The 57,671-nt window shown below is 36.5% G+C and carries 55 protein-coding genes, 1 tRNA gene, 1 riboswitch and 3 other annotated features (1 of these 60 running past the window's edge); of the genes, 4 read left to right on the top strand and 52 right to left on the bottom strand.

The features are described 5' to 3' along the window. The 14 genes from ilvB to AC4GZ8_RS21895 all read right to left on the bottom strand — a co-directional run. Window positions 1-1,168, bottom strand: the 5' portion of a protein-coding gene (gene ilvB / locus AC4GZ8_RS21960; RefSeq protein WP_491084040.1) for an acetolactate synthase large subunit. 554 nt of this gene lie to the left of the window's left edge; only the first 1,168 of its 1,722 coding nucleotides appear in the window; it begins with the start codon at window positions 1,166-1,168; the stop codon falls past the left edge of the window. Window positions 1,169-1,283: 115 nt separating this feature from the next. After that, window positions 1,284-1,534: a binding site (T-box leader), on the bottom strand. A 12-nt stretch (window positions 1,535-1,546) separates the two neighbouring features. Further along, window positions 1,547-2,452: a branched-chain-amino-acid transaminase gene (gene ilvE, locus AC4GZ8_RS21955; protein ID WP_491084039.1), complete on the bottom strand. Its 906-nt coding sequence runs from the start codon at window positions 2,450-2,452 to the stop codon at window positions 1,547-1,549. Window positions 2,453-2,976: 524 nt separating this feature from the next. Further along, window positions 2,977-3,053, bottom strand: a tRNA-Arg gene (locus tag AC4GZ8_RS21950). A gap of 127 nt (window positions 3,054-3,180) precedes the next feature. Continuing rightward, entirely contained in the window at window positions 3,181-3,693 is a 513-nt protein-coding gene (locus AC4GZ8_RS21945) for a metallophosphoesterase family protein (protein ID WP_491084038.1), read from the bottom strand. 23 nt (window positions 3,694-3,716) lie between these two features. Next, window positions 3,717-4,301 (bottom strand): XTP/dITP diphosphatase, encoded by a 585-nt coding sequence (locus tag AC4GZ8_RS21940; protein WP_491084037.1) that lies wholly within the window; start codon window positions 4,299-4,301, stop codon window positions 3,717-3,719. Next, window positions 4,298-5,065: a ribonuclease PH gene (rph, locus tag AC4GZ8_RS21935; RefSeq protein ID WP_491084036.1), complete on the bottom strand. Its 768-nt coding sequence runs from the start codon at window positions 5,063-5,065 to the stop codon at window positions 4,298-4,300. The genes AC4GZ8_RS21940 and rph overlap by 4 nt, the downstream gene beginning before the upstream one ends. A 104-nt stretch (window positions 5,066-5,169) precedes the next feature. Continuing rightward, window positions 5,170-6,246, bottom strand: coding sequence for a GerMN domain-containing protein (locus AC4GZ8_RS21930; protein ID WP_491084057.1), 1,077 nt, complete (start codon window positions 6,244-6,246; stop codon window positions 5,170-5,172). 162 nt (window positions 6,247-6,408) lie between these two features. Next, on the bottom strand, window positions 6,409-7,218 hold the full coding sequence (racE, locus tag AC4GZ8_RS21925) for a glutamate racemase (protein WP_491084035.1): 810 nt from the start codon (window positions 7,216-7,218) through the stop codon (window positions 6,409-6,411). Between the two features lie 15 nt (window positions 7,219-7,233). Then, window positions 7,234-7,674, bottom strand: coding sequence for a MarR family winged helix-turn-helix transcriptional regulator (locus AC4GZ8_RS21920; RefSeq protein ID WP_491084056.1), 441 nt, complete (start codon window positions 7,672-7,674; stop codon window positions 7,234-7,236). 476 nt (window positions 7,675-8,150) lie between these two features. Beyond that, complete coding sequence (gene gerE / locus AC4GZ8_RS21915) at window positions 8,151-8,375, bottom strand: spore germination transcription factor GerE (protein ID WP_003184172.1); 225 nt, start codon at window positions 8,373-8,375, stop codon at window positions 8,151-8,153. Window positions 8,376-8,570: 195 nt separating this feature from the next. Beyond that, the gene (locus tag AC4GZ8_RS21910; protein WP_491084034.1) at window positions 8,571-8,966 is read right to left on the bottom strand and encodes an acyl-CoA thioesterase; all 396 of its coding nucleotides are present in this window, start codon (window positions 8,964-8,966) and stop codon (window positions 8,571-8,573) included. A 272-nt stretch (window positions 8,967-9,238) separates the two neighbouring features. Continuing rightward, on the bottom strand, window positions 9,239-10,000 hold the full coding sequence (gene sdhB / locus AC4GZ8_RS21905; RefSeq protein WP_491084033.1) for a succinate dehydrogenase iron-sulfur subunit: 762 nt from the start codon (window positions 9,998-10,000) through the stop codon (window positions 9,239-9,241). Beyond that, complete coding sequence (sdhA, locus tag AC4GZ8_RS21900) at window positions 10,000-11,763, bottom strand: succinate dehydrogenase flavoprotein subunit (protein WP_491084032.1); 1,764 nt, start codon at window positions 11,761-11,763, stop codon at window positions 10,000-10,002. The genes sdhB and sdhA overlap by 1 nt, the downstream gene beginning before the upstream one ends. Before the next feature lie 32 nt (window positions 11,764-11,795). Next, window positions 11,796-12,404, bottom strand: a complete 609-nt coding sequence (locus AC4GZ8_RS21895) for a succinate dehydrogenase cytochrome b558 subunit (protein ID WP_102230748.1) — start codon at window positions 12,402-12,404, stop codon at window positions 11,796-11,798. Between the two features lie 445 nt (window positions 12,405-12,849). Here AC4GZ8_RS21895 and AC4GZ8_RS21890 point away from each other — a divergent pair, with 445 nt between their 5' ends. Continuing rightward, on the top strand, window positions 12,850-13,332 hold the full coding sequence (locus tag AC4GZ8_RS21890) for a YslB family protein (RefSeq protein WP_491084031.1): 483 nt from the start codon (window positions 12,850-12,852) through the stop codon (window positions 13,330-13,332). A gap of 29 nt (window positions 13,333-13,361) precedes the next feature. On the opposite strand, the gene AC4GZ8_RS21885 is transcribed toward AC4GZ8_RS21890, so the two are convergent. The 13 genes from AC4GZ8_RS21885 to zapA all read right to left on the bottom strand — a co-directional run bounded on the left by AC4GZ8_RS21885 (window position 13,362) and on the right by zapA (window position 28,667). Beyond that, entirely contained in the window at window positions 13,362-14,591 is a 1,230-nt protein-coding gene (locus AC4GZ8_RS21885; RefSeq protein WP_491084030.1) for an aspartate kinase, read from the bottom strand. A gap of 263 nt (window positions 14,592-14,854) precedes the next feature. Next, window positions 14,855-15,037: riboswitch (Lysine riboswitch) on the bottom strand. Between the two features lie 92 nt (window positions 15,038-15,129). Beyond that, on the bottom strand, window positions 15,130-16,902 hold the full coding sequence (uvrC, locus tag AC4GZ8_RS21880; protein WP_491084029.1) for an excinuclease ABC subunit UvrC: 1,773 nt from the start codon (window positions 16,900-16,902) through the stop codon (window positions 15,130-15,132). A 193-nt stretch (window positions 16,903-17,095) separates the two neighbouring features. Then, the gene (trxA, locus tag AC4GZ8_RS21875; protein WP_491084028.1) at window positions 17,096-17,410 is read right to left on the bottom strand and encodes a thioredoxin; all 315 of its coding nucleotides are present in this window, start codon (window positions 17,408-17,410) and stop codon (window positions 17,096-17,098) included. 233 nt (window positions 17,411-17,643) lie between these two features. Beyond that, window positions 17,644-18,621 (bottom strand): electron transfer flavoprotein subunit alpha/FixB family protein, encoded by a 978-nt coding sequence (locus AC4GZ8_RS21870; RefSeq protein WP_491084027.1) that lies wholly within the window; start codon window positions 18,619-18,621, stop codon window positions 17,644-17,646. Window positions 18,622-18,674: 53 nt separating this feature from the next. After that, on the bottom strand, window positions 18,675-19,448 hold the full coding sequence (locus AC4GZ8_RS21865; RefSeq protein WP_491084026.1) for an electron transfer flavoprotein subunit beta/FixA family protein: 774 nt from the start codon (window positions 19,446-19,448) through the stop codon (window positions 18,675-18,677). A 46-nt stretch (window positions 19,449-19,494) separates the two neighbouring features. After that, complete coding sequence (locus AC4GZ8_RS21860) at window positions 19,495-20,268, bottom strand: enoyl-CoA hydratase (RefSeq protein ID WP_491084025.1); 774 nt, start codon at window positions 20,266-20,268, stop codon at window positions 19,495-19,497. A gap of 96 nt (window positions 20,269-20,364) precedes the next feature. Beyond that, entirely contained in the window at window positions 20,365-20,958 is a 594-nt protein-coding gene (gene fadR / locus AC4GZ8_RS21855) for a fatty acid metabolism transcriptional regulator FadR (RefSeq protein WP_491084024.1), read from the bottom strand. 159 nt (window positions 20,959-21,117) lie between these two features. Next, window positions 21,118-22,806: an AMP-binding protein gene (locus tag AC4GZ8_RS21850; protein ID WP_491084023.1), complete on the bottom strand. Its 1,689-nt coding sequence runs from the start codon at window positions 22,804-22,806 to the stop codon at window positions 21,118-21,120. A 284-nt stretch (window positions 22,807-23,090) separates the two neighbouring features. Next, window positions 23,091-23,495: a DUF350 domain-containing protein gene (locus AC4GZ8_RS21845; protein WP_491084022.1), complete on the bottom strand. Its 405-nt coding sequence runs from the start codon at window positions 23,493-23,495 to the stop codon at window positions 23,091-23,093. Between the two features lie 14 nt (window positions 23,496-23,509). Beyond that, the gene (locus AC4GZ8_RS21840; protein ID WP_491084021.1) at window positions 23,510-25,870 is read right to left on the bottom strand and encodes an endonuclease MutS2; all 2,361 of its coding nucleotides are present in this window, start codon (window positions 25,868-25,870) and stop codon (window positions 23,510-23,512) included. Window positions 25,871-25,905: 35 nt separating this feature from the next. After that, complete coding sequence (polX, locus tag AC4GZ8_RS21835) at window positions 25,906-27,630, bottom strand: DNA polymerase/3'-5' exonuclease PolX (RefSeq protein ID WP_491084020.1); 1,725 nt, start codon at window positions 27,628-27,630, stop codon at window positions 25,906-25,908. 214 nt (window positions 27,631-27,844) lie between these two features. Beyond that, entirely contained in the window at window positions 27,845-28,384 is a 540-nt protein-coding gene (locus tag AC4GZ8_RS21830) for a CvpA family protein (protein WP_491084055.1), read from the bottom strand. A 10-nt stretch (window positions 28,385-28,394) separates the two neighbouring features. After that, complete coding sequence (gene zapA, locus AC4GZ8_RS21825) at window positions 28,395-28,667, bottom strand: cell division protein ZapA (RefSeq protein WP_491084019.1); 273 nt, start codon at window positions 28,665-28,667, stop codon at window positions 28,395-28,397. A gap of 141 nt (window positions 28,668-28,808) precedes the next feature. Here zapA and rnhC point away from each other — a divergent pair, with 141 nt between their 5' ends. Further along, window positions 28,809-29,741 carry a ribonuclease HIII gene (gene rnhC, locus AC4GZ8_RS21820; RefSeq protein ID WP_491084018.1) on the top strand — a complete coding sequence of 311 codons (933 nt, stop codon included), beginning with the start codon at window positions 28,809-28,811 and terminating at the stop codon, window positions 29,739-29,741. A 186-nt stretch (window positions 29,742-29,927) separates the two neighbouring features. On the opposite strand, the gene pheT is transcribed toward rnhC, so the two are convergent. From pheT to AC4GZ8_RS21805, 3 genes are all read right to left on the bottom strand, one after another. Further along, window positions 29,928-32,342, bottom strand: coding sequence for a phenylalanine--tRNA ligase subunit beta (pheT, locus tag AC4GZ8_RS21815; protein ID WP_491084017.1), 2,415 nt, complete (start codon window positions 32,340-32,342; stop codon window positions 29,928-29,930). 16 nt (window positions 32,343-32,358) lie between these two features. Beyond that, complete coding sequence (pheS, locus tag AC4GZ8_RS21810; protein WP_491084016.1) at window positions 32,359-33,393, bottom strand: phenylalanine--tRNA ligase subunit alpha; 1,035 nt, start codon at window positions 33,391-33,393, stop codon at window positions 32,359-32,361. Between the two features lie 246 nt (window positions 33,394-33,639). After that, window positions 33,640-33,877: a binding site (T-box leader), on the bottom strand. Window positions 33,878-33,932: 55 nt separating this feature from the next. Next, window positions 33,933-34,685, bottom strand: coding sequence for a TrmH family RNA methyltransferase (locus tag AC4GZ8_RS21805; RefSeq protein ID WP_491084015.1), 753 nt, complete (start codon window positions 34,683-34,685; stop codon window positions 33,933-33,935). A gap of 160 nt (window positions 34,686-34,845) precedes the next feature. On the opposite strand from AC4GZ8_RS21805, the gene sspI reads away from it, so the two are divergent. After that, entirely contained in the window at window positions 34,846-35,064 is a 219-nt protein-coding gene (gene sspI / locus AC4GZ8_RS21800) for a small acid-soluble spore protein SspI (RefSeq protein ID WP_491084014.1), read from the top strand. Between the two features lie 32 nt (window positions 35,065-35,096). Here the strand turns inward: sspI and AC4GZ8_RS21795 are convergent, their stop codons facing one another. Both AC4GZ8_RS21795 and AC4GZ8_RS21790 read right to left on the bottom strand, forming a co-directional pair. Continuing rightward, on the bottom strand, window positions 35,097-36,182 hold the full coding sequence (locus AC4GZ8_RS21795) for a M42 family metallopeptidase (protein ID WP_491084013.1): 1,086 nt from the start codon (window positions 36,180-36,182) through the stop codon (window positions 35,097-35,099). A 74-nt stretch (window positions 36,183-36,256) separates the two neighbouring features. After that, entirely contained in the window at window positions 36,257-36,745 is a 489-nt protein-coding gene (locus AC4GZ8_RS21790; RefSeq protein ID WP_491084012.1) for a dUTP diphosphatase, read from the bottom strand. 218 nt (window positions 36,746-36,963) lie between these two features. On the opposite strand from AC4GZ8_RS21790, the gene AC4GZ8_RS21785 reads away from it, so the two are divergent. Further along, on the top strand, window positions 36,964-37,356 hold the full coding sequence (locus AC4GZ8_RS21785) for a sigma-w pathway protein ysdB (protein ID WP_491084054.1): 393 nt from the start codon (window positions 36,964-36,966) through the stop codon (window positions 37,354-37,356). Window positions 37,357-37,404: 48 nt separating this feature from the next. Here AC4GZ8_RS21785 and AC4GZ8_RS21780 read toward each other — a convergent pair whose 3' ends face one another. From AC4GZ8_RS21780 to hflK, 20 genes are all read right to left on the bottom strand, one after another. Then, window positions 37,405-38,295, bottom strand: a complete 891-nt coding sequence (locus AC4GZ8_RS21780) for a nucleoside hydrolase (protein WP_491084011.1) — start codon at window positions 38,293-38,295, stop codon at window positions 37,405-37,407. A 24-nt stretch (window positions 38,296-38,319) separates the two neighbouring features. Then, window positions 38,320-38,901 carry a TVP38/TMEM64 family protein gene (locus AC4GZ8_RS21775; protein ID WP_491084010.1) on the bottom strand — a complete coding sequence of 194 codons (582 nt, stop codon included), beginning with the start codon at window positions 38,899-38,901 and terminating at the stop codon, window positions 38,320-38,322. Between the two features lie 69 nt (window positions 38,902-38,970). Continuing rightward, window positions 38,971-39,240, bottom strand: coding sequence for a DUF1294 domain-containing protein (locus tag AC4GZ8_RS21770; protein ID WP_491084009.1), 270 nt, complete (start codon window positions 39,238-39,240; stop codon window positions 38,971-38,973). Window positions 39,241-39,370: 130 nt separating this feature from the next. Continuing rightward, entirely contained in the window at window positions 39,371-39,730 is a 360-nt protein-coding gene (gene rplT / locus AC4GZ8_RS21765; protein ID WP_491084008.1) for a 50S ribosomal protein L20, read from the bottom strand. Window positions 39,731-39,761: 31 nt separating this feature from the next. Next, window positions 39,762-39,962 carry a 50S ribosomal protein L35 gene (gene rpmI, locus AC4GZ8_RS21760; RefSeq protein ID WP_098795055.1) on the bottom strand — a complete coding sequence of 67 codons (201 nt, stop codon included), beginning with the start codon at window positions 39,960-39,962 and terminating at the stop codon, window positions 39,762-39,764. A gap of 21 nt (window positions 39,963-39,983) precedes the next feature. Then, window positions 39,984-40,505, bottom strand: a complete 522-nt coding sequence (infC, locus tag AC4GZ8_RS21755) for a translation initiation factor IF-3 (protein ID WP_491084053.1) — start codon at window positions 40,503-40,505, stop codon at window positions 39,984-39,986. A gap of 79 nt (window positions 40,506-40,584) precedes the next feature. Further along, window positions 40,585-40,711 (bottom strand) — a sequence feature (ribosomal protein L20 leader region). A 520-nt stretch (window positions 40,712-41,231) separates the two neighbouring features. Further along, entirely contained in the window at window positions 41,232-43,172 is a 1,941-nt protein-coding gene (gene thrS, locus AC4GZ8_RS21750; RefSeq protein WP_491084007.1) for a threonine--tRNA ligase, read from the bottom strand. A gap of 557 nt (window positions 43,173-43,729) precedes the next feature. Beyond that, the gene (gene ytxC / locus AC4GZ8_RS21745) at window positions 43,730-44,554 is read right to left on the bottom strand and encodes a putative sporulation protein YtxC (protein ID WP_491084006.1); all 825 of its coding nucleotides are present in this window, start codon (window positions 44,552-44,554) and stop codon (window positions 43,730-43,732) included. A 247-nt stretch (window positions 44,555-44,801) separates the two neighbouring features. Next, window positions 44,802-45,740: a primosomal protein DnaI gene (dnaI, locus tag AC4GZ8_RS21740; protein ID WP_491084005.1), complete on the bottom strand. Its 939-nt coding sequence runs from the start codon at window positions 45,738-45,740 to the stop codon at window positions 44,802-44,804. A 3-nt stretch (window positions 45,741-45,743) separates the two neighbouring features. After that, the gene (locus tag AC4GZ8_RS21735; protein WP_491084004.1) at window positions 45,744-47,213 is read right to left on the bottom strand and encodes a replication initiation and membrane attachment family protein; all 1,470 of its coding nucleotides are present in this window, start codon (window positions 47,211-47,213) and stop codon (window positions 45,744-45,746) included. 85 nt (window positions 47,214-47,298) lie between these two features. Then, the gene (nrdR, locus tag AC4GZ8_RS21730) at window positions 47,299-47,757 is read right to left on the bottom strand and encodes a transcriptional regulator NrdR (RefSeq protein WP_491084003.1); all 459 of its coding nucleotides are present in this window, start codon (window positions 47,755-47,757) and stop codon (window positions 47,299-47,301) included. Window positions 47,758-47,804: 47 nt separating this feature from the next. Next, window positions 47,805-48,203: a cytosolic protein gene (locus AC4GZ8_RS21725; protein ID WP_491084002.1), complete on the bottom strand. Its 399-nt coding sequence runs from the start codon at window positions 48,201-48,203 to the stop codon at window positions 47,805-47,807. Between the two features lie 135 nt (window positions 48,204-48,338). Then, on the bottom strand, window positions 48,339-48,719 hold the full coding sequence (gene speD, locus AC4GZ8_RS21720) for an adenosylmethionine decarboxylase (RefSeq protein ID WP_491084001.1): 381 nt from the start codon (window positions 48,717-48,719) through the stop codon (window positions 48,339-48,341). A gap of 285 nt (window positions 48,720-49,004) precedes the next feature. Further along, window positions 49,005-50,024, bottom strand: a complete 1,020-nt coding sequence (locus AC4GZ8_RS21715) for a glyceraldehyde-3-phosphate dehydrogenase (protein WP_491084000.1) — start codon at window positions 50,022-50,024, stop codon at window positions 49,005-49,007. Window positions 50,025-50,210: 186 nt separating this feature from the next. Next, window positions 50,211-50,804, bottom strand: coding sequence for a dephospho-CoA kinase (coaE, locus tag AC4GZ8_RS21710; protein ID WP_491083999.1), 594 nt, complete (start codon window positions 50,802-50,804; stop codon window positions 50,211-50,213). A gap of 20 nt (window positions 50,805-50,824) precedes the next feature. Next, window positions 50,825-51,463, bottom strand: coding sequence for a sporulation membrane protein YtaF (gene ytaF / locus AC4GZ8_RS21705; protein ID WP_491083998.1), 639 nt, complete (start codon window positions 51,461-51,463; stop codon window positions 50,825-50,827). 409 nt (window positions 51,464-51,872) lie between these two features. Further along, window positions 51,873-52,697: a DNA-formamidopyrimidine glycosylase gene (gene mutM / locus AC4GZ8_RS21700; RefSeq protein WP_491083997.1), complete on the bottom strand. Its 825-nt coding sequence runs from the start codon at window positions 52,695-52,697 to the stop codon at window positions 51,873-51,875. Window positions 52,698-52,722: 25 nt separating this feature from the next. Then, window positions 52,723-55,347 (bottom strand): DNA polymerase I, encoded by a 2,625-nt coding sequence (gene polA / locus AC4GZ8_RS21695; protein WP_491083996.1) that lies wholly within the window; start codon window positions 55,345-55,347, stop codon window positions 52,723-52,725. Between the two features lie 225 nt (window positions 55,348-55,572). Continuing rightward, window positions 55,573-56,502, bottom strand: coding sequence for a protease modulator HflC (gene hflC / locus AC4GZ8_RS21690; RefSeq protein ID WP_491083995.1), 930 nt, complete (start codon window positions 56,500-56,502; stop codon window positions 55,573-55,575). Next, entirely contained in the window at window positions 56,492-57,469 is a 978-nt protein-coding gene (gene hflK / locus AC4GZ8_RS21685; protein WP_491083994.1) for an FtsH protease activity modulator HflK, read from the bottom strand. Before hflK ends, hflC begins: the two co-directional genes overlap by 11 nt. Between the last annotated feature and the right edge of the window lie 202 nt (window positions 57,470-57,671).

The raw sequence follows: 57,671 nt of genomic DNA, 5'->3' as shown, positions 1-57,671 counted from the left end.
TCCATTTGTGGATAAGCTCCAAAATGTGTTGCGGCTTTAATTCTGCATCACTTTCTTGATAAGCAAGTGGATATTCTTTCTTATTAGAAGCCAATTGCTCATTCCACGCTTTGTTATCACCTTGTTTACCATCTTGCTTCAATAATTGTTGAAGCACTAGTTTAGCGTCTCCCACAATTGGAATTTGCGTCGGGACATTTTTCCCAATCTCTGCAGGATCAATATCAATATGAGCAATTGTTGCCTTTTTAGCAAAATGCTGTAAATTTCCTGTTACACGATCATCAAATCTAGCACCAACACTGATTAATAAATCGCAATCATAGAGGGCCATGTTTGCTGTATAAGTTCCATGCATTCCTGCCATTCCTAAGAACAATGGATGATCTGATGGAAATCCACCTAAACCAAGAAGCGTATTTGCAACAGGAATTTGTTGTTGTTCTACATATTGTCTTAATTCCTCTGAGCCGTTTGCATGTAAAACACCTGCCCCAGCTAAAATAACAGGTTTTTTTGCTCGACTTACAGCCTCAACCAATTTTCGAATTTGAAGGTAATTCGGCTCATTTGTTGGTTGATATCCCGGAAGGTTAACCTCTATTTCATAGGAGAAATCTCCTTCAATCGTAGCGATATCTTTAGGAATATCAATTAGCACTGGACCTGGTCTTCCAGTAGTAGCAATATGAAAAGCCTCTTTAATAATTCTTGGAAGATCACTAACTTCACGTACTTGGTAATTATGCTTTGTAATTGGTGTTGTAATGCCTAAAATATCCGCTTCTTGGAATGCATCAGACCCAATCACAGAAGATGCTACTTGGCCTGTAAATACAACCAATGGCAGTGAATCAATCATCGCATCTGCTAAACCTGTTACTAAATTTGTTGCACCTGGTCCAGATGTAGCAATCACAACTCCTGGTTTTCCCGAAACTCGCGCATAACCTTCAGCAGCATGAATACCACCTTGCTCATGGCGAGTTAGAACATGAAATAAACCAGAATCATATAAGCTATCATAGATTGGTAATACAGCACCACCCGGGTATCCAAAAATCACTTCGACTTTTTCCTGCTTTAAAGATTCGATAAGCATTTGTGACCCCGACATTGTGTTTGTACATTTGGCAGTTGAGCTATTCAACTGTACATTTGTACTCATTTTCTTTCCTCCCTTTCTTTGGCATCCAGCCCTTTGTATTTTGGAAAAATTCAATTAATTCAGCATATAAAAAACCTTCCCACCCCTCATAAGACTCCACATAAAAATCGTGTGCCAAAGGGGCGAAAAGGTTAATAAACTTTTTCGCGGTACCACCCTTCTTCATGGTCATATTTGACCACCTTACGAACAGACAACTGTTCACTTTGATAACGAGTACCGAAGAATGGGACTCGGCTAATCCTACTAAATTTCGGATTAACACTCAGAGGCGAGTTCATTTAAGGGAATATCACCGGCTTCCAGCTACCCCGGTTCTCTGTAGATATTTTACCAAAAACTACTTTTCCTCTTCACCGTTTTACTATATGCAATTGCTTAGCTTACATGAAGACTTTCAGGTATATTCTCTACCTTGACGCCTTCCTCAACTACTTTCTTACGAAAAGCTTCTAGAAGCTTCTTGGTTTCCTCACCAGGAACACCAGTTCCTATCGTGCGTCCATCTACTTTAACAACTGCAATAACCTCTGCCGCAGTACCGGTTAAGAAAACCTCTTCAGCTGTATATACATCGTGACGAGTAAATGGCTCCTCACGTACTTCATAACCCATTTCAGTAGCTATATCAATAATGGCATTTCTTGTAATGCCTTCTAGAGCTCCTATATATCCAGGGGGAGTTAATAACTTCCCATTTTTCAGGATGAAAATATTGTCAGCAGAACCTTCTGCAACATAACCTTGATCATTCAGCATTAAAGCTTCACTCACATTAGCTAAATGTGCTTCGAGTTTAACTAACACATTGTTTAAATAGTTTAGCGATTTCACCTTTGGACTTAACACATCCGGTCTGTTTCTCCTCGTCGCCACCGTCACAATATCAATACCTGTATCATACAAGTGCTTTGGAAATATTGATAGAGGTTCAACGATAATGACTGTATTTGCTCGTTTACAATTATAAGGATCTAACCCTAGGTCACCAGTTCCTCTTGAGACAACTAATCGAATGTATGCATCGCTCAAACCGTTTTTTTTCACAGTTTCAACGACTAATTCAGTTAGTTCATCTTGAGAGTATGGAATGGTTAGCATAATTGACTTTGCCGATTGATATAATCGATCCATATGCTCTTTCATCCTGAAGATATTTCCACTGTAAACTCGAATACCTTCAAATACTCCATCACCGTATAAAAATCCGTGATCATAAACTGATATCTTTGCATCTTCTTTCTTTACAAAATCATCATTAAGAAAGATCCACTGGTCACCCATAAGAGCACGCCTTTCTTTAAAAAGTTCAAAAATTAAACCACTGAACATTATATCTGTAAAGAAAAACGATCATATTAATTTGAATTTTCTATACTTTTTCAAATGTTCGTGTAACTTTTATTTGAACTTATATTACGCTCAATAAATCTAAGTGTCAACAGTGTTTCAAGAATTATTTGATAATTTAGATTACTCTTTTTACTTGTATACGCTTACATCGTTGATATAATTGGAAAGGCTATTTTCAAAAAAATTTGTGAATTTTTTAAAAATCCGCACATGTGGAAATTTATGATAAAGGAGCTTTTATGTAGAAATTTTTTAAGAGGAATTTTATTTTGACTGCTTAGGAACAATCTTACAACCATTTTTTCGCTTATGAAACAAATACGTAAGATATCCTAACATATTTTTTAGAAATGTAATTTCTTAGAAGTAAATCTATTTTTTCTAATATTGTCTATTCACTGTTGGTTCAACAAAAAACCTTCCATCTTTGATGGAAGGTATATGTATTAAATCAATGGCGTCCCAGGAGAGATTCGAACTCCCGACCGACGGCTTAGAAGGCCGTTGCTCTATCCAGCTGAGCTACTGGGACAATGTATTAGTTAAGCTTTGCCTTAAATCCCCACTATTAGTGGCAGCGACATTTATTATTATATTTCTGGTTAATATAAAAGTCAACAGTTTTTATCATTTTTTTATATAGAGGGAGAAATTCTCCCTCATTTTAATAAAAACTCTTTCGAAAGTTCATCAACAATATTGCCTTCCACTTCAAAAAACGTAACATTTGCACGTTTGTTCTCTAACTCTAGTATAGCATATGTCTTCTGTCTTCGCAGCACCGGAAGTCTAATACTACCAGGGTTTATGAACAAAACTCCATCAATCATTTCAGCATTTGCAATATGTGAATGCCCGAAACATGCTATCTTTGCATTCGTTTCAATCGCTCGATATTTTAAACTCATGAGAGACATTTTCACATTATATAAATGTCCATGTGTCATATATATAGTTGTCCCATTTATATCTTCAATGATTTCATTTGGTAAGCTTGTTCCAAAATCACAATTTCCTTTTACTCCTTTAAAACCGCTTAGCTCTTTACAATCATTTGGCAACTCAGAATCACCACAATGCAACATCAGGTCTACCTCGCCCTGATGTCTATTTTTAATCTCTAGAATTTCTGAGGTCAACCCATGACTATCACTCATTATTAAAATCTTCATGCAACCTTCGCTCCATTTTAGATTCATTTCAATAATTCTTTTATTTTCCTAATTGCATCGGCCCTATGGCTGATTTTATTTTTATCTTCCTTTGATAACTCGGCCATTGTTTTTCCTTTATCATCTATGCAAAAAATAGGATCATAGCCAAATCCGCCCTGACCTTTTCTCTCATAAGCGATATAGCCTTCACAGGTACCAATAACAGTTTTGGTTTGTTTTCCTGGTATTGAAATGGCTAAAGCACAAACAAACCTAGCTTGTCGTTGCCCCATTTCTACATTCTCAAGCTTTTCTAGTACTTTTTCTATATTTGCTTGATCATCCTTCTCAGGACCCGCATATCTAGCTGAAAAGACCCCTGGCTCACCATTTAAAAAATCAATTTCCAACCCGGAATCATCAGCGATTGTCATAAGCTGAAACTCCTTGGATATAGCTTCCGCTTTTAGTATAGCATTTTCTTCGAAGGTCTGACCTGTTTCCTCAACATCGATTGAAGCAGGAAAATCTAAAAGTGATTGAACTTGATATCCTAAAGGAGCAAGCATAGCTTCAAACTCTCTTACCTTTCCTTTGTTTTTAGTTGCGATTATGATATTTTTCACTTTGACATAACCTGCTTTTTCTCATTTTCCTCGATCAACAAAGAAATATCCCCAAGCACTTCTTTTTGATGTTCAATTAGCGCTTTGATTCCTTTTTCCGCCAAATCTAACATACTGTTTAGTTCATTCCTCGTGAATGTAGCTTCCTCGCCAGTTCCTTGAACTTCAACAAGTTGACCCGTTGATGTCATGATTACATTCATATCAACTAATGCACTAGAATCTTCTATGTAATTAAGATCTAAAATTTCTCCCTGCTCAGAATCTACCCCTACAGATACAGCTGCAAGAAATCCTGTTATTGGCAATGATTTAATTTTTCCAGCTTTCATAAGTTTTTCTAGAGCGATTACCATTGCAACAAATGCTCCTGTAATAGATGCAGTTCTTGTTCCTCCATCTGCCTGAATAACATCACAATCAATCCAAATCGTTCTTTCACCTAGGTCATTTAAGTTTACTACTGCCCTTAATGCTCTACCAATCAGACGCTGGATTTCCATTGTTCGACCAGTAATTTTACCTTTTGATGATTCTCTTATCGTGCGTTGCTCTGTTGCTCTAGGTAACATGGCATACTCAGCCGTAATCCATCCCTTCCCCTCACCTCTCATAAATGGTGGTACACGATCTTCTACACTTGCATTACAAATAACCTTTGTATTGCCAACCGTGATTAAAACAGAACCTTCAGGATGAATAACAAAGTCCTTTATGATTTCAACTTTTCTTAATTGATCTGCTTTACGTTCATCATGTCTCATTACTTTTTCCCTCCAATGAAACTTTTGTAAACAATAAATAAGAGGTAGCTTTGTTATAAGCATACCTCCCTATACCCATCATATAGTATATCAAAAACCTGTGATTAAAAACTACCTGTATTCACTTTAGATGGTCTAGTAACAGGCTCTGTCAATTTTTCACCGTTTTCATTTATTAACTCAGCCTTTCCATTAACTGTCACAGCCACACTTTCAATGCCTTCTTGTTCTGTTAATGTTAAGACTAAAGTATTGAGGACATCAGAAGAAATTATTTTTTGTTCTTCATCAAAACTACCAAATATAGATTCGTTGAAATCCAATGTTACTTTCCCATCTTCATATTTCGGTGCACTTACCAATTCTACCCCTTCTTGGAAGTCACTCATTAGCCCTAATGAAGGAGACGGGCCTTCTGCAAGTTCATTAACAGCTGAAACGATTGGATCTGTTTCCTCATTGCTAATACGCTTTGTTACTGGAACATAATATTTTTGACCATCTGACTCAGCCATGTAATATACCGTTAAAGGCTTTGTATTTGTGATATCTACAACATCAGTCGAATCATGATTAATTCCGTCTTCTCTGCTCACACCATCTTGGATTGGCGTACTGTTGACTGGCATTTCCTTCTGTTCATGTCCATTCACCCAAATTTTTACTTTTTCCACATTATCAAATTGTGTTAAAGTCCATGTAATGGCTTGGAGAATTTTAGCTTCGTCCTCTTTTTTATAGTTATTAAATTCTTTAGAGAAGTCTGCAATCGCTGTGCCATCTTCCTTAATATTTACACCAAGAACTTGAGTATCTGGCGGTAAAACAGCTTTAAAGCCATTAGGGAGCATATTAGATACTGGTCCACCCTCAACTAAATACTCTAGCGATTGTTTAGCAACACTATCTGTTTTTGGTAGATTCATTGAATAAGGAACGACTAAACCACTCTTATCAATTAAATAAAGTTGGCTAGTAATGGTTTCCTCAGCTTGATCAGCTTTTACATCTTCCACACCATTTTCAGTTTCTGCTCCTGCACCCTCTTCTGTAATCTTTACATCTTGTGGCGGATCAATTTCCTTTGTTGCTTCTTCTGCATTGAACAATCCACAACCAGAAAGGAGCAATGATGATGCGAGTACAGTAACTGCAATCTGTTTGTTGTATTTAGACATTATAATCCCTCCAAAGGCAGTTTGTACTACTATGTATACGAGCTATTCTCCATTTTAGACCGACTTTTTGTACAAACTTATTTTTCAAAGAGAGATTTAACAATTACAATGAGCCTATCAAAAAACATGAAAAACACAGTGAAGCATACTCACTGTGTTTTATGTTTATTTCATTCCATCCAAAGTAATAGATTCAACAAATTGAATCGGTTGTTCAAACCATTTAGTAGCTATTTTTTCAAATAACTGCTTTGGGCCTGTTGTCAGAAAAAGGTGCTGTTTTTTTCCTGACGACTGATTTAGTGTTTTATTAAATGATAAAATTGTACTTACCTCACGAGCAGTTTCATCACCAGAACAAATAATTTTCACTGCTTGTCCCATGAATTCCTCAATTTGGTTTTGAAGAATAGGATAATGTGTACACCCTAAAATTAATGTATCAATTTTACTATCTTTAAAAGGCGCTAGAGCTTCCTCTACAATTGCTCTCGCTTCCTCCCCTTCATATTCCCCGCTTTCTACTAAAGGGACAAATTTCGGACATGCTAAACTTTCAACAGTTAGGCAATTATTAAGTGTTTTAAGTGCAGTTTCATAAGCAGAGCTTTTTATTGTGTTAAGTGTACCAATAACTCCGATATGATCATTCTTTGTAACCTTTACAGCGGTTCTCGCACCGGGGAAAATAACACCAATAACCGGGATATCGACAGTATCTTGAATTTCTTGCAAAGCTATTGCTGTCGCTGTATTGCATGCAATAACAAGCATCTTAATGTGATGATTTTCAAGTAAATATTTCGTCATTTCCCATGTAAACTTTCGAACTTCTTCAGCTGGACGCGGTCCATATGGGCAGCGAGCTGTATCACCTAAATAGATGATCTCTTCCTTTGGTAATTGTCTCATGATTTCCTTTGCGACAGTTAGTCCGCCTACTCCAGAATCAATGACACCGATCGGTCTTTTCAAAACATCGCCTCATTCTTAACTCATTTCTTGTTGTAGTTTCATTAAAGATTTTTCCAATGCATGCAATTCTTCTTGATCGAAATTTACAATCATATCATTCAAGTAATGTTGCCTTTTCTGAATCACTTCTTCAATAATTCGTTCTCCCTCATCTAACAAGTGAATTCTTACTACTCTTCGATCTTGAGGATCTTTTACTCTTATTACAAGCTTACTCTTCTCCATACGATCAATTAAATCTGTTGTTGTACTGCATGCTAAAAACATTTTAGTAGAAAGTTCTCCAATTGTTAAGTCTCCATTTTCCCATAACCATTGCAGGGCAACAAACTGTGGAGGGGTTATATGATAGTCATTTAATATTTCTCGACCCTTTTGTTTAATAATTCCTGATATATGACGAAGCGCCTTTTCAAGATCAGCTACTGTTCGTTTTCGATCATTTGTTTGATTTATGCTGTTCACCTTTCAACCTCGCTCACCTTATTCTTATAGACACTATTTAAGTGATTCTACATACCAATATTTATTTTCCTTGTTTTTTTCTTAAATTGCAAGTTTGATATTTTTAACATATAGCATAAACAAAAGCGCAAGCACCTTGATCAGCCTAGGGCAAATAAGACGATTTAATGAGATGGCGTTCTTCGCCTTCAATTATAAATTGGCTAGACCCTAGTGAAGTCAAAAACGCAACGTCCTGTGCTTCGGAGCTGGATGCCGAAGCACTTATCCACAATCGATGTATTTTATTAGTGTCCTAAGCAAATAAAAAAACTCGCCAATTGGCGAGCTCGTAAAACTGTGAAGTCGGAGCACTTACTTCATACTTAACATACACCTGCATCAAAACATATTTTTGCTGTCAATTTATAAATTTTTTACGTGAATGAATAACCGGCTTCCTTCATAATAAGGAGAGCCGGTATTGGTTAGAGCTCGAGTTCACCCATTCGAAGGAGCTCAACAACCGCTTGAGAGCGTCCCTTAACACCAAGCTTTTGCATCGCATTCGAGATATGATTTCGAACCGTTTTTTCACTTATAAAGAGCTCGCTAGCAATCTCTTTCGTTGTTTTATCTTGCACTAACAATTCGAATACTTCTCTCTCTCTTTTCGTGAGTAGTGGCTTTGATTGAAACTCTTTCTCTTTCAAGTATTGTAACCCTCCTTGCTAAGGTGAGAGCTGGTCTAACGGATGGGTATATATTTAGTCAACATATACTATGTGAAACCTTGAGGCACTGTGACACAATCTATACTGAAAAGATGTTTGACTACGTCCATTTTTATGGAGTCATTGATTCTATCTCCATTAAGCATTCTTTTTCGTCTTCTGACCATGGAACACTTACTTGGATATTTGTACGACTGTTCCTCGGCCTACAAAAAGACTCTCTCCCTGTTCATTTATCCCTAAATAATGTAATTCAACGGACGATGTTCCTACTCGATTAATTTTGACATTCAATGTGATCATTTCATCAAAATAGGCCTGATGTAAGAAGTCACATTGTAGATCTGCTACAACCGGAATTGTGTCTCCTTTTGGATGTAACCATTTTTGCATCAATCCATTGCTTTTAAAAAATTCTATCCTTCCTTCTTCAAAGTATGTAAAAGGAGCCGTATTGTTCATGTGTCCAAACATATCTGTTTCAGAAAATCTTATTTTTATTTGATGTGAAAACGAAAAGCTGTTTTTATACTCTTCATTAAAATTTTCAATAAATGAAACTTTTTTCATCACACTCATCCTTTCGACTTGTACTTACAGATGGCAATATTAACAAAGTTTGTAGCTGTGTAAAAAGTGCTAGGGTGGCTGATTGCCGCTCCAGGATGTTCATCTTAAGTAGGGTCTCACCTGTCCCGCTATTCCCATAGGAGTCTCGCACCATCCGCACAAATGAACATAATCAGTTATGTTCAAACAACTAAAAAAACAACAGTCCTTTAGAAACGTGCTTTACAAAAAAAGAGACTAACTATTTATAAGTCAGTCTCTTCCATCAATTCTTATACCTGATCACTTCCGAAGAAATTACGGAAGGATTGGATCGCAGTATCACGGTTTAGTGCTGCAATTGATGTTGTCAAAGGAATACCTTTTGGACAAGATTGAACACAGTTTTGTGAATTACCACAGTTTGCTAAACCGCCATCTCCCATAATGGCTTCAAGTCGTTCTGATCGATTCATTTCACCAGTTGGATGTGCATTAAATAGACGCACTTGAGATAACGGAGCTGGTCCAATAAAATTTGATTTACTATTTACATTAGGACATGCTTCTAAGCATACACCACATGTCATACATTTTGATAGCTCATAAGCCCATTGACGTTTTTTCTCCGGCATGCGCGGCCCCGGTCCTAAATCGTACGTACCGTCTACAGGTATCCACGCTTTAACTTTCTTTAATGAATCAAACATACGTTTACGGTCAACTTGCAAATCACGAACAACTGGGAATGTACGCATTGGCTCAAGACGAATTGGTTGTTCAAGCTGATCAACTAAAGCAGTACATGATTGACGCGGTTTTCCATTAATCACCATCGAACATGCTCCGCAAACTTCCTCTAAACAGTTCATATCCCAATTGATTGGTGTCGTTTGCTTTCCATCAGCATTTACAGGATTACGTCTGATTTCCATTAACGCAGAAATAACGTTCATGTTAGGTCGGTAAGGTATTTCAAATTTCTCCTGATAAGGGGTTGCTTCAGGTGATTCTTGTCGAGTAATAATAAATTGAACAACTTTATTCTCGCTCATTATTTATCCCCCTTTTTACTTTTTGAATAGTCACGTTTTCTCGGTTTGATTAATGAGACATCTACATCATCATAGTGGAATTCAGGTGCAGTTCGATCACCTGTATATTTCGCCATCGTTGTTTTTAACCAATCCTCATCATTTCGATCTGGGAATTCAGGCTTGTAGTGTGCACCGCGGCTTTCATTACGGTTATACGCTCCAAGTGTAACAACACGAGATAGTTGCAGCATATTTTTCAATTGACGTGTGAATGCTGCCCCTTGGTTACTCCACTTAGCTGTATCATTAATATTAATTTTATCAAATCTCTCGATAAGTTCTTGAATCTTTTCATCTGTTTTTAACAGCTTATCATTGTGTCTAACGACAGTAACGTTATCTGTCATCCATTCACCTAATTCTTTATGGAGAATATAAGCATTTTCGTTACCATCTAAGCTCATAATATTGTTCCACTTTTCTTCTTCCTGTTTCACATAGCCTTCAAACAGAGTTGAAGATAGATCTTCTGCACTCTTTTCTAAGCCATTAATATACTTAACAGCGTTAGGTCCGGCAACCATTCCTCCGTATATAGCGGATAGCAACGAGTTTGCACCTAGACGGTTGGCCCCGTGCATAGAGTAATCACATTCACCTGCTGCAAAAAGACCAGGAATATTTGTCATTTGATCATAATCAACCCATAGGCCACCCATAGAGTAGTGAACTGCAGGGAAAATTTTCATCGGAACTTTACGAGGGTCATCACCCATGAATTTTTCATAGATTTCAATAATACCGCCAAGTTTAATATCAAGTTCCTTAGGATCTTTATGAGATAAATCAAGGTATACCATGTTCTCACCATTGATACCTAGTTTTTGCTCAACACAAACATCAAAAATCTCACGTGTTGCAATATCACGAGGAACAAGGTTACCGTATGCCGGGTATTTTTCTTCAAGGAAATACCATGGTTTACCATCTTTATATGTCCATACTCGTCCACCTTCACCACGAGCTGATTCACTCATTAAACGAAGCTTATCATCTCCTGGAATTGCAGTTGGATGGATTTGAATAAATTCACCATTCGCATAATAAACACCTTGTTGATAGACAATAGATGCTGCAGATCCCGTATTGATAACTGAGTTAGTAGATTTACCAAAGATAATTCCAGGACCGCCCGTAGCCATAATCACCGCATCTGATCGGAAAGATTCTATTTGCATTGATGTAAGATTTTGTGCTGTAATTCCTCGACAAACCTGATCATCATCAATTACCGCACCTAAAAATTCCCAACCTTCATACTTTGTTACTAGACCAGCAACCTCGTAACGTCTTACTTGCTCATCTAATGCATAAAGTAATTGTTGCCCTGTTGTAGCACCAGCAAATGCTGTTCGGTGATGTTGAGTACCACCAAAACGTCTGAAGTCTAACAATCCTTCCGGGGTACGGTTAAACATAACACCCATTCGGTCTAATAGGTGAATGATAGCAGGTGCTGCCTCTGTCATTGCTTTAACCGGTGGTTGATTGGCTAAGAAATCCCCACCATAAACTGTATCATCAAAATGTTCCCATGGTGAGTCTCCCTCACCTTTTGTATTAACTGCTCCATTAATTCCACCTTGTGCACACACCGAGTGTGAACGTTTAACAGGAACCAATGAAAAAAGGTCTACTTGAACGCCGGCTTCAGCAGCTTTAATTGTAGCCATTAAACCGGCTAGTCCGCCTCCGACAACGATGATTTTATTTTTACTCATTAAGCCCACTCCCTTTAATAGCTATTACTGGATTAGACGAATGCAAAAATTGCACGAACACCCACAAATGAAAGCGCTAAAAAGATCGCTAGCGTAACATATGTAGAAATGACTTGTGAGCGAGGAGTAACGGTAATTCCCCAACTTACTGCAAATGACCATAAACCGTTAGCAAAGTGGAACACAGTCGAAATGACACCTACTAAATAGAAAACAAGCATAAATGGACTACTTAAAATCGAAGCCATCATGTCATAATTCACTTCTGCTCCAAGTGCCGCAGCAATTCTCGTTTCCCAAACATGCCAAGCGATAAAAATAAATGTAATAATCCCTGTAACACGCTGTAGCATAAACAACCAATTTCGAAGATAACCATAATTACTTACATTGTTTTTTGCTGTAAAAGCAATATAAACTCCGTAAATCGCATGGTATAAAATTGGAAGGAAAATAATGACGATCTCTAAAACATACCTAAATGGCAACATTTCCATAAAATGTGCTGCTTGGTTAAAAGCTTCTGCACCTCTTGTGGCAAAATGATTGACAATAAGATGTTGAATCAAAAAGATCCCTACCGGAATGACTCCTAATAATGAGTGCAGTCTACGATTAATAAACTCTCGGTTTCCAGCCATAAAACTTACCCCCTAGTATCAATAATGCGCTCACTTTTGTTAAAAACTCTATTCTTATCTAATTAATCCTTTCCTAATAAAATTTACTTTTCATAATAATGGTCACTTTATTATGATCAGTAAAAATTACTAGTATGAAACTGACAGTCTATGAATTTATACTGTCTGATTAATTGAGATAAATGTAACAAGTACATTTTACTCCCTTAAAGAAAGAGCGTCAAGAAAACGCGTTCATAAATTATAATTTTTCGACAACTGAAATTCCTCATATTTTATTTTATCAATATACATTAAATCTTGATAACCAACTTTTGTCGTTTATTTTCAAAAAATCAGTGTTTATGACTAGAACATTTGAACGATGTTATCAAATTTTGCTTAATATTACATGTGTTTAACCTGGGTGTTGATATATAATATTAATGAGAAAGAGGGGAATACCGTGAACAAACAATCAGTTGTACTTAAAACCGATGAATTAGAACATATTCAATTACCGGCTTTTGGATTCGAATTATTAAGAGAAGTGTTAATTCCAGATTTGCTCGGTCAAGACTATCCTCAAATGCTTTATTGGGCAGGAAAAGGCTTGGCACGCAAATACCCTGTCACTTCTCTTGAAGAACTCTCAAATTTCTTCGAGATTGCCGGTTGGGGAAAACTAGTTTTACTTCATAACAAAAAAAATGAAATGGAATTCGAGCTAAGCGGAGAGCTTATTTCAATCCGTTTTAAAAAAGCAAACGAATTTACATTTCAACTAGAAGCAGGATTCATTGCTGAACAACTCCAAATGATGAACAATCATATTACTGAGACTTATGAGCAAGTGAAAAAACGTGCTAATAAAGTTGTGTTTACAGTAAAGTGGGACCATAAAGATGTACTTGAAGAAGCTCCACTCGGAAAAAGAAGTAAAAAGTAAGTTGTTAGGGGGAGATCCCCCTACAACTTTTAAACTTTGGCAGCTGTATTGGATAGTTCAAATGCAGTGTGAAGAATATCAACCGCGGGTACCATATGTTCTTGAGAAATAACCGTTGATACTTTTATTTCAGATGTACTAACCATTTTTACTTCTATGCCTTCTTTAGCTAATACTTCAAACATTTCTGCTGCTACTCCTGGATTTGAAACCATTCCAGACCCTACGATTGATACTTTCGCTAAGCCACATTCAGATTCAATGCGTTCGTATTTCAACTCATTCTTATGTTGCTCTAAAACATGTAGTGTATCCTCTAAATCACCTGTTTTAACTGAAAATGAAATAGTTGTTTTGTTATCACTTGTTGTATTTTGAATGATAATGTCAACGTTTAGACCATTTTTAGCTAACGTAGTAAAAATTGTGGACAATGTTGTTAATTCATTAGGTAACCCGATTACCGATACTCTTGTCACTTGATCTTCAAACGCAATTCCTCTTACAATTAAATTTTGCTCCATATCTGTTTCCTCCTCGATCATTGTCCCACGCTCATTTTCCATACTTGATCTTACCTCTAGCGGCACATTATAGTTCTTTGCGAATTCAACTGCTCGTGGATGTAACACTCCAGCTCCTAAATTCGCTAGTTCTAACATCTCATCATAGGATATTGCTTCTAATTTTCTAGCACCCTTTACAAAACGAGGATCAGTTGTGAATACCCCTGTCACATCCGTATAAATATCGCATTTATCCGCACCTAAAGATGCAGCAAGAGCAACAGCCGTCGTATCAGAACCACCTCTTCCTAATGTAGTAATTTGTTGATCAATGGATACACCTTGAAACCCTGCAACAACCACAATTTTGCCGTTACCTAATTCATTTTTTAGCTGATCTGTTTTTATATTAGTTATTCTGGCATTTCCATGTGTCGCTTCTGTTTCTATACCAGCCTGCCAGCCTGTAAACGAAATGGCATTATATCCCTTTTCAATTAAAGCCATGGAAAGCAACGAAATTGTCACCTGTTCTCCTGTTGTTAATAACATATCCATTTCTCTCTTACTTGGCTTTGAAGTTAATTGTTCTGCTAAATTTACTAGTTCATCTGTAGATTTTCCCATTGCTGAAACGACAACGACTACATCATTTCCAGCTTCTTTTTCTTGAATGACACGATTGGCGACATTTACTATTCTATCAACGGAGCCAACAGATGTTCCGCCAAATTTTTGCACTATAATACCCAACGCTATCTCACCTTTCAGTTGTTTTTTTTATGATCGTTTATTGCCTTTTATAAGACATTGACGTTAATAAATGAGCAAGAATTGGATACTAGAGATGTTTTTCTCATATTGCAAACAATTGAAAAACTTGGCTTGTCTCCAAGTCCTATGGAGAAAGCCTTAGTTTTTCCTATACTATCACCCATATGATTCGGATAGTATAAAAAAAAGCAATGAGACATAAAAACATCCCATTGCTAATTAAACGAAAAATTTCGTTTATACAATGAGATAGCTCTCCAAGAACATATCGATTCTTGACAATTTTACATCTCTTAAATGTAAAACCAGCAATAAAAGCAAATGGTGCAATTATCACTTCGGCGAACATTCCTTTCACCAGCTGTCATCGGAATCCATTTCCCCTCAAACTGGCTACTCTTAATGGCCGCACCTCTACCATCATTTACAAACTAACGATCAATATCAAATTAATAAAATCTTATCAAACATTCTATTAAATGGCAAGAATTCTTTTTAGTCTCTTACCATGGAAGTTCTATTCATTTAAATGTTCCAAGATTTTCTTAGCTATATTATCCGGCATACCAGCTTCTTTAAAATCCTCCACACTTGCTTCCTTCATTTTTTTTACAGACCCAAAATGCTTTAGTAATGCCTTCTTTCGCTGTTCACCAACACCCGGTATTTCATCCAATATAGATTGAAAGGCATTCTTCCCTCGGAGTTGACGATGAAAGGTAATGGCAAAACGGTGCACTTCATCCTGAATTCTCTGCAGCAAGTAAAATTCTTGGCTGTTTCTTTCAAGTTGTATAAACTCAGGAGGTGATCCGATAATGAGTTCTGATGTTCGATGCTTATCATCCTTGACTAATCCAGCAACTGGGATATCTAGACCTAGCTCATTTTCTAACACATCCTGAGCAGCAGATAAATGGCCTTTTCCCCCATCAATTATGATCAGATCTGGTAATGGAAGCTCTTCTTTTAATACACGGCTATATCGTCTTCTTACTACCTCTCGCATTGAATCATAATCATCTGGACCTTGTACACTTTTTATTTTATATTTTCGATAATGTTTTTTAGCAGGCTTTCCATCTTCAAATACAACCATAGCGGACACAGGGTCTGTCCCTTGAATATTTGAATTATCAAAAGCCTCTATTCGGTGTGGTGTATGGATGCCGAGTCTATCACCTAAATTTTCAATAGCCTTTATTGTTCGCTCTTCATCTCTTTCAATTAAAAGAAACTTCTCTTTAAGAGCCATCTTCGCGTTCTTATGTGCCAATAAAATAAGGTCTTTCTTTTTCCCACGCTTTGGTTGAAGTGTGGTTACTTCCAATAGCTGTTCCACTAAGTCATATTCAATACTATCTGGTAAAAGTATTTCCTTAGGAAGAAAATGATTCGATTTTGAATAAAATTGACCTAAAAATGTCAGGAACTCTTCTTCGGGACTATCGTAAATTGGAAACATGGAAACATCCCGTTCAATTAATTTTCCTTGTCGTATAAAAAAGACTTGGACACACATCCACCCTTTATCATAGGCGTATCCAAAAACATCTCGATCCACAAAATCATTTAAGGTCATTTTTTGTTTTTCCATTGTAGCTTCGATATGAAGGATTTGATCCCTGTATTCCTTTGCTCGCTCAAACTCCAGTTCTTCAGCTGCTTTGTTCATTTTTATCGAGAGTTCCTCTTTAATACTTTTATAGCCCCCATTGAGAAATTTAGTAATCCCCTCTACCATTTGCCTATTCGTTTCTTCAGAAACTTCGTTTACACAAGGTGCTAAACATTGGCCCATATGATAATAGAGACATACTCGATCAGGCAGAGTAGAACATTTTCTTAACGGATATAAACGGTCTAAAAGCTTAATGGTCTCACGTGCAGATTGAACATTTGGATAGGGTCCAAAATATTTCCCTTTATCTTTCTTTACTTGTCTAGTTGCTAAAAGACGCGGATGACGTTCATTTGTAATTTTAATAAACGGATAGGTTTTATCATCTTTTAACATGACATTATATTTTGGATCATATTTCTTTATTAAATTCAATTCCAATATTAAGGCCTCTAAATTTGAAGATGTAATGATATATTCAAAATCAACTATCTCATTAACAAGCCTCAATGTTTTCCCATCATGAGATCCGGTAAAATAGGAACGCACTCTGTTTTTGAGCACTTTTGCCTTCCCGACATAAATGACTGTTCCCTGACGGTCCTTCATAATGTAACAGCCTGGTTGATCCGGAAGAAGTGCAAGCTTTTCTTTTATATGATCTCTCATTAGCGAACACTCCCTATTTCATTTTTTGCTAACGTGTAGATAGGCAGTAATTCCCGATTTTAATTCGAAAGATTAAAAAAGCGAATTACTGCCTATGAATTGAATATATACTATTTTAACATGCTATTATGGGTTCGTCGTTTGTTAATTATTTCAATGAAAAAGGATTGACAATTGTCAATCCTTTAGCTGATTAAATATGCTTGTTTAAAACTTCAGCAAGAGCTTCTTTTGGTTGATAGCCAACGGCTTTATCAACAACTTCTCCATCTTTTAGTACTAGTAAAGTTGGGATGCTCATAACACCAAATTTTCCAGCTGTTTCTTGATTTTCATCTACATCAACTTTAACAATTTTCACTTTATCTCCCATATCTGAATCAAGTTCTTCAAGAACTGGAGCGATCATTTTACATGGTCCGCACCAAGGTGCCCAAAAATCAACTAGTACGACGCCTTCGTTCGTTTCACTTGAAAATGTTTGATCTGTTACATTTGTAATTGCCATTCGTAATTCCTCCTAAATAATAAGGGTAAAATATGTTTAAAGTATAGCATTCAGATGCAAAGTTAGCTAATAATATGCTTCTTTCTTACTTTCCCCTATGTCCCTGAAGAAAAACATGTTTTTTGAGTAACGAGTATCATGTTCTATTAAAAACTTCTAATCACTCGTAAAAGGCGAAAAAATTCTCATCCAAATGTATTAAAAAAGCACGCATAAATACGTGCTTCCATTCATTATGCATGAATTTTTAATTTCCTAAACTCCTCTGTTAATAATGGTACAACCTCGAATAAATCACCTACAATCCCGTAATCAGCTACCTTGAAAATATTTGCTTCGGGATCTTTATTAATCGCAACAATTACCTTTGAATTGGACATACCTGCTAAATGCTGAATAGCACCAGAAATACCGCATGCTATATATAAATCAGGTGTTACAACTTTTCCAGTTTGACCAATTTGTAAGGAATAGTCACAGTAATCTGCGTCACAAGCCCCACGTGATGCCCCTACTGCTCCACCAAGCACACTAGCTAATTCTTTTAATGGTTCAAATCCTTCCTCACTTTTCACGCCGCGTCCGCCAGCGATCACGACCTTTGCCTCAGATAAATCTACACCTTCTGATGCTTTACGTACAACTTCTTTTACAATTGTTCTTAGATTTTTTATCTCGACAGAAAGTGAAGTTGTTTCACCGCTCCTTGCTTCATCTTTTTCAAGCGGACTAATATTGTTCGGACGAATAGTGGCAAAAATAATGCCATCTGTTACAATTTTCTTTTCAAATGCTTTTCCAGAATAAATCGGACGCGTAAAGACAATATTACCTCCAGCCACCTCAATAGCAGTTGCATCAGAAATTAATCCAGAATTTAATTTCGCTGCAATTTTTGGAGATAAATCCTTTCCTAATGATGTATGACCAAATACAATTCCTTCCGGCTTCTCTTCTTGAATAACAGATAAAAGGGCCTGGGAAAACCCATCTGGAGTATAGTTTTTAAGCTTTTCATTTTCTACTGTTATTACACGGTCTGCACCATAATGGATTAGTTCTGGAGATAAAGAAGATACACTTTCTCCCAATAAAACAGCGACAACCTCTCCACCTTCTGAGATTGTTTTCCCTGCGGCAATTGCTTCAAATGATACATTACGTAAAGATTGATCACGAACCTCACCTAATACAAGTACTTTTCTTGCCATCCTTTTTTCCCCCTGTTTCTGATATTTGACCTTTTACCTCTCCCAGTTACTAATTAGACGACCTTTGCTTCATTTCTTAAAAGTGATACAAGCTCTTTTACTTGATCTTCTATTTCACCCTCTAATAATTTCCCAGCTTCTTTTTTAGGTGGTAGATAAATTTCAATTGTTTTCGTTTTAGGTTCTACGTCATCCTCATCAAGATTAAGATCATCGATTTCCAACTCAGCTAACGGCTTTTTCTTTGCCTTCATGATTCCTGGTAATGAGGGATAGCGTGGCTCATTTAGTCCCTGTTGGGCTGTTACAAGTAATGGCAAGGTTGTTTCAATCACCTCAGAATCACCCTCAACATCACGAACAACAATTGCTTTATTTCCTTCAATATCAAGCTTTGTAATCGTTGTGACATAGGCAATATCAAGCAATTCCGCTAATCGCGGTCCAACTTGACCAGACCCTCCATCAATGGCAACATTACCACCTAGAATCACATCTACTTCTTGTTCTTTAAAATACTCAGCTAAAATTCTTGACGTTGTATATTGATCTCCTTCTTCCAGATCATCTTCAGTATTAATTAACACTGCTTTGTCACACCCCATCGCTAACGCAGTACGTAATTCTTTTTCGGAATCCTCTCCGCCAATTGTGACAACCGTAACTTCCCCACCATTTTTATCACGTAATTGTATGGCTTCTTCAATTGCATATTCGTCATATGGATTGATAATAAATTCTGCACCATCTTCACTGATTTCACCATTTTTTACCGTAATTTTTTCTTCTGTATCAAAGGTCCTTTTCATGATTACAAAAATATTCATTGTCCCATCCCCCATTGTTTTGTAACATTGATTATCTTTTTAGTTATTAGCCTTTGAAATTTGGCTTCCTTTTTTCAATAAAGGCTGAAATTCCTTCCTTTGCATCCTCGCTTTTAAAAATTTCTCCAAAAAGAGTTGCTTCATGTTCCATTCCTTCTTGATAAGTTAATGTTTTTGATGCATTTAGTAACGATAGCACAGCCCTCACCGAACCTGGACTTTTCCCAGTGAATTTCACAGCTAAGCTTTTTGCTTCATCCATTAGCTTTTCTTGAGGATATGCATAGTTTGCAAGGCCAAGTTTAACGGCCTCTAATCCAGATATCGGATCACTTGTTACCATCATTTCTAAGGCACGACCAGTACCTACATATTTGGGTAATCGTTGTGTCCCGCCAAAACCTGGAATAATCCCAAGCTGTAACTCAGGAAGACCAAGCTTTGCATCTTCAGCCACAAGACGAATGTGACAGGACATGGCCATCTCAAGTCCACCGCCTAATGCAGCTCCATGGATAGCTGCAATAATAGGGATTGGAAAATTTTCAATTCGTTCAAATAATTCTTGCCCTGCTTTAGCTAGTTGAGAAAAATCTCCATTCCCCTCTGCTAGACTAACGAATTCCTTTATATCTGCACCAGCGGAAAAAAATCTGCCCTCGCCATGGAGAATAATGGCCCTAATCTCGTTGTCTTCTAAGATGTCATCCAATAGGACTGAAAGCTCTTTCAAAACATTTGTAGATAAAGAATTTGCTGGCTCATGATGAATGGTAACAACTGCAACCATGTTCTCTTTTTGTAATTTTAAATACTTCATTTCTTTCCTCCTATGTATCCTCATTTATACTTAAAATGTATTTCATTTATAGTCGGAAAATAACTTTTATAAAGAGAATGACTTTAAAGCCATTCTCTATTCACCCTTTTGAATTGACAACCCGTAAACAAATAAATCATGAACCTTTTTCGTTTGATCGGTTAACTTATATTTCTGGTCATTCATCACCCATGTTGTTACAGTTTCATCGATGGTACCAAAGATCATTTGTCTAGCTAGTCTCAAATCCAGCTCTTCTCTGAACTCTCCATTTTCTTTTCCTTCGCTAATAATTCTATCAACTACATTTAAGTATCCTTTTAGAACCTCATTAATCCGAAGGCGTAAATCCTTATTGGATTGCCTTAATTCTAATTGTGTGACAATGGCTAGATGATGATCCTCAGATAATAAAGTAAAATGCTTTTCAATTAAAGAATATAGTTTATCAGCTGCACTAGATTTACTTTTAATCTCTTCTTCAATTTTTTCAATAAAAACTCCCATTTTTTCTTGAAAAAGAGATACAAGGATGTCTTCTTTGTTTTTAAAATATAAATAAATGGTTCCATCAGCTACTCCAGCTTGCTTCGCTATTTTTGATACTTGTGCTTGATGATAACCATTCTCTGCTATTACTATAACTGCTGCATCAATGATTTGTATAAATTTTGGTTTTTTCTGTCTCAATGTTATGTTCGACTCCCTTTCCATTTATGAATGAATAATCATTCATAAACCAATCATAAATTTTCCTCCCATTTCTGTCAAGCCCTCATCCTTAATTTTTTAGTTCCCTTACGTTTTTCAACAATTGGAGAGACCATGGTGTCTCTCCAATTGAATAAATTAATTTACGTTTTTTAATTTTTCTTTCTCTTCTTCAATTAATGCACGTCTTAATATTTTTCCCACCGCCGTTTTTGGCAATTCATTTCTGAATTCATAAATATGCGGTACTTTATATGCAGCCAAATGCTTACGTGCATATTCATTAAATTCCTCTGTAGTCGCTTGTTTATTTTCTTTTAATACGATATAGGCTTTTACAGTTTCACCCCTGTAAGGATCAGGTATTCCAGCTACAACGACTTCTTTTACTTTTTCATGTTCATAAAGAACTTCTTCGATTTCCCGTGGATAAATATTAAATCCTCCAGCAATAATCATGTCTTTTTTACGATCAACAATGTAGAAATAACCTTCCTCATCCATGTATCCAATGTCACCAGTGAGTAACCAGCCATCCTTCATTGTTGCTTCTGATTCTTCTCTTTTATTCCAATACCCAAGCATAACTTGTGGACCTCGAACTGCAATCTCACCAAGTTCATTTGGTTCAGCTATCCCTCCATGGTCATATGACAGGATGACAGCATCTGTACTTGGCCAAGGAACACCTACACTTCCTTTTTTTCTTTTCTCCCATATAAAGTTAGCGTGTGTAACTGGTGAGGCCTCAGATAACCCATAACCTTCTACAAGTTTGCCACCTGTAACCTTTTCAAACTTCTCTTGCACCTCAACTGGTAATGGAGCAGAACCGCTTATACAGCATTCAATAGAAGATAAATTATATTTTTGAATGTCTGGATGATTCAATAAAGCAATATAAATCGTCGGCGCTCCAGGGAATAACGTTGGTTTTAATTTATGAATGGTTTTTAATGTATCTGTTGCGTCAAATTTAGGTAAAAGAATCATCTTATATCCTTGCATAACCGATAGATTCATGACAGTTGTCATCCCATACACATGAAAGAAGGGAATAATCCCTAAAATAGATTCTTTTCCTCGTTTTGATTTATACATCCAAGCAGAACACATTTTTGTATTCAATGCGATATTGTCATGTGACAACATGACACCCTTAGGGAATCCTGTTGTCCCGCCTGTATATTGAAGAAGGGCAATATCTTCCGAAGGAATATATTTATATTCTTCAACTGTCGGCTCAGCTAATTCCATAATTTTATGAAACAGATGCGTGTACCCCTTATGTTCTACTTTTACAACCATTTGATTTTGCTTTTTTTGCACAAATGGATATAAAAGATTTTTAGGAAATGGTAAGTAGTCTTTAATACTCGTTACAATAATATGCTTTATTTTTGTTAACGCTTTCATTTTAGAAACCCTCGGAAATAGTAAATCTAAGGTTATGATAAATGTGGACTCGCTATCTTTTAGTTGATACTCAAGCTCTCTCTCCATATATAGTGGGTTCGTTTGAACAACAATTCCTCCAGCTAATAATACTCCATAATATGAGATCACTGCTTGAGGACAATTCGGTAACATAATGGATACCCTGTCACCTTTTTGTAAGCCTAGTGATTGTAGATAATTAGCCATTTTTAAAGACTGTTGATAAAGGTCTGAATACGTTATTTCCTTACCTAAGAAATGGATGGCAATTTGTGTTGGAAATTCTAAAGCAGATTGTTCTAGATAATAGTACAACGGCTTTTCATCGCTTTTAATGTCATGAGGGATTTCTGCTGGGTAAAGCTGTAACCAAGGTTTTTGACTTTCCATTTTTTCTCCTCCTTTTGAGGGAAACATAAAATGACAGTATGGTTAGAAAGGATAATGAAGAGGACATACAACAAATGAAAAAAACAAACCAATTTTCACTCTTTATAAAAAAGTATATCAGCTTTTTGCGTTTTCAGAAATATAAAATAATAAAAAAGGGCCAGATATAGTGAATCAGGCCCTTTCCTATATTAAAAGAAAGCTAAATAAATGAACCCAATAACAATAAACAATCCACATAAACCAAACATTACTTTTGCCAACGTCTCCACTCTACACTCTCCTCATATTGCCTCACCTATGACATAAGATAATCCGACAGAAATAACGAGGGATATAAATCCAACTGCACGGTTATCTTTTTGAATCTCATCATCAATTTTAAACTTCGGTGTCATAAATTCGTAAATGAAATAGCCCAACAAAAGTAGGACAAACCCATACAATCCAGATCCTAACATTTCCAAAAGACTATCGTGTTGATGAATGGAAAAGCGAAAGATGTTAGCAATTCCAAATATTTTCCCACCTGTTGCCATAGCAACAGCTAAGTTACCATTTTGTATTTCTTCCCAATTCCTATACTTTGTTACAAGTTCAAAAATCGTTAAAAATAAAATGATACTGAGAACTACAACACTATAGTAGGCAGCAATTTGAACCAATTCATTCTCCCAAAATGTATTCATGCTTTTTCCTCCCACTATTTTAGTTCCACTATTGTAACACCAGTTCCACCTTCACTCGCTTCACCAAAACGAGTGCTTTTTACACTTCTGTGATTTTTCAACAATTCTTTCACACCTGTTCGAAGCGCACCAGTTCCTTTACCGTGAATAATCGATACTCTTGGATAACCTGCTAAAACAGCATCATCCAAGTATTTTTCAACTCTTAGTAATGCATTTTCAAACCGTTCCCCGCGTAAATCCAACTCTAATGAAACATGATAATCTTTTCCTTTAACAGCGGCTAGCGGCTTTTCTTGGACCTGTTGCTTCGGCCTTTTAATATATTCGAGATCCTTTTCTTTTACTTTCATCTTTAAAATCCCCATTTGAACCTGCCACTCCTGGTCATTTACTTTTTCAACCAAATGGCCCTTTTGATCAAAACTAATGACTTTTACTTCATCACCAGGCAGAAGTTCATGTTTAGCCGGCTGCTTCTTTTCAACCTTTTTCGATTTTTCAAATACAGGCTGCGCCTCTTCAAGCCGTTTTTTTGCATCAATCAATTCATGCTCTTTTACTTGAGCATGCTGTTCTTTTCGAAGTTTTCTTAAATCCCTTATAATGCTTTCGGCTTCACGATTTGCGTCTTCTAATTTTTCTGATGCCTTCCGCTCTGCTTGTTCAAAGAGAGCATCACGCTGTTCGTTAAATTCAATAATCTGTCTTTGAAGCTCCTTGTGTAGCTTTTCTGCTTCTTGGCGGATTTTTTCTGCTTGAATTAACTCATGTTCAGCCGTTTTTTTACTTGTTTCTAATGATGCAATCATTGTGTCAACTTCATTGCTTTCATCACTCATTTGCGCTCTTGCCATCTGAATGACATTCTCTTGCAAGCCTAAACGTTTTGAGATTTCAAAAGCATTACTTCGTCCAGGGACACCTATTAAAAGCTTATACGTTGGACTTAGTGTAGTGATATCAAATTCGACACTTGCATTGATTACACCATCTCGATTATATCCATACGCTTTTAGCTCTGGATAATGGGTCGTTGCGACAACTCTTGCTCCGCGGTTGTAAACTTCATCTAAAATCGAGATAGCAAGGGCAGCCCCTTCTTGAGGATCTGTCCCCGCTCCAAGCTCATCAAATAGCACAAGACTTTGATCATCCACTTTATGAAGGATATCCACAATATTTACCATATGAGATGAAAACGTACTTAAGCTTTGCTCAATTGATTGTTCGTCACCGATATCCGCATAAACCGCCTTAAAAACTGCAACCTCTGAACCGTCTAGTGCCGGAATGTGCAAACCTGATTGAGCCATTAATGTACATAATCCAAGTGTTTTAAGTGCAACCGTTTTACCGCCGGTATTCGGACCAGTAATCACAATTGTAGTAAAGTCTGTTCCTAATTCTATATCATTGGGAACTACTTCATTTTCAGGTAATAGCGGATGCCTCGCTTTTAACAACCGAACAACACCATCTTGGTTCACTTCAGGCTTAATTCCTTTTATTTGTTTTGCATACTTCGCTTTTGTGAACATAAAATCCATATCTGCCAAGCACTCAACATTTTGTATAATGTCCTCACTATTTTCGGCTACTTCATTGGATAGCTTCGTTAAAATTCGGTCTATCTCTACCTTTTCTTTCACTTTCGCTTGTTGAAGAGTATTATTCAAATCAACAATGACTTGAGGTTCAATAAATAGTGTAGCACCTGAGCTGGATTGGTCATGGACAATCCCTCCGTACGATGCTCTGTACTCCTGTTTAACAGGTAACACGAAGCGATCGTTTCGAATCGTAATAATCGCATCAGAGAGCATTTTTGAAGCAGAGGAAGAACGAATCATTGATTCTAATTTATCTCTTACTCTTGCCTCAGTTGTTCTAAGCTGCTGACGAATACCCTTTAACGTTTCACTTGCACTGTCCAATACATACCCATTATCATCTATACATTGCGAGATACTTCTCTCCAAATCATGTATCACAACAATTTGGTCTGCAAGTATAGGTAAATGAGATAATTCAATTTCTTCCTCAACCATTTTTTCTATAAAACGTTTCATTTGTCTGCCTGCATATAATGTGCCTGCAACCTCGATAAGCTCAACAGAACTGAGCATTCCACCGATTCTCGCTCGCTTTACCGCTGCTTTTATATCAAGAAGTCCTCCTAGCGGAACATTGCCTTTTAGTCGAAGTACTTTCGCAGCTTCATCTGTTTGTTCCTGTGAAATGACCACTTCTTGATACTCACTAGAAGGTACGAGCGCTTTTACTTTTTCTTTGCCAAGTGATGATGAAGCATGCTTAATAAGCTGCTCTTTCACCTTTTCATATTCTAGTACATGTAAAACTTTCTGCTGCAATTCGGTCTACCTCCTAATAAAATACACAGACCTTCCTATTCCTTATGATGCCTGTTTAAAAATGCTTTAAGTTGGTCAATATCCCATGTATTTATAACCGTATCACGTTCAATCCAACCTTTTTTGGCTGTAGAAATACCAATTCTCATATCGTCTAACATATTAAGATTATGTGCATCTGTATTAATGACTATTTTCACACCTGCATCTTGAGCTTTTCGAATATGCTCTACACTCAGATCTAATCGATGGGGATTTGCGTTTAACTCTAGTGCTGTATCAGTTTCTTTAGCAAGTTGAATCAGCAAATCTATGTCTACATCATATCCCTTTCGCTTGCCAATGATTCTGCCTGTGGGATGAGCAATGATATCAACATGATGATTATTTAATGCCGTTTTTAACCGTTCCATGATGACATCCTTTGATTGTGAAAAGCTTGAATGGATTGAAGCAATCACAATATCCATCTCGGCTAGCAATTCATCATCATAATCTAATGTAGCATCTGGCAAAATATCCATTTCAACTCCAGCAAGAATTGTAATATCATCAAACTCCTCATTTAATACATCAATTTCCTGTCTTTGAGCTCTCAATCTTTCAGGTGTTAATCCATTTGCTACCTTTAAATATTGAGAATGATCTGTAATGGCCATATAACGATAGCCTTTCTTACGGCATGCTTCAACCATTTCCCGAATTGTAAAAGCTCCATCACTCCAGGTAGAGTGCATATGAAGATCTCCTTTTACATCCTCTAAACGAATAAGCTGAATATCATGATGAAATAAATCAACCTCCGTTCCATCCTCACGAATTTCCGGTGAAAAATGCGGAAGGTTAAAATACTGATAAAATTCTTCTTCAGTATCAAATGTTCTGATCTCATTTGTCTCAACGTTTTCTACACCATATTCACTGATCTTCTCTCCTCGCTCCTTTGCAAGCTGTCTCATTCTGACATTATGGTCTTTAGATCCTGTAAAATGATGAAGGGTTGTTGCAAATTCTGCTGGTTTCACAAGTCTGAAATCAACACTCACTTCATAATCAAACGTAAGCTGCACTGACACCTTTGTATCACCACTCGCAATAATATTAGATACATTCGGTATTTTCAGGAGCTGATCTCTTACCTTCTCAGGCTCATTAGTTGAAATAATAAAATCAAGATCTTTAATTGTTTCGCGCATACGTCTCAGGCTACCGGCTCGGGAATAGCTTTCAATGTTTGCACATTGCTCCAGATACGCTTCAATTTCCTGAGCAATTGGGAGCATAAAGGAAATAGGTAAGCGTTCAGGACGACTTCCCATTTCTTCAATTGCGGCTAAAATCTTTTCTTCAGACTTTTTCCCAAACCCTGTTAAACCTTGTATTTTATTTTCCTCACAAGCTAATTTAAGCGCTTCAACGCTATCAATTTCTAATTCTTTATAAAGTTTCGCAATCTTCTTACCACCTAATCCCGGTAGTTTTAATAAAGGGAGTAAACCAGCTGGCACTTCCTCTTGTAATTGTTCAAGAACTTCTGATTTTTTAGTTTCAAGAAATTCTTTTATTACATTTGAAGTCCCTTTCCCAATACCCGGAATCTTCGTAAAATCATCAATTAGAGCTAAGCTTCTATCATCTACTTCCAATGCATTAGCAGCTTTTCGAAACGCTGATATTTTAAAAGGGTTTTCCCCTTTTAATTCCATTAAAATAGCTATCTTTTCTAATAAACGAATGACATCTTTTTTATGAATGTCCATTTGTTCCACCTCTTTATCTAACACATTCTATAAAAATGATACAAATAATCATGAAAAAAGTACAATCTTACATCTAGCCATACCAAAGCCTGAAAAAGAGACTGACTTAAACAAAGAGTATGATCCTCCGTTCTCATAATATCCTCTACAAACTTGGATGTAGTCACAATATATATGAGTGTTGAAGGGGTTACCCTCTTTAAGTCAGCCTCTTTTAAGACATGTATTGAATCCAAAGTTCATTTACTTTATCAGAAAAATAAGGAGTATGGTTCACAATTAGGTTTGCTAACACAGATTGATCTAAAGCACTTTGAATTTGCTCCATTGGAATAAGTGCTGCAATAAAAAGGATAATGAATAAGACAAGATAAGATTCTAAAAAGCCAAGTATTGAACCAGCACCTCTATTTAGTTGCTTTAGAATTGGGAGAAGTGCAACAAAATCTAGCATTGACCCAATGATTTGCATAACAATTTTGGTCCCAATAAATAATAAAACAAATGCAACCGCTCGATAATAAGCACCCTCAAGGTCATTGCCACTAAGTAATGTTAGAATTTGAGGTCCTTCACCCGTTACAGGATATGGCACCCATAGCTTTAATCTTGGTGCAAGATCATCAAAATATTGGTATGCTACTATATATGAAATGATAAATCCGGTTAAGTGGATAAATTGAAGAATAAATCCACGTTTTAAACCAACCAATATCCCGAATAATAGAATAATAAATAAAACAAAATCTAGCATATTTTTCTCTTCAATCCTTTTCAAGTAGTTGTATCTCTAGTTTTTCATACTCTTCTTTAAGCTTTAAATAATCATGTACAACATTAACAGCTGTTAATACTGCCAATTTATTTATATCGAGAGACGGGTTTTTGCTATTAATCTCTCTCATTTTATCATCAACAATTGCAGCAACAGCTCGAATATGGCTTGTGCTCTCAGTACCAATAATTGAAAATTGTTGACCATATATATCTACTGTTGTTTTAGACTTAGGACGTTTTGACAACGATAAATCCTCCATTTCCTGCAAATCCTAATTTCTATCATAACATGAAGCTTTATCATATGGGAAGATGTTCAAACTTTTGGGCAAAAGCACACACATTTAATCAATTCTTACTGATCAATTTCAGGTTATATATCTATCGAAAGGGTGTAAATATTGGCAAATTCCGTTATTAAAGTAGGTCCGGAACAAATCAGCAAAATGGCAAGTTATTATCATCAAAATAAAACAGAAAAAACTCCTCCAGGTGCAGTATTTTCTGCAAAGGTAAATGGATGTACGATTACAGCTTATCACTCAGGAAAAGTACTTTTTCAGGGAAGTTCTGCTGAATCTGAGGCTGCACAATGGGGCACAGCTGAATCGTCAATTAAGAAACAACCTTCGTTAACGAAAACTCCTAGTGGATATCAACCCCCTGCCAATATATCGAGCATGTCTATTATTGGGTCTGATGAGGTTGGAACTGGAGATTTTTTTGGCCCTATAACAGTTGTTGCAGCATATGTTAAAAAAGATCAAATTAAACTCTTGAAGGAATTAGGGGTCAAGGACTCAAAAAACCTAAAGGATCCACAGATTTGTGAGATCGCAAAAGATCTAATTCAAACAATTCCTTATAGCTTGCTTGTCTTACATAATGAAAAATATAATGAGCTTCAACAAAAAGGAATGTCTCAAGGGAAAATGAAAGCTCTCTTACATAACCAGGCCATTAACCACCTGCTTAAGAAAATTGAACCTGAAAAGCCTGATGGATTATTAATCGATCAGTTTGCAGAACCTGGTGTTTATTTTAGACATCTTCAAGGAAAAAACGTATATAAAGATAATATCTATTTTTCCACAAAAGCTGAGGGTGTTCACCTTGCCGTTGCAGCAGCCTCAATTATTGCACGATATTCATTTATACAGGAATTTGAAAAATTGTCCCAAAAAGCCGGAGTGAACATTCCAAAAGGTGCTGGTGCACAAGTAGATGTTGCAGCAGCAAAAATCATTCAGAAAAAAGGTAGCGAGTTTTTATCTTCAATCACAAAAAAGCATTTTGCGAATACAGAAAAAGCATTGAAAATTGCTCGAAAGTAGTTAGAAAAATTGATTTATCTTCTATTTTGAGTTTTTTTCAACTATTTTACATCTATATCAACGTTTCTTAGAATTTACCTTCGATTTTCATGATTTATCAACGATTAGACAAATTTCGAAATTATCAAGATGTCATTACCACCAAAAAAACGAATCACCATATGGTGATTCGTTTATTAATCAAGATTAACCTCTTAATGTTGCACCAAGCTTTTCTTCTACTGCATCCAGGACTTTTTGATGAGTCTTTGAAACATCCTCATCTGTTAAAGTACGCTCGGGATCAAAGTAGCGTAGAGAGAAAGCAACTGATTTTTTCCCTTCTTCTAACCGGTCACCTTCATATAGGTCAAATACAGTTACTTCTTTTAGCATCTTGCCACCTGCTTTAGTGATGACCTTTTCGATCTCACCTGCTACTACATCCTTATTCACAACTAATGCGATATCTCTTGTGATCGAAGGATAACGCGGAATACTTTCATAACGAGTTTCTTCTACATTTGTTGTTAATAGGTCAACTAAAGAAAGCTCAAATACATACGTCTCTGTTAGATCTAATTCCTTTTGTACAGTAGGATGTACTTGCCCTACAAAACCAACAAGCTTTTCACCTAAATAAATGTCAGCTGTACGACCTGGATGCATCCCTTCACGCTTCGCTTGTTTGTATTGAATTTGGTCTATTAAACCTAATAAATCTGCAAGTCCATCAATAATTCCTTTTGCAACATAGAAATCAACAGGTTTTTTCTCAGCTTGCCATGAGTGTGAATGCCATAAACCAGTTATCGCACCTGAAACACGTTCTTTTTCTAACGGTTGAACGTCCTTTCCTTTTGAGAGGAATACAGAGCCTATTTCATATAATGCCACTTGATCAATTTGACGTGCAAGATTATAGCGTAACGCATCTAATAAGTGTGGAAGTAAGCTTAAACGTAATACACTGCGCTCCTCACTCATCGGAAGAGCAAGTTTAGTTAGCTCTGAAACTTCTAATGCGTATTTTGCTGCTTTTTCTTCACTCGTAAGAGAATACGTAATGGCTTGATATAATCCTGTTCCTTCTAAAAACGCGCGGACTTTACGACGTTTTTCCTGATACTCAGTTAGCTTCCCGGGAATTGCTTGACCTACAGGCAATGTTGTCGGAATATTATCGTATCCATAAAGTCTTGCAATCTCTTCAACAAGGTCCTCTTCAATCGTAATATCCCCGCGGCGAGTTGGTACGGTTACTGATAATGTTGAGTTATCAAGGACTACTTCAAATTGAAGACGCTCAAGAATTGCTTTCATTTCCATTGCTGAGATACTCATTCCAAGTACTTTGTTAACTCTTTCAACTGTTGTTCTTACTGTTTTCGGTTCAAAAGTAGCAGAACGAACCTCTACACTTCCTTCTAGAACTTCTCCTCCAGCATACAATGCAATAAGTTGTGCTGCACGCTCTGCAGCCGCAGGAATACGATTAGGATCCACACCCTTTTCATAACGTGCACTTGCTTCACTTCTTAACCCATGATCTTTTGAAGCTGTGCGAATGCGTTGGCCATTAAACAATGCAGATTCTAATAAAACCGTTTTGGTGTCTGATTGCACTTCGGAGTTTGCCCCGCCCATTACACCTGCTAATGCGACAGGTTCTGTTCCATTTGTAATCACTAAATGTTCTGAAGTAAGTGTTCGTTCTTGATCATCAAGTGTAACAATTTTCTCTCCGTCTTGTGCTCGTCGAACTAGGATTTCCTTAGAACCTAAACGATCATAGTCAAATGCATGAAGAGGTTGACCATATTCTAATAGGACAAAATTCGTAATATCGACTACATTATTATGTGGACGAATTCCAGCTGCCATTAGACGTGTTTGCATCCATAATGGCGATGGAGCGATTGTCACGTTTTTAATAACCTTCGCAATATATAATGGATTATCTTCTGGTGCATCCACTTTCACATCAATTAGATCTGATGCTTTTTCTGAAGAGCTTTCATATGAGATTTCTGGATACTTCACTTTACGGTCTAAAATGGCAGCTACTTCATGAGCAACACCTAGCATGCTTAATGCATCTGCACGGTTTGGAGTTAGCCCAAGCTCAAGCACAGCATCATCAAGATTTAACTGTTCAAGTGCGTCTTCACCTACCTGTACATCATTAGGGAATACGAAAATACCTTCTGAATATTCTTTAGCCACTAACTTCGATTCAATTCCAAGCTCCTGAAGGGAACAAATCATGCCGTTTGAAGCTTCGCCACGAAGCTTGGCTTTTTTAATTTTAAAGTTACCAGGTAAAACAGCACCAACTGTTGCAACTGCAACCTTCTGCCCTTTATCAACATTTTTTGCACCGCAAATGATTTGAGTAAGTTCACCATTTCCGAGATCAACTTGACATTTATTTAATTTGTCTGCATCTGGATGCGGCTCTTTTTCGACAACATGACCGATAACAACGCCCTTAATACCTTCGTTTAATACGTCAACACCTTCTACTTCAATTCCGCTACGTGTAATTTTCTCTGCTAACTCATCAGGAGTAATTCCTGACAGGTCAACATATTCTGCTAACCATTTATATGAAACAAACATGTTGTTATCCTCCCTTTTACGCTCGTTTGAATTGTTTTAAGAATCGTACATCATCTGTATAGAAATGACGGATATCATCAATTCCGTACTTTAACATCGCAATACGTTCTCCACCAATACCAAATGCAAAACCAGTGTATTTTTCCGGATCAAAACCAGCCATTTTAAGTACATTTGGATGAACCATTCCTGCACCTAGCATTTCAATCCATCCAGTCTTTTTACAAACATTACAGCCCTTACCGCTACATAAGAAACAAGATACATCAACCTCTACGGAAGGCTCTGTAAATGGGAAGAAGCTAGGACGCAAACGAATTTCACGCTCTTCACCAAACATTTTTTTTGCAAACACTTCAAGTGTGCCTTTTAAATCACTCATGCTAATATTCTCATCTACCACAAGTCCTTCAATTTGAGTGAATTGATGAGAGTGAGTTGCATCATCATTATCACGGCGATATACCTTACCGGGACAGATAATCTTAACTGGTCCTTTTCCTTCATGCTTTTCCATTGTTCTTGCCTGAACTGGAGAAGTATGTGTACGTAATAGCAGCTCTTCTGTAATGTAGAAGGAATCCTGCATATCACGTGCCGGATGTCCTTTCGGAAGATTTAATGCTTCAAAGTTAAAATAATCTGTTTCAACTTCAGGGCCTTCTGCGATTTGATAGCCCATTCCAAGAAATAAGTCTTCAATTTCTTCAATAACAGCTGTAATTGGATGATGGTTTCCAACTTTTACTGGACGTCCTGGTAATGTTACATCGATTGTTTCTGTTGCCAGCTTCTGCTCTACCGCTAGTTGCTCTAGATGCTCTTGTTTACTTGAGATTGAGGTTGCAATAGCTTCTCTCACTTCATTAGCTAGTGCTCCCATAACAGGACGTTCTTCAGCTGACAGCTTGCCCATCCCTCTTAATACTTCTGTAATTGGACCTTTTTTCCCTAAGTAAGCGACACGTATGTTATTTAATTCCTTTAAATCCTGCGCTTGTTCTACTTTTTCAAGCGCTTCTTGTTGAAGCTGTTTTAATTGCTCCTGCATACTTTTTCCTCCTTTAATTGAAAAGCGAAAGCGCCTTGACCAGCTTCGGGCAAATAAGACGATATAGAATAGAAGGCGTTCTTTACCTTCAATTCTATATTGGTTTATACCTAGAGACAGTTGCTAACGCGACGTCCTGTCGCTGAAACTGCACTTGCACGTCCTGTGCATCGGAGCTTGGCGCTGTAGCTAGACTTAAAAATAAGTTAATACGCGATTTTTTACAAAATAAAAAACCCGCCCCATAAAAGGGACGAGTTGAATTCGCGTTACCACCCTTGTTAGTTATGCTTAGAATTGTCCTAAATATAACTCACTTCATTTCCATAACGGTAAAAACCGGAACACCTTTACGTCTTTGACGGTCCAAGTGTCAACTCAAGAGGTGAATTCATTTACTTCGATCCAAAAAATGCTTTCAGTCTCGGCACTTTCTCCCTGAATGGACGAACTGCAAATTACTAGTCTCTGTCATCGTTTTGTTCATATATGTAATTTCTATCTTATTATAATCAAAACAATTTGTTCCCGCAACCTGCCTATTCACGTAAATGATAAAGAAGAATGCCTGCAGCGATTGCAACATTTAGCGACTCTGCTCCACCATAAATAGGAATATACAGATTTTTCGTTGTCTGGTCTAATAGATCACTGTTTACACCACTACCTTCGTTCCCAATGAGTAGACAAAATTGGTCAGCTGATTTCACTTCTTTGTAGCTAATCCCATTTTGCAAAGCTGTACCGTAGACAGGAATATTATTTTCCTTATATACAGTGAGCCACTCATGCAAATTACCTTTTACAATTGGCAAATGAAATAGTGAGCCTTGACTAGAGCGAATCACTTTTGAATTGTAGTGATCCACTGTACCTTCACCTAAAATAATTCCATCAATTCCAGCTGCGTCAGCTGTGCGGATAATTGTTCCTAAATTCCCAGGGTCTTGAACACTATCTACTAATAATATTTTAGACCAACGTTCAGGTGTGTGTGAAGGTTGGTATTCACAAATTGCTGCAACCCCTTGTGGAGTCTCTGTATCACTAATAGCTTTCATGACATCCTTCGTGATGAAAGTCATTCTTACATTATCTACATCCCAAGTGTTTGGTAAAATCATATCTTCAGAAACAATAAGTGTTTTGATCATTTCTTTATTTTTTAGAGCTTCTTCAACTAAGTGGAGCCCTTCAATAATGAACGTTCCAGTGTTTTCTCGCTCTTTTTTCGTGTGCAACTTCTTCCATTGCTTTACTTTTGGATTTTTGACAGATTCAATTCGATCCACTTTCATACTCCTTTTATAAACTATTCCATTTTCTCTTTCCAATCATACATAATTCTTAAGTAATTAACAAATTCTATCATTAAAAGCTCATATTTTTATCATTAAATATTAGCTAAAACACAATAATTTCCATTTTTCTTTAAAAAGGAGTGCACGTACATTGAACTTAAATCTTCGTCATGCAGTAATAGCAAATGTGTCAGGAAATACTCAGGATCAACTACAAGATACGATTGTTGACGCCATTCAAAGCGGTGAAGAAAAAATGCTGCCTGGTTTAGGCGTTCTCTTTGAAGTCATTTGGCAAAATGCAAATGAAGAAGATAAAAAAGAGATGCTAACAACACTGGAGCAAGGTCTTAGTAAAAATGTTCAATAAAAAGTGCTGGGGGAATATTTCCCCAGCATTTTTTAATCAAAAGTAATTTTATTGACTGTTTCCCGATCTAAGCGTTTAATCACTTCAGTAATAAGCTTGACAGCATTTTCATAATCATCACGATGTAACATCGCTGCATGTGAATGAATATAGCGGGTTGCGATTGTGATCGATAATGCTGGAACACCATTTGCAGAGATGTGAATCGCACCGGAATCTGTACCCCCACCTGCAATTGCATCAAATTGATACGGTATATTCAGTTCATCAGCTGTATCTGTCACTAAATCTCGCAAACCTTTATGTGAGACCATGGAAGCATCATAAAGAATAATTTGAGGACCTTCACCCATTTTACTAGCCGCTTCCTTATCAGAGATTCCAGGAGTATCCCCCGCAATTCCAACATCAACACCAAAGGCAATATCAGGCTGAATCATATTAGCTGACGTACGAGCTCCACGCAGACCAACTTCTTCCTGCACAGTACCTACACCATATACTACATTCGGGTGATCCGTATCTTTTAAGTTTTTTAATACATCAATAGCAATAGCACAGCCAATTCGGTTATCCCAAGCTTTTGCAAGCAGCATCTTTTCATTTTTCATGACAGTGAACTCAAAATAAGGAACAACTTGGTCACCAGGCATGACACCAAATTCCATTGCCTCTTCACGGCTTGATGCACCAATGTCGATAAACATATCCTTTATTTCAACTGGCTTTTTTCGCGCCTCAGGAGGAAGAATATGTGGAGGCTTAGAGCCAATAACACCTGTAACTTCACCTTTTCTTGTTACAATCGTTACGCGCTGCGCCAACATAACCTGTGACCACCAGCCACCTACTGTCTGAAAGCGAAGAAATCCTTTATCATCGATTTGTGTCACCATAAAGCCAACTTCATCTAAGTGACCAGCAATCATAATTTTAGGACCGTTTTCTTGTCCAACCTTTTTAGCAATTAAACTTCCTAAATGATCTGTCACAACTTCATCTGAATACGGAGATATGTATGTTTTCATTACTTCACGAACTTCCCGCTCGTTACCAGGAATACCTTTTGCATCTGTTAAATCCTTAAGCATTGTTAATGTTTCATCTAGCTTCGACATTATGTAGGCCTCCTTCAATTTCAATCATATTTATTATACAATAAAGGTTATTACGTAAGAAAATAACTTGATTATTAGTATCCCTGTTGTTGTCGCTTGTGATTCACTTCATTTTTCGATACATAAGCTTTCTCTATTTGCTCTGAAGTAAAACCTAATAATTTCCCAAGTAATAAATACTCTTCAAACATGTTTTTATAGTTTGAGACAGACGGATCCTGTTTAAAAATTGACACTGTTTCATAGACGATTAAAAATTGCTCTGTTAGCGTTTTATTTGATTCACGATCTTCAAAGTTCATATTAGTATCTATTTTCATTTCTAATCCTAGGGACAGGATAAAGTGAATACCATCTACATATTCTTCTAATATAATATCAGTAGAGGCAGGTGGCTTTAGGCTCCAAAATTTAAAACACCTGGTTTCATTCGCTAACTCTCCTATTTCTACTAATAAAGCCAGTACTTTACGGTCAACTAAATTTTCATTTTCAAGATTGTGTTGTGATTGTATTCTTGCATCCAATTCCTGCTGCATGTTAAATAGTATTGAAAAATTCATGAAGTATTCCTCCAACATTGTTCATTCTTTTAGAAAAACTTTGCTTGTCGCCAAGTCCTAATGGCGAAAGTCGTAGTTTTACTTATACTATCATCCATAAATTTTTTTTTACTTTCTGATAGTATAAAAAAATTATAACAAATTTATAAAAACATGGAACCTTTTCGATCTCTTATTCGTATATAAGGAAAATTGCCCTCAGGAGGGGTTTTACGATGATTGTCATATTACTACGTTTGTTGTTAATCGTCTTTATTGTATTTCTCCTTTATACAGGAATTAGGTATTTATTTAACCCCAAACGAAAACTTGAATTAGCACATGAGCAAAAGCAGTTTTATTTTTTAGATGATAAGGAAAATGTACGGAAAAATTTTCTGCTAACGTATAAAGGTGCATTATTTGAGGGAGAAAAGTATTTAGGAACAACGACAAATTCTTTTGAAGTAGTCTCCATCTTTATTTGGTCAAAGTCAACCAATGAATTACAGGGACTGACTTTAGAGGATTTCGAATACATTCAAGAGCAAGTAAAATTACAGTATCCTCATAGTAAAGTAGATTGGAAAAGCCCTATTAAGGAATTAATTTTGAAAAAACGAGAAAATTAATAAAAGAGCTTGAGAACTCATGTTTCTCAAGCTCTTTTTCAAATCTAATTACCCACAAACCACATTAAAATAGTGATCAAAGAATCTCTCTCGATCTACGCTTATTGCAACCTTTCTTTTGCCGATTTGACTTAGATGAAAATTCATCATTCCACGTTGATTCTCTTTTTTATATTCGACTTCAATAAAACCTTGTTGATATTTACAAAATCCAGGCTCAAACAAACTAGCAGCAGCAAGCGGATCATGAAAAGTCATATCATTATTTTGAAGCCATGGAGAGCCGAAGTCCTCAACAGCTTTCATTAAAGGTGTTGAAAACAAATCTTCTTTGTCACCTTTTTTCAGGACTAATTGTGTTGTAACATTTAGCCCAAAGGTTGTGTGATTTGGAACATCAGAATGATAGACGATAGATGATGCATGCGGGTCTACCCAGGAATTCCAATTTGACATTGGCATCTCCATTGTCGCCTCAAGATTTGATGAAAAAACACCGCTCATAATATGAAGTTCTTTTAAGAGCATTGGTATCTCTGGATCCACCAAAAATAATATGGCAATGTTAGTTAAGTGACCAATAGCTAAAAGTGAAATTTCATGCGGATTTTCACGAATCGTTTTCCGCATGAAATCGACTGCTTTATTTTTCACAAACGATGTATCATGCTGCCAATAAGCGAGTTGTTTTGCTCCATCTGGTGTTGGATAAAAAGTGCTAGGCATTATAGTATAGTCTGCACCTGCAACTATGGGGACGTGCTTCCCGGCTGCTTTACATATGGCATCTGCTATCATTGCCCTTTTTTCAACTTCCCCACCGACGGTTGAGATGCCCATTAGCTCACATAAAGGCTGACATAATAAATAAGCCAAACAAAGTGAGTCATCAATGTCTCCACCTATATCCGTATCAAGTAGAACTTTCTTTTTTAACATATATCATCAATCCTCAACAATTCATCATGCTCTTTCTCTCATAAAGAAATCATTCCATTTAATGAAAACTTGTTTCTCCCTAAAATAATAGAAAAGGATAAACAAGCCTGCCACAATTCCGACAAGTACTACAGGCGGCAATGCCTGAATCGATGCACCTAAAAACGTAAAACAAAGGGTTGAAGGAATATGTGTAAGGAAAGATAATTTCGTATAGCGGCCAAACGTTTTTGCTTTGTCTAATACACATAACGAAATAAGCGAAAAATTAATAAATGGGATCATTCTTAATATCATAATTTGCATGATAGAAAAGTTTGTATAAGTTCCTAACCATTTTTCTTTCATTTTCATTAACCGCTTTAACAGTGAAGGGAAAAGTTTTGAAATAAAATAAAAGGTGATGCTCGAACCTGTAAGTCCAATAACCGAATAAACGGAACCAAGCTGTGCACCGAAAAGAATTCCTCCTGCTACACATACAACGGCAACAGGAATAAATAAGAACTGCCTAATCATATGAAACAAAATAAAAACAAGAGGTGCAAAAAAACCAGTCGTTTGAATAACGGTCAACACAGCAGAAGTTGCTAGTTGAATTATCATCACCACTTTCTAAGTTGTGATTCATAGATGAGAGTCGTATTGATTCCATTTTACGAGAGCATTTTAAGTTTATGCCAATGAAATAGATAAATAAACAAGAAGTACGATATGGCCAAGAGCGATGAGCGGAAAAAGAACGGCAAAAGAAGAATGTTTTGTTTTATGTCGATAGACTCTCATTCCTATATATCCTCCGATCGCTCCGCCTAAAATAGCAACTAACCAAAGTGTTGATTCTTTTATCCTCCACTCTCCTCGTTTGGCACGTTTTTTATCAGAGCACATCAGGACAAAACCAATCATATTTAGTAAAAGATAATAACATAATAAATAAAGCATTTTATTCACTTCCTCTCTTGGAGTAATTCATTTGTCGCTTTAGTCTATATAATCATGATGAAAACCTATTTATTCTTTTAAAATGAAAAAAGCCGACCCTATCTAGAGTCAGCTCTCTCATACCGTTCGATTATTTGTTAAGCTGTGCTTTAGCAGCGTCTGCTAATTGAGCAAATGCTTTTTCATCAGAAATAGCTAAGTCAGCAAGCATTTTACGGTTTACTTCGATACCTGCAAGCTTTAATCCGTGCATTAAACGGCTGTAAGAAAGACCATTTACACGAGCAGCTGCATTAATACGAGTGATCCATAATTTACGGAAATCACGTTTCTTTTGACGACGATCACGGTATGCATACATCCATGATTTCATTACTTGTTGGTTTGCAACTTTGTATAATCTATGTTTTGAACCGAAATAACCTTTAGCTAATTTTAATACTTTTTTACGACGTTTACGTGAAACGATACCGCCTTTTACTCTTGGCATGTAAATTCCCTCCTATATTACGATGGTCCGATTATTTAAGATTGTCTAATAAATGACGAATACGTTTGAAATCGCCCTTGCTTACTACAGTTGATTTACGTAATTTACGTTTAGCTTTTGTAGATTTGTTAGCGAATAAGTGACTTGTGTAAGCATGTGAACGTTTAAGTTTACCAGATCCGGTCTTTTTGAAACGCTTTGCTGCTCCACGGTGAGTTTTCATTTTTGGCATAAGGTATTCCTCCTTAAGGGATTATTGCTTTTCATTTTTCGGTGCTAGAACTAAGAACATGCTACGACCATCCATTTTTGGATGAGATTCAATTGTACTTAAATCTGCACATTCTGCAGAGAAACGATCAAGCACCTTTTGACCGATTCCTTTATGTGTAATGGCACGTCCTTTAAAGCGAATAGAAGCTTTTACTTTATCGCCCTTCTCTAGGAATTTACGTGCATTTCGAAGCTTAGTGTTAAAGTCATGCTCATCAATTGTAGGGCTTAAGCGCACCTCTTTAAGGTTGATGATTTTTTGATTCTTACGAGCTTCTTTTTCTTTCTTTTGCTGTTCAAAACGGAATTTTCCGTAATCCATGATGCGACAGACAGGAGGCTTTGCATTTGGAGCTACTAAAACTAAATCTAGATTAGCTCTTCCAGCAATTTCTAAAGCCTCTTGGCGAGATTTAATTCCAAGCTGATCTCCGTTGGCACCGATTAGACGAACCTCACGTGCGCGAATTCCGTCATTTACCATCATATCTTTGCTAATAATTAGCCACCTCCAAGGTTTTTTCAAAACTGAATAGTGATTCTTAACACCGTTTTTGTAGATCTCGGTCTTTTTATTTTTAAAAAATAAAAAAGTGTGGATGCATAACACCCACACTACGATTGTATAAATTAACTATATCATCGTTACCTGCCAACTACAAACGGATGTGTCAATCAGGTGAGAAGCGGGTGCTTCTACTTGTTAATATAAAAGACTATTCAATTACCTTGAGAATTATACCATCAATGCAAAGATCTTGCAAGCGAATTATATATATATCTTCTAAACAACAAATGTAATTTTATCAGAACCATTCTGTTCTTGCAATAACTTTTTTTCGTTTATACATATTAAATCGTTGGAAAACTCCACCGATTTTTATTTATAATATCAGAATTTATAAGTTTTGTACTTAGTTTCGGTATCTAGCTCCGAAGCACAGGATGTGCAAGTGCCGTCGTTGCGACAGGACGTCGCGCTTTTAGACTGCCAGCGCCCAGCAACTAGGGAACTCCATACCCCTCCTTACGATAAGTCAACATCGACGCTTGCGCTCTTCGTGTTTCCTTTTCCCGACCTTAAGAGGTTAATAATTTGACTATACGTAGAAAGTCGGATAAGTCTCGCTATCCATTAGAGAAAAGATTACCCTTTAATGGAAGTCTCGCTTTATCTCATACGGAGTGCTCCAGTTCATACGTTGCTGAACAGGCGCTTGCGCTTTTCTTATGCTCTTTTTACTTCTTCTTGAATTTGCTTAACAAACTGTTCGAATGCGATCGTTTCTGACTTTTGCTCACCATACTTACGTACATTGACTGCAGTCTCAGCAATTTCATTATCTCCTACTACAAGCATATATGGTATTTTTTGAATTTGCGCTTCACGAATTTTATAGCCAATCTTTTCATCTCTTGAATCTAGCTCAACACGAAGTCCTGCCTCTTGAAGTTGTTCTTGAACCTTTTTCGCATAATCAAGATGAATAGCAGGAGAAACTGGAATGACCTGAACTTGTACTGGAGCTAACCACGTAGGGAAAGCACCTTTGTACTCTTCAATTAAAAATGCTACAAAGCGCTCCATTGTTGATACAACACCACGATGAATAACAACAGGTCGATGTTGCTTACCATCTTCTCCAACATAATTTAAGTCAAAGCGTTCTGGAAGTAAAAAGTCTAATTGAACAGTTGATAAAGTTTCATCTTTTCCAAGAGCTGTTCTTACCTGTACATCAAGCTTTGGTCCGTAGAATGCAGCTTCACCTTCTGCTTCATAATAGTCATGACCTAATTCATCCATCGCACCTTTTAACATGCTCTGTGCTTTTTCCCACATAGTATCATCATCAAAGTACTTTTCTTTGTCTTCTGGATCACGGTATGACAATCTGAATGAATAGTTTTCAATTCCAAAGTCTTTGTATACAGCTTCAATTAAACGAACAACACGAATGAATTCATCCTTAATTTGATCTGGTCGAACGAAGATATGAGCGTCATTTAACGTCATTCCACGTACCCGCTGTAATCCAGTTAACGCGCCTGACATTTCATAGCGGTGCATTGTTCCAAGCTCAGCAATACGGATTGGTAATTCGCGATAGCTGTGAATATCATTTTTATAAATCATCATGTGATGCGGGCAGTTCATTGGACGAAGCACTAAATCTTCATTATCCATTTCCATGATTGGAAACATATCTTCTTGGTAATGTTGCCAATGTCCAGATGTTTTATATAATTCAACACTTGCTAAAACAGGTGTATAAACATGCTGATAGCCCAGCCTTTCTTCTTTATCAACAATGTATCTCTCTACAATACGACGTATAGTCGCACCCTTTGGAAGCCATAAAGGTAATCCTTGGCCTACTTTTTGCGATGTTGTGAAAAGGCTAAGCTCTTTTCCTAATTTACGATGGTCACGTTCTTTTGCTTCTTCCAACAAACGTAGATGCTCATCTAAATCAGCCTTTTTGAAGAATGCTGTTCCGTAAATACGTTGAAGCATTTTGTTTTTACTATCTCCACGCCAGTATGCCCCTGCAACACTTAATAATTTGAATTCCTTAATTTTACCTGTTGAAGGAAGATGCACTCCACGGCATAAGTCAAAGAATTCTCCTTGTTCATAAATAGAGACAGCTTCACCCTCTGGGATTGCTTCTAATAGCTCTAATTTAAGAGGATCTTGGATTTCTTCGTAAATACGCTGTGCTTCTTCACGACTTACCTCTTTACGAACAATTTCAATATTTTCATTTACAATTTTTTTCATTTCTTTTTCGATGGCTGGTAAATCTTCAGGGGTTATCGCCTGTTCCATATCGATATCATAATAAAAACCATTTTCAATCACTGGTCCAATTCCTAGTTTAATGGATTGGTCTTTATACACGCGTTTAATCGCTTGTGCCATCAAATGTGCTGTTGAATGCCGCATAATCTCCAATGCTTCATCACTATCTTGAGTGACAATTTCAATTGCACCATCCTGTTGAATAGGTGTACGCAAATCAATTAATTGACCATCTATTTTCCCTGCAAGTGATTTTTTTCTTAAACCAGGGCTAATGGATGCCGCAATATCCTCAGTTGTGGTACCTTTTGCAAACTCCTTCACAGCTCCGTCTGGAAACGCAATTTTTATAACGTCTGACATCCTTGTTCACTCCTCTTTGAAATGTAGAAGCGCCTTAATCAGCCCTTTCTAGGGTCTAGGCGCTGGCAGTCAAAAACGCGACGTCAATCACCTTGACTGCACTTGTACTTCCTGTACTTCGGAACTAGACATTGACACTAATTAGAACCTTAGCATCAAAGTTTTGCTCCAAAAATAAATAAAACTCGCCCCCTATAAAAAGGGACGAGTTTAATAAACTTAGTCAATGGATCGTGGTTCCACCCTTGTTCCCAAAATCTATAAATAGCAATAATTAATGTATTCGTAAGCAACATTAATAAGACTTTGGCTTTAACATCGATAACGGGAAGTCCGTCAGTTATTAATTAGTTACAGGATAACTGTTCACAACTGAAGTTTAAAGGTGGTAAGTTTGTTCATCGTGTTAGGAAGGTTTCAGCATTTCCTTCCCTCTCTGGGAACCGTATAAACAAGCTCATGTCCTTATCATTACAGATCTTTTTTTCAATTATTTCGTATTATAAATTGTTTTCTCGACAAAATCAAGATGAATTTCCCCAAATATGTACTTCATTCTATCCATAAAAATCTTCCAAGCGGTGAATCGTTACTCTTTCTTCAAAAATATTTTGGATTGTTTGGATCATACCATCAAAAGAATCATTTGCATAGAGAGAAATCTTTAAAGGAGCCATGGAAACCAATGGAGCTAATAACTTTGAATCTATATGCATTGGATGTTGGTAAACAAAGTCTTTATCAATCAGCTTTTTCAATTCAGCCTCAGGTATCCTGCACTTGTTTTCATTATAAACTAGATATTCCCGATCACACACAAGATGAATGGTTGGAATTTTGCTTTTATTTTCACACAAATATTCCCGTAAACTTTGAATAAAATTTTGATACTCCTGCTCCATCTTGTACTCCTCGATGGCAATTTCCACATATTCTCGTAAACTATGTAGATATTTTTGCAGACGAAATTTTTGAAATGATGAATAGGTAAAATACAAATCCGGCCGTAAGAACTCTTCTAGTGCCTCTCTTACAAAATGCTCTCTTGGTGCAAGTTGCTGTACCTTCGGAATTTCATCCCGCTCTCCCTCTAATATTGATTGAGCAATATGTAAAATCTGTTGTTGCTCCTCTTCTTCTGAGAAATAATACAACTCTTTTAGCATGTTCAGGATCAAATGATGCTCTTTATGGCCAATAATAAATTGAATTAGACCCGGTATAACAAATTGTTCAAGTGCGATATCCCAAGATTTCGGGTTAATTTTTATACATTGATTATTTACTAATTGAAGCTCAGATAAAAACGTTTCAGAAATTGAACGAAAAATTGAATACATCGTCCTTGCCTCTTTCGGAGACCCAAATAATATCTCAAGCATGTTTGTCCCCCCTATTTGCCAGCACTTCAATTTATGTATATGGGGGGACATCTTCATTTAGAAGTAAAGAAATCGGCTAGGAAAAACAAATAAATCGACTACCCCTTGCTTTTAAGGTAGTCGATCATTAGAAAAACACGACTTACCGCCAAGAATGGCGGAAGTCGATGTCTTTTCTTATACTTTAATCCTTTAATATAGTTAAACTTTCTTCAAAAATAAAATGAACAAATTGTAATAAGGCTCTTTACCCTCTTCGATTTCTTCCAATCAGTTCAATTGGGGTTGTCATATGTTTTATTCGCTCCATAATCCTTGCAGCTTTAACAGGTTCTTCTTCACCACGCTGTGAAATAGAAAGGTGATGCTGAAGTTGCTTTAAATTGAAATTAGATGATATAAAAATAGGCAGATTTTCAAGCATTCGATACTGAAGAATAGTTCCAAGAACTTCGTCTCGCGCCCAGCTCGATACTGATTCTGCACCTAAATCATCAAGCATCAATACGGGAATTTTTTTCACAGCATCGAGCTTTTCATCCAATGATGCGTTCTGAAATGAACCTTTTAATTCTCTTATAAATTCCGGGACGTAAACGAGCATTGAAGCTACTTTATGTGAGGCAAGTTCATTTGCTATTGCGCCTAAAATATACGTTTTTCCGACTCCAAAGGAACCATACAAATAGATGCCTTTTGGGCGGTCTCCTCTATTATAGGCTTCAACAAAATCTTGAGCCATACTAATGACCTGCAGACGACTTGTTTCCTCAACATCAACGTCTATCTTATCAAATTGAGCTTCAAGAATGTCCTTTGGAATATACATGCTTTTAATAAGTGCTTCATTTTTTTTCCGCTCATCCTGAATTTCTTTTGTCGGACATTTATCGTACTGGATATCAATTATGCGGCCTTGTATCATTAGACGAGGATGATAGCCTTGCAACAAATTTTTACATTCAGCTAAAGATGGGCATTCTTCACAGTTTTTACTCTGATTAATAAACTCATAAAGCTTCATTAAGCTCCTATTAATCATTCCATCTTCAATTTCTGTTGAGTGCTTGGCAATAAAAGCTTGTACATCAGGATTATTTAATACCTGCTTCTTCAAATCATTATACCGTTCACTAAAATCAGGTCTACTTGTTAACTTCTTCAATGATTTGCTCATGTGCTCCATATTTTAGTCATTCCTCCCTTCTGTGGTTTCACTGCTTTTATTATCCTTGTATTTTTTAATTCGATCAAATAATTTTTTCTTTTCTAATTCGAATTGTTCTAATTGTTTCTTATCTACTTGTTCCTTCTTCTGGGGTTTTTCTTGTTGATCATTTTTCGTTTCATCATCCTTCAGCCATGAAGGAAGTTGTTCCTTTCGAATAGGTGCTCTTTGGTTTGATGATTTTTTCTTTGCCGTCGTTTTTTCTTCTGCCCATTGTTGATATTGGCGATGTTCCTGTTTAGCTAAATCCATTGCATCCTTCACGGTTTTAATGTGTTTCCTTGTCCAATGGCTTGCAATTTTTTGAACATAAGCTCTTGTAAGCTTCATATCTGTTTTAAGCATGACGTAATAGATCAGTACATTCACGACCCCTGGCTCGAGCTTCTGTTGAACCATAACCTCTTCAATGATCTGCAAATCACTTACAGATGGAGGTATACCACCAGCAACATCTGTTAAAAACTGTCTTGGTGAAATGGTTTCTAATTGATACATCAATTCTTCTTCTTGTGATAATTGTTTTTTATCAAGGTTCGACCGTAATGAAATAGGCTGTTTCTTATCAACAAGATTCGGTAATTGATCTCCAACTTGAAATTGATACCAATCTCTAGCTGATTTTCTAAGCAATTCTACATCAATCATATCATCCTGGTCTAAGCTGGACATAGCAACATTTTTCATGTCAATTGCACTAATACCATACAAATAGGATAACTTTTTGATCACCTCTTTAACTGGAGGTGTAAAAGCTTTTGGAGAAATAAGAGCCTCAGATAAACCCGAGAAGAATAAGTCGAAGTCAAATACAGCATCTGATATATCTAATGTGGCACGACTATCTGTTTGGAGATATTCCCTCTCATTTTCAAGTGTTAAGTCATCCATTGTTTCCTGGTTTACTCTGCCCATCATTTCTGCAGACCGAACGGAATCAAACACATCATCAAACGATTTGGTGATTTCTTTTATTCCCTCTTCCATTTGATCATCTGAAAAAAATCTTTTTAACTGTAAAAATTTATTTCGACCAACACGATTATATAGATAAATATTCAATACACCATCCTGAAAAAACTCATTCGGTCGAATAGGCGCCTGCAACTCATATATATATCTTTTTACACCATCAATTTCATCTATATATGTTTTCAAAAGCCCGAGGCCTTCTAATTTCAAACGTTCTTGATAGATTTCCCGTAAATTGCTCTGCATGATCGTCATTAAACTGTGATGCGTTGTTTCAACACTCCATAGACGATTTTGCTCTAATTCTCCCCATAAAGTCATATAAAGACTAAAGCATTTTGACCCTATTAATGGCTGATAAAGTAGTGTGACGATTTTTCGATCTAAGTCTTGTAGAACTGATTTACTTTTAACCGTATATCGATCAATAGCGAGCAGTTCCTTCCAATGCTGTTCCATACCCTTCAACCTTTCATGCCTATAATTAGAAAAATAATCCACTGAAAAAAGAGCTGAAGGATCCCTCCATTAGCTCTTTTTTCATTTATCTTACTTTCTTTATAAGGTCAGTCAATTCCTCGATAAATACATTTATATCCTTAAACTGCCGGTACACTGATGCGAACCGAACGTATGCAACCTCGTCAATTCTAGCGAGCCTGTCCATGACCATTTCGCCAACTAATTTACTATTCACTTCGGAAACACCTTGATTTCTAAGTTCCTTTTCGATTTCATGAACAATATCTTCTAACTTTTGCAAAGGAACTGGTCTCTTTTCACACGCTTTAATTAGCCCTCTTAGGATTTTTTCCCGACTAAACTCTTCCCTTGTTCCTTCTTTCTTTACAACAATTAGAGGAAATTCTTCTACCTTTTCAAATGTTGTAAAACGATATTGGCACTCCTCACATTCACGGCGTCTGCGAATCGATCTTCCTTCATCTACAGGTCTAGAATCCAATACTCTTGTCCCATTATGCTGACACGAAGGACATTTCATATGACCAACTCCTTCTACACGTCATATATAGGTCTATGACCCATATTTTATTTTCCACTTTTTCCAGTACCTACAAATGTTTCTTTTTGATCCAGCTTTTTATATAATTCAAGAATGATTTTTTTACTATATCCAAAGTCTGTTGGTAACACAGTATTTGTCGTAGCAGTAAGATCAACAGCTGTTTCAAAAGGACGCACAGAAATAACCGTTACAATTAAAAATGCCTTTCTAGGACGATCAATGTTCACGCTCATTTCTCCACGTTCTTCTGATACAGAGGTAACTGTCATTCCAGGTGTTTGCTCGATCAATTCCTTTACTGATTGAAGTGCTTTCTTATTTGTTGTTTTATAATAATGGCTTTGCAAGTCTGGATTATAATGATTTTCCCTTGTTTCTTGATGAGTACTAAAAAAATCTTTTATTTTGTTCATAAAACTCATTGTTAAATTCCCCTTTATTCATTATTTTTCCCTTTATGTATGAAAAGTTATTCTATTACTATCATACTGAAATTTTCCGATAATAAAAAGAGGTGCAGATTAAATAATCCGCACCTCTGAATGTTTTCTTTCAAATTAAAGAGCTTTTGCTTTCGCTTGCTTTACTTGTACAGGTCCCATACCTCTTGGGATTTCGATATTTTCACGAGTTTGTGCACCTAATGATTCTGCAATATGGTCTGCAGCAATATTTGGATTTAAATCACCACATGTGTAAACATCAATACTTGCATAACCATGCTCTGGAAAACTATGAATGGTTAAATGGGACTCGGAGATAATAACAACTCCACTTACTCCTTGTGGGGCAAATTTGTGGAAAGCAACCTCTCTTATTTCTGCACCTGACTTTAATGCCGCATTTACAAATGTTTTTTCAATGTAATCCATGTCATTTAACTTATCAAAATCGCATCCCCATAATTCTGAGATTACGTGTCTACCCATTGTTTCCATAATTCATGGATCCCCCTTTAACTATTTTTTTACATGAATTCTTCGCGAATGGTATGTGTAACTACCACGGGGGAAAGTTAGTCCAGAGAGGTCCTAACCCTTTAAGTAGCCTTAACACCTTGGCTTTGATAAGAAGTTCACGAAAAATAGTATACTTTGTTTGTATATGTTTTGCAACACACTTTTTGAAAAAATATTTGCTACATCTAAGTTAAAGGGGTTTCATGCAGCATGAAGTTACATTTATTACTTTTTCCATAGGGAGCTTAAATATCCCTTAAATCCTTATACACCTAATAACGGAGACATACTTTTTTCTACCATTTTAGCCAAATCAACCACTCTGCAGGAGTATCCCCATTCATTATCATACCATGCCAACACCTTTACCTTATGTTGATCGATTACAATGGTCGATAAGCAATCGACGATTGCTGAATAAGGATTTGTATTATAATCAATAGAGACTAAAGGCTCTGTAGAAAAATCAAGAATTCCCTTTAGTGATTTTTGTGAAGCTAACATAAAAGAGTGATTAACTTCTTCTGCTGTAACAGATTTCTCCAGATCAACGACCAAGTCAACGAGTGAAACATTCGGTGTTGGGACTCTCAGTGCCATTCCATGTAACTTACCTTTCATTTGAGGTAATACAAGTTCTATAGCCTTTGCAGCACCAGTCGTAGTAGGTATAATGGATTGTCCGCACGCTCTAGCTCTTCTTAGATCTTTATGTGGATTATCAATATTCCTTTGATCATTTGTGTATGCATGAACTGTCGTCATAAGTCCATTTCTTACTGTAAATGCTTCATCAAGCACCTTTATGACTGGTGCAAGGCAATTTGTTGTACATGAAGCATTTGATATGATTGTATGCTGATTTGCATCATACACATGTTCATTAACCCCCATAACGATCGTTACATCTTCATTTTTCCCAGGAGCTGTTAAAAGGACTTTTTTCGCCCCAGCCTTCACGTGTAACATGGCTTTTTCTTTTTTATTAAATTTTCCGGTTGCTTCAATAACTATATCAACATTTAATCGCTTCCATGGAAGATCCTCAGGATTACGTTCATCTAGTAATAATACTTTATGTCCATTTACAACTAAATAATCTTCCATTCCAATGACTTCGCCTTCAAAGGTTCCATGATTTGTATCATATTTAATTAAATGGGCTAGAGTCTCTGCTGGATAACTTGCATTAATTGCCGTTATATTTAAGCCTTCTGTGATTGCACGTCGAAATACCATTCTTCCTATACGACCAAATCCATTTATCGCTATATTTGTAGACATAAAAAATCTCCCCTCACTATATATGACATACTAATTTTATATAACTTACAATTAGTATAACACATTTAATACTAATAAGGTTCATTTATTTCTTCAAGTACAAGCATTTTTTTACTAAATATATCCGCCAATCATTAAAGTGTTTCACAACAAAGAAAAAAAGAGACTATTATTAGTCTCTTTCCTTTAAATCCACTTATTTAGAACAGCTTTTAGCTGTGTGTGTGTATATTCTAACGAACCATTATTATCAATGATTTCGTCAGCAAGCTTTCTTTTATCCTTTAAGGGGAGTTGTGATTGAATACGGAGTTTGGCCTCCTCTTCCGTATAATCATTTCGTTCCATTAAACGTTTTAACTGGGTTTGTTCATCCACATACACAAGGATTGTTTTATCAACCAAATAGGTTAGTTTGCTCTCAAATAATAAAGGAATATCTAATACAACTGCACTTGATTTAAGCTCTTTTTCTTCTTTTATTTGTTGAAGCATTTCTTTGCGAACTTCCGGATGAACAATTTCATTTAACTGTTCCCGTTTTTTCTGATCACTAAAGATTAAGCTGCCGAGCTTTTCGCGATTCAGAGTATGATCTTCCCGCAAAATCCCTACACCAAAAACTTCAACAATTTTGTTATATGCAGGTTTTCCTAACTCCACAACATCTCTTGAGATTTGATCGGCATCTACAACAGTTATACCCATTTCCTTTATCATATTTGAAACTGTACTCTTCCCACTTGCTATTCCACCTGTTAGTCCAATGACAACTGTCACAGCGTTTAGCCTCCATTTGCTTATAATTTCCATATCCCTATAATAATGAGAATAATCCCTGGAAGGCAAGAAAATTTATCCATCCAAGAAAACCTTGAAAAAATATGTCCTGATTTTATGCCAAATGAAACAAATAGAGAACTCATACACGCTACAAGTACACTCATAATAATTGGAGAATATCCTAATAATGCGGCACCAATTCCAGCACCAAAGGCATCCAATGATAAAGCTACACCAAGTAAAAAGGCTTCAACTCCTGTAATTGTTCCCGACTTATCTATATCCGCAGTCATCGGCTTTCTGAGTATGTTAATCACAATTCCAAAGGTTTTGATTTCGAAATTAATGATCGTTTTTTCAACTTCTTCTTCCTCTCCAACTTCCTTTGTCGGTCGAAAAAATTGATATAAAACCCATGCTCCAATGAGCATTAAGATTAATCCACCAAGCTTTTCTGTGATATAGATAGGGAATATTTTTGTTAACAATTCACCTAGGAACATCGCTCCAAGCATTGTTACAGCTGAACAACAAGCAATGATAAAAATTGACTTTAAGGGGATTCTCATTTTCCTCATGCCATAAGTAAAACCAACTGAAAAGCTATCTAAACTAACTGCGATTGCTAATAACAACAGTGAAATGAATTGAAACATAAAAGCCTTGCCCCTTCCTTCTGATTGCTAACATAGTGTATGATAATCGCCCAAAGAATGTTAAAAGAAGGATTGATATTTCGATATGGTACCTTATGTTTTCATTCCTTTATTTAGAATCACATAAGAAAAGAGCAAGTGCCTTTATCTGGCGTTTTTCTAAGAGAACAAAAGCCAAGCGCCTTGAACAGCCTAGGGCAAATAAGACGCAAATGAATAGAAGAAGCTTTGTCTTCAATTATGTACGGCTAATGACCTCTAGGGGCTAGGCGCTGGCCGTCAAATACCGCAACGTCAATCTCCAAGATTGCACTTGCACATCCAGTACTTCGGAGTTATAAAACTTTTATAATTCCCTATACCAAAAGAAGGGCAAAGATCATCTTTTGATGTCTTTACCCTTATCTAATTATATTTGACAGTTTGAACAAAAATGTGTTCCCCGACCACCGACAACAGTTTTTGTCAGTATGTTTCCACAATTTTTACATGGTTCATTTGTTCGACCATACACATATAATTGCAATTGAAACATCCCAATTTCACCTTGTGTGTTTACGTAAGATCGAATGGTACTGCCACCTTGTGCTACTGCCTCCTCGAGAGTTTTGACGATCTCTTTATGTAATCGTTCATACTCTTGATTCGATAATTGGCTTGCAGTTCGTTCAGGATTTATTCCTGCACGAAATAAGGCTTCATCAACATAAATATTCCCAAGTCCAACTACAACTGATTGATCAAGTAAAGCAGTCTTTATTTTACGAGATGTTTTCGCTAACCGTTCTTTTAAATATTCTACCGTAAAGTAAGCTGAAAAAGGCTCAGGACCAAGTTGCGAAAGAGGAAGACTTTGTTCCTCTTCTCCTTTTTTAAAGAGATGCATCGTGCCAAATTTTCTTACATCTCGATATCTAAGCTCTGTTTGGTCTGTAAATGTAAACAATACATGAGTATGCTGTTCCACATCATCCTCAGCCTTATATAAGCCATATCTACCTTCCATTCTTAAATGAGATACCAGGACATAGTCATCAAGCATAAACTTCAAAAATTTTCCTCTGCGATTTACATCATGAATGGTTTGACCGACTAATGCATCCTTAAATTGTTCAATTTCTTCCGGCTTTTTAATCATTTTTGGCCAGTGAACAGAAACCTCTTTTATTGTTTTTCCTTTTACAAGCTGAATCAGCGTTCTGCGAACTGTTTCAACCTCTGGCAATTCCGGCATGTATTCACTTCCTTTTTAGCTGGAGTCATTTTGCATCATACCATGAGTTCCCATATGAATAATCTACTTTTAGAGGTACTTTTAATTCGACTGCATTCTCCATTACTTCTGGTACAATTTTTTCTAGAATAGCCACTTCTTCTTTTGGGGCTTCAAATATCAATTCATCATGAACCTGTAACAATAATTTTGTTTGCAGCTTTTCTTGCTTTAATCTCTCAGCCATATCAATCATCGCTTTCTTGATAATATCAGCTGCACTCCCTTGTATAGGTGTATTCATTGCTGTTCTCTCTGCAAAGCTGCGAAGATTAAAGTTACGGCTTGTGATTTCCGGAATATATCTTCTTCTATGCAGTAATGTTTTCACATAGCCTTTCTCTCTAGCATCCGCAACAATGTCATCCATGTATTCCTGAACGCCAACAAAGGATTCTAAATAGCGCCTAATGAATTCCCCTGCTTCCTTTCGGGTTATACCCAAGCTTTGTGAAAGTCCAAAGTCACTAATACCATACACAATCCCAAAGTTAACTGCTTTGGCTTGCCTTCTCATATTTGATGTAACTTCATCTTCTTCAACATGAAAGACATCCATTGCCGTTTTTGTATGAATATCTAAATCGTTTTGGAACGCTTCGACTAAATTTGCGTCATTGGCAATGTGTGCCAGCACTCTTAGCTCAATTTGTGAGTAATCAGCTGCAAAAATGACCCAATCTTTGTTTGATGGAACAAATGCCTGACGAATCTTTCTCCCTTCCTCTAAACGAATGGGAATATTTTGCAGATTTGGATCTATTGAACTGAGTCTACCAGTTGTAGTTAGCACTTGGTTAAATCGTGTGTGTATTTTATGTGTATCTGTGTGCACAACCTTTAATAAGCCCTCTATATAGGTAGATTGTAATTTTCCAAGTTGCCTGTAATGAAGGATATCCTGTACAATTTCATGTTTATCTTCGAGCTTTTCTAATACATCAGCAGAAGTTGAATAGCCCGTCTTTGTTTTTTTAACTACAGGAAGATTTAACTTCTCAAATAAAATTACGCCAAGCTGCTTTGGTGAATTAATATTAAAGGCCTCACCAGCATGAGCATAAATACTTTCTTCTAATGCTTTTAACTGATCAGTAAGATGTTTCCCCATCTCTTTTAAACGATCAACATCGACTTTTATTCCAGTTGCCTCCATTTCAGCAAGTATTAGAGATAGAGGCAATTCTAAATCGTATAAAAGGGCAGTTTGATCATTTTTTTCTAATTGATCAATTAGCTTTTCTTTTAAATCCGAAATAGCTAGTCCTTTTCGAACAAGGTGCTCCCCTAGCTTATCATCATCTGGCAGCGAGCGCTTCGCCCCCTTCCCATACACAACCTCATCATGCTGTACAATTGTCACTCCATGAGCCTTTGCGACACTTGCCACATCCTCATAGGTTGCAGAAGGATCTAGTAAATAAGCAGCTATTAATACATCAAAGTTGATTCCTTTTAATGAAATTCCCTTCCAGCTAAGAGATACTGTTGTTTTCTTCCCATCATAAACCGTTTTTTGTTTAGACTCATCCTCTGCCCATTCTTTGAATTGATCAGATGATAAAGCAAGTTTGGCCGGAATGTAATAATGTCCATTTTCATTGATGATCGAAAAACCTCTAATTTCAGCTTGGTGATAACTATCTTCTAATACTTCAGCGTAAAGAAAAGCTTCATCAGTTAAGATTTCTTGTGTAAACTCACTAACTACATCAAAACTAATGTCTTCAATTTCTTCTTCAGAAGCTTCAGTCCCCAATTTGTCTAATAACGAATTAAAGCCTAACTCCTTAAACAAATCTGTAACCTTTTGAGGATCAAAACCTTCATAATGAACTTCATCCAACGTAATAGAGAGCGGTGCTTCACAATCAATTGTGGCGAGCTTTTTACTCATTAACGCTTGTTCACGGTTTTCCTCTAGCTTTTCTTTAAGCTTTTTTCCACTAACTTTTTCAATTGAATCTAATACATTTTCTAATGTTGTAAATTCTGTTAAAAGTTTTATAGCGGTTTTCTCACCTACACCCGGTACTCCCGGAATATTATCAGACGTATCGCCCATTAACCCTTTCATATCAATAATTTGCTCTGGAGTTAGGCCATACTTCTCTTTTACAAACTCTGGAGTGTATGAATCAACATCCGTAATACCTTTTTTCGTAATATCTACCGTTATTTTATCTGTTACTAATTGGGTTAAATCTTTATCTCCTGAAATAACCTTAACTTCATAGCCATCCTTCTCAGCTTGTCTAGATAATGTTCCGATAATATCATCTGCTTCATAATTTTCCAGTTCATACCTCGATACTTGGTAAGCATCCAGCAGCTCACGAATAAACGGGAATTGCTCTGATAATTCTGGTGGAGTTTTTTGTCTTCCCCCTTTATATTCTTGAAACGTTTTATGCCTAAACGTTGTTTTTCCTGCGTCAAAAGCAACGAGCATATGTGTTGGTTTTTCATCCTCTAAAATCTTCATTAAAATCATCGTAAACCCATAGATTGCATTTGTATGTACACCTTTATCATTATTTAGTAAGGGTAAAGCAAAAAATGCCCGATAAGCAATACTATTTCCGTCAATTAATACCAGCTTCTTTGTCAATCCTTATATCCTCCTCTATTCAAGCGAATAATATCTGTTCGCAATCTTTTCATTTATACAAAAACCCTAGTTTTCCTATTCTATTTTATCATGACTATAAATAGAAAGGAAAACTAGGGCCCTATTATACTATCAGTAAGTTTTTAATTTTATGGATGTTAGTATAAGAAAAACTAAGGCTTTCGCCATCAGGACTTTGCGACAAGCCAAGTTTTTCTAATACGATTATTGTACTCCCTTTAACAAACTTGCATAAGGTGAATCAAATGGTATAATGATGACTGTTTCTTCATCAATGGTTTGTTTATAAGATTGCAACGTACGGTACATTTCATAAAATGAGGGATCTTTTGAATAGGCAGTATTATAAATCCTTGCCGCTTCTTTTTCCCCTTCACTTCGAATAACCTCAGCATCTGCCTGTGCCTTAGCAAGCATTTCTTTTACTTCCCGATCGGTTTCAGCAATAATGCGATTTTTTTCAGCGTCACCTTTTGATAAATACCCCTGTGCAGTCGATTCTCGCTCTGAAATCATCCGAGTAAATACAGATTCTTCATTTTCAGCAGGCAAATCTGTTCTTTTCATTCGAACATCTGTTACAACTACACCGTAGTCACCTGCGTCAAGTAAATTATTCACAATCTCCGTTACTTTGTCATTTAAGCTACCTCTTGAGGACTTTTCATCGTTAATGATTTCATCGTAATTTAATTGCCCTAATTCCGAACGAACAGTTGAGAAAACATATTCCGCCATTTTTGTTTCGGCATTAACAATGGATCTCGCATTTGAAATCATTTTCTTCGGATCATCTATTCTCCACACTGTATAATTATCAATAATGAGCCGCTTCTTGTCCTTTGTATTAATTTCAGCTTCTTCCACATCATATGTCATTTGATATTTAGGAAGTGTTGTGACTGATTGGATAAAAGGAATTTTATAATTTAATCCTGGCTCTTCAATAATACGGACAACTTCTCCGAATTGGCGAACAACCTTGTATTCATTTTCTTTCACAATAAACAGGTTAGTTAGCACCAATACAAGAATCAAGATCGTAATAATAAGGATGATTCCTGCTCGAAGATAACCCTTAAAAGAAAAGGAAGGCTTTTTTTCTTCCATATTTACTACATTATCATTGCCCATTTGTTTCACTTCCTTCCTGTTCAGTTGGCACTACAGGTTTTGTTGCTGTTCCCTCTTTAATAGGTAAATACTTCATTGTATTCCCATTGTCCTCCATAATATAAATTTCAGCATTCGGGAGCACTTGATCGATTGTTTCTAAAACTAAACGTTTTTGGGTAATATCCTTTGCATTTACATACTCGTTATAAATCGCATTAAACTGAGCTACATCACCGCGAGCTTCTTCAATACGAGCAGCTTTATCTCCTTCAGCAGAGGACATAATCGCATCCTTTTCCCCCTGTGCCTCTTCTGTTCGTTTGTTGCGATATTTATTTGCCTCATTCTTTCTAGTGTTCATTGTTTCTCGAGCATCTGTTACGTTTGTAAAGGCTTTTCTTACTTCCTCATTTGGTAAATCTACATCCTGTAATTTCACAGCTAGAATCGTAATACCAATATCGTATTCTTCAACTAATGTAGATAATAATTCTTGGACTTGCTTTTCAATTTCTACTTTTCCTGATGTTAGAGCATCATCTATTGTTGAGCTGCCGATAATACTTCTTAAGCTGGCAGAAGTAGCATCTTCAAGCATTTCTGTTGGATTCTCTGCATTAAATAAATATTTTCCTGGTTCAGTTATTTTCCATTGTACAACCATATCAGCTAAAACGATATTTTCGTCACCTGTAATCATTTTTGTTTCCTTTGGAAAATCCTTTACCTCTCCATCTTCTGTTTCTTCATAGCCAAACTGAAGACTAAAAGTTTCCTTAGAAAGTACTTCTACTGACTGGATAGGCCAAGGATATTTAAAATGTAACCCCGGTTCGCTAATCCCTTCTTCAACTTCACCGAGCGTAATCATAACAGCCTGTTCTGATTCATCAACGGTATACCAGGATGTAAATGCAACAATAGCTAACACAATTATTAATAAGGCAAAACCGATGATGGAAAAAATTCGTTTTATACTAATCATGTATCCCCCTACCTTTCTTACGTTATGTCTATTCTTTTGTGATACTTTACATACGATTTCATTTCAAAAAGGTTTCAAATATTTCAATTCCGCGAGATTTTCGTCATATTTCAGACGTTAAATACGGTAAAGAACACTGGTACTAGGAACTAAATTATTATGAAAGCAGGAGAGGTAGTATGCAGAAATTAGAATTTCAAAC

Source organism: Metabacillus sp. RB-C-LZQ-3-1 (assembly GCF_058315175.1).
Note: the sequence above shows the minus strand (reverse complement) of the source record. Positions and strands in the feature narration are given on the sequence as shown.

What these genes read in the sequence shown, in the direction of transcription:
- AC4GZ8_RS21790 (WP_491084012.1), bottom strand. Translation starts at nt 36,745, where the DNA reads ATGAATTTTTCAATACTATTTAACATGCAGCAGGAATTGGATGCAAGA.
- AC4GZ8_RS21895 (WP_102230748.1), bottom strand. Translation starts at nt 12,404, where the DNA reads ATGGCTGGAAACCGAGAGTTTATTAATCGTAGACTGCACTCATTATTA.
- hflK (WP_491083994.1), bottom strand. Translation starts at nt 57,469, where the DNA reads ATGATTAGTATAAAACGAATTTTTTCCATCATCGGTTTTGCCTTATTA.
- mutM (WP_491083997.1), bottom strand. Translation starts at nt 52,697, where the DNA reads ATGCCGGAATTGCCAGAGGTTGAAACAGTTCGCAGAACGCTGATTCAG.
- AC4GZ8_RS21715 (WP_491084000.1), bottom strand. Translation starts at nt 50,024, where the DNA reads ATGTCTACAAATATAGCGATAAATGGATTTGGTCGTATAGGAAGAATG.
- pheS (WP_491084016.1), bottom strand. Translation starts at nt 33,393, where the DNA reads ATGCAGGAGCAATTAAAACAGCTTCAACAAGAAGCGCTTGAAAAAGTA.
- dnaI (WP_491084005.1), bottom strand. Translation starts at nt 45,740, where the DNA reads ATGGAGCACATGAGCAAATCATTGAAGAAGTTAACAAGTAGACCTGAT.
- trxA (WP_491084028.1), bottom strand. Translation starts at nt 17,410, where the DNA reads ATGGCAATTACAAATGTAACAGATCAAACATTTTCAAGTGAAACGAAC.
- speD (WP_491084001.1), bottom strand. Translation starts at nt 48,719, where the DNA reads ATGGAAACAATGGGTAGACACGTAATCTCAGAATTATGGGGATGCGAT.
- AC4GZ8_RS21860 (WP_491084025.1), bottom strand. Translation starts at nt 20,268, where the DNA reads ATGAAGTATTTAAAATTACAAAAAGAGAACATGGTTGCAGTTGTTACC.
- thrS (WP_491084007.1), bottom strand. Translation starts at nt 43,172, where the DNA reads ATGTCAGACGTTATAAAAATTGCGTTTCCAGACGGAGCTGTGAAGGAG.
- AC4GZ8_RS21780 (WP_491084011.1), bottom strand. Translation starts at nt 38,295, where the DNA reads ATGTTAAAAAAGAAAGTTCTACTTGATACGGATATAGGTGGAGACATT.
- AC4GZ8_RS21795 (WP_491084013.1), bottom strand. Translation starts at nt 36,182, where the DNA reads ATGTCGAAGCTAGATGAAACATTAACAATGCTTAAGGATTTAACAGAT.
- AC4GZ8_RS21775 (WP_491084010.1), bottom strand. Translation starts at nt 38,901, where the DNA reads ATGATAATTCAACTAGCAACTTCTGCTGTGTTGACCGTTATTCAAACG.
- hflC (WP_491083995.1), bottom strand. Translation starts at nt 56,502, where the DNA reads ATGGGCAATGATAATGTAGTAAATATGGAAGAAAAAAAGCCTTCCTTT.
- uvrC (WP_491084029.1), bottom strand. Translation starts at nt 16,902, where the DNA reads ATGAGAGATCATATAAAAGAAAAGCTTGCACTTCTTCCGGATCAACCA.
- rplT (WP_491084008.1), bottom strand. Translation starts at nt 39,730, where the DNA reads ATGCCAAGAGTAAAAGGCGGTATCGTTTCACGTAAACGTCGTAAAAAA.
- AC4GZ8_RS21870 (WP_491084027.1), bottom strand. Translation starts at nt 18,621, where the DNA reads ATGGCAAGAAAAGTACTTGTATTAGGTGAGGTTCGTGATCAATCTTTA.
- polX (WP_491084020.1), bottom strand. Translation starts at nt 27,630, where the DNA reads ATGGACATTCATAAAAAAGATGTCATTCGTTTATTAGAAAAGATAGCT.
- AC4GZ8_RS21725 (WP_491084002.1), bottom strand. Translation starts at nt 48,203, where the DNA reads ATGAGTTTTATGAACAAAATAAAAGATTTTTTTAGTACTCATCAAGAA.
- pheT (WP_491084017.1), bottom strand. Translation starts at nt 32,342, where the DNA reads ATGTTTGTTTCATATAAATGGTTAGCAGAATATGTTGACCTGTCAGGA.
- sdhA (WP_491084032.1), bottom strand. Translation starts at nt 11,763, where the DNA reads ATGAGTAAAAATAAAATCATCGTTGTCGGAGGCGGACTAGCCGGTTTA.
- ytxC (WP_491084006.1), bottom strand. Translation starts at nt 44,554, where the DNA reads ATGCTTGAGATATTATTTGGGTCTCCGAAAGAGGCAAGGACGATGTAT.
- sdhB (WP_491084033.1), bottom strand. Translation starts at nt 10,000, where the DNA reads ATGAGCGAGAATAAAGTTGTTCAATTTATTATTACTCGACAAGAATCA.
- AC4GZ8_RS21850 (WP_491084023.1), bottom strand. Translation starts at nt 22,806, where the DNA reads ATGGAAAGTCAAAAACCTTGGTTACAGCTTTACCCAGCAGAAATCCCT.
- AC4GZ8_RS21945 (WP_491084038.1), bottom strand. Translation starts at nt 3,693, where the DNA reads ATGAAGATTTTAATAATGAGTGATAGTCATGGGTTGACCTCAGAAATT.
- ilvE (WP_491084039.1), bottom strand. Translation starts at nt 2,452, where the DNA reads ATGGGTGACCAGTGGATCTTTCTTAATGATGATTTTGTAAAGAAAGAA.
- rpmI (WP_098795055.1), bottom strand. Translation starts at nt 39,962, where the DNA reads ATGCCAAAAATGAAAACTCACCGTGGAGCAGCAAAGCGTTTCAAAAAG.
- nrdR (WP_491084003.1), bottom strand. Translation starts at nt 47,757, where the DNA reads ATGAAATGTCCTTCGTGTCAGCATAATGGGACAAGAGTATTGGATTCT.
- AC4GZ8_RS21910 (WP_491084034.1), bottom strand. Translation starts at nt 8,966, where the DNA reads ATGAAAAAAGTTTCATTTATTGAAAATTTTAATGAAGAGTATAAAAAC.
- AC4GZ8_RS21770 (WP_491084009.1), bottom strand. Translation starts at nt 39,240, where the DNA reads ATGCTTTATTTATTATGTTATTATCTTTTACTAAATATGATTGGTTTT.
- AC4GZ8_RS21830 (WP_491084055.1), bottom strand. Translation starts at nt 28,384, where the DNA reads ATGCTAGATTTTGTTTTATTTATTATTCTATTATTCGGGATATTGGTT.
- ytaF (WP_491083998.1), bottom strand. Translation starts at nt 51,463, where the DNA reads ATGTTTCAATTCATTTCACTGTTGTTATTAGCAATCGCAGTTAGTTTA.
- AC4GZ8_RS21735 (WP_491084004.1), bottom strand. Translation starts at nt 47,213, where the DNA reads ATGGAACAGCATTGGAAGGAACTGCTCGCTATTGATCGATATACGGTT.
- AC4GZ8_RS21865 (WP_491084026.1), bottom strand. Translation starts at nt 19,448, where the DNA reads ATGAATATTTTTGTAATCATGAAAAGGACCTTTGATACAGAAGAAAAA.
- zapA (WP_491084019.1), bottom strand. Translation starts at nt 28,667, where the DNA reads ATGGAGGATTTATCGTTGTCAAAACGTCCTAAGTCTAAAACAACAGTA.
- rph (WP_491084036.1), bottom strand. Translation starts at nt 5,065, where the DNA reads ATGAGACATGATGAACGTAAAGCAGATCAATTAAGAAAAGTTGAAATC.
- AC4GZ8_RS21845 (WP_491084022.1), bottom strand. Translation starts at nt 23,495, where the DNA reads ATGAATACATTTTGGGAGAATGAATTGGTTCAAATTGCTGCCTACTAT.